Below are 40,381 nucleotides of genomic sequence, written 5' to 3' on the forward strand. Positions count from 1 at the left end.
GGCGGAGCGGATTTCCCCGCTCCGCCCGCCTCGGGCGCGCTCAGGCCGGTTTGCTCGCCACCACGAGGACGTCGAAGCTCGGCAGGGGCCGCGCCGAGTCGAACACGAAACCCGCCGACTCCGCCCAGTGCCGGCACTCGCCGATGGTGTACTCGGAACCGGCCGGGGTCATGATGATCATGTTGAGGCTGACGAGCAGGTTGGTCAGGTCGGTGCGCTCGTCGTCGATCATCCGGTCGTACACGGCCACCGCCCCGCCGGGCGAGACCGCCTCGTACGCCTTGGCGAGCAGGTCCTGCCGCTGCTCCGGTGACCAGTCGTGCAGCACGTGCCCGAAGATCAGCACGTCCCCGCGCGGCAGTGGGTCGGTGAAGAAGCTCCCGCCGACGAAGCCGATCTGCTCCGCTTTGCCCAGCCTGGTGACATGCTCGGAGAACAGCGGCTCCGTGGAGCGGACGTCGAACACCGTGCCGCGCAGGTGCGGGTGGGCGTCGATCACCGCCGCCGCCACGTTGCCACGCGCACCGCCGACGTCCACGAAGGACTGGTACCGGCTCCAGTCGAGCCCCTGCGCGATGTGCGGGGCGATCGTGCTGTTGATCGCGTCCATGCACTCCATGAAGTGACGCAGGATGGCCGGGTCCTTGGGCTGGTCGCCGAACAGCTCCTCGGGGTCCTGCCCCTTGGTGCCCTTGCGCAGCAGGGCCGTCAGGTCCGACCACTCGTCGTACAGCCGGGGAGCCACCTGCAGGAAGGCCCCGACGTAGCCGGCGCGGCCCGGCACCAGGTGGTTCTCCGCCGCGGCGCTGTTGCGGTACCGGCCGCCGTGGCGTTCCAGCATCCCGAGCGCGACCAGGATGTCGAGGAACTCCCGCGACGGCCGGGCGTGGATGCCCAGCCGCTCGCGCAGCTCGGGTTCGGTGAGCGCGCCGCCGGACAGCAGCGCGAAGACCCCCAGTTCGGCCGCGCTCTGCATGACCTTGCTGGTCCCGTGCGAGGCGCTGAGCTGGAGAATCTTCACCACGTCCGGAGTATCGGAAACGGTGGTCATGCGGTCGCTCCTTCTTCCTCTGTCAGTGCCGCGGTGATCAGGTAGTAGCCGAGCAGGCCGCGTTCCCAGGCCACGAGCCAGTTGCGCGCCCACTCCCGCCGGAACTCCGTCTGGCCCAGCCAGGTGTCGAAGCCCGGCCACACGTGCCTGCCGATGTCGGTGACCTCGATGCCGGTGAACCCGTGCGCCGCCAGCGCGTCCGTCAGCGCCGCCACGGGGTGCGCGTAGTCCATTCCGTCGGCGAAGCTGCCCAGAAGCTCCGCGAGCCGGCCGGCCTCGACGTCCCGGTCCGGCGCGAAGTAGGACGTGACGGCCAGGCGGGCAGGGCGCCGCGCGACCCGCGCGGCTTCGGCGGCGAACCCGTCGAGGTCGGGGAAGTGCTGGATCGCCTCCACGGACACGATCCGGTCGACGCTGCCCGCGGGCAGCGGCAGCTCGCTCGCCGAACCCTGCGAGTACCGCAGCCGCCCCGGAAAGCGGGCCGCGACCGCCGCGTTGTCCTGCCCGGCGCGTTCGACCTGCACGGGCAGCAGGTCCACCCCGTGCACCTCGGCGGGCCCGAACTCCTCCAGCGCCAGCGCGCTGCCCCGGCCACGGCCGCAGCCCACCTCCAGCAGCCGGTGCTCCGGGCGGAGCTCGAGGGGGCGCAGGGCGTTGCGGTACAGCGCCCGCTGGCTGGCGATCCGGTCGTCGACCGACAGCTCGCGGTCGAGCGGGATGCCCTCCCAGTACCCGTAGTTGATGAACCCGCCGGCGAAGATCGAGCGCGAGCTGAGGTCCTTTTCGCCGTACATCACGGACCTCCGCGCGGCGGCGTTCTCGGTCATCGGTCACCCTTTCGTACGGCGTACTCCACGAGGGAATGGACGGCTTCGGCGAGGCTCGGCTGAGCCTCGGACTCGGCACGCAACGCGGCGGCGGCCCTGCGGTGCGGCGAGTCCCGGCGCAGCAGCTCGGCCAGCCGGTCCCGGACGCTCTCGGCCGTGACGTCGTCGCGTTCCAGCACCAGACCGGCACCGGTGCCCGCGAGCTGCGCCGCGTTGAACGGCATGTCCGCGATCTGCGGGACGTGCAGCTGCGGCACGCCGTGGCTCACCGCGGTCATCATCGCCCCGCCCCCGCCCCCGCCGACCAGGACGTCGGTGCCCGGCATGAGCAGCCCGATGGGCAGCGAGAAGCACACCCGGACCCGGTCCCGCAGGTGTTCGACCATGTCCTTGTCCTGCGGGGAAACCGCCAGCACGACCTCCGCGTCGAGTTCGGCGGCGGCCTCGGTGACGGCCTCCACCGGGAAGAGCCGCTGGCCCGCGCTCGCGACCGTGGTCCCCCACGTGACGCAGATCCGCGGCCGCGGCGGCGGCACGTGCACCCACGCCGGCGCGATCCCGGATCCGTTGTAGGGCACGAACCTCGTGCCGATCCGCGGGTAGGTGGTGTCGATCTGGAGACTGGGCGGGCAGGTGTCGAAAGCCGGCCCGTCCAGGATCTTCCGGTTTTCCAGTCCGTAGGCGGCGAACAGCCGCGAGAGCGGGCCACCGCCCGTCCCCGAGCTGTCCGAAGTGGACTTGTGGAAGAAGTAGTCGGGCTGGGCGACGAAGCGCACCGCGGGAAGGTCGCACAGAGCGGCCAGCACGGGGGCCGCGAACGTCGTGGAGTCGTACACCACGAGATCCGGCCGCCAGCCCCGAGCCAGCGGCAACAGGTCGTCGACCATCGACTTGGCCGCCTCGGCGAAGGCGCCGACCATCGCCGGGTCGTGGTCGAGGGTCGCGCCGCGGCCTTCCGGCCTGCCGCTGACGAGGTTCGCCACGCGGCGCCGGTAGAAGTCGTGCAGGTCGAACTCGCCACCGACCTCGACGCCGCACAGCCCCGCCCGCTCGACGGCCGGGCTCAGCGAGGGCTGGGCCGCGACCCGCACCTCGTGCCCGGCCGTGGTCAGCGCCCAGGCCAGCGGAACCATGGGGAACAGGTGGGACGCGTGGCCCCACGTGCAGATCAGTACCCGCATGTCGACGCTGTCCTCACCGTGCGGGCTTGCCGGCGACGACGAGCACGTCCCGGGTGGGCAGCGTTTCCGTGGACGCCACGCGGAATCCGGCCTCGCCGAGCCAGCGGTGGCACTCGCCGACGGTGTACTCCGAGCCGCCGGGCGTGCCGATGATCATGTTGAGGCTCAGCAGCAGGTTCGGCAGGTTCGTGCGCTCGTCGTCGATCATGCGGTCGTAGACGACCACCGAGCCGCCCGGCGGCAGCGCGTCGAACGCCTTGCCGAGCAGCATCCGCCGGTCCTCCGGGGCCCAGTCGTGCAGGACGTGGCCGAAGATCAGCACGTCGGCCGGCGGCAGCGGGTCACGGAAGAAGTCGCCGACGTGGAAGCTGACCCGCCCGGCGGTACCCAGCCGCGCCATGTGCTCGTGGAAGTAAGGTTCGGTCGGGGTCACGTCGAACACCGTGCCGCTCAGGTGCGGGTGTGCCCGCACCAGCGCGGCGGCGACGTTCCCCCGGCAGCCGCCGACGTCGACGAAGCTGCCGGCGCGTGACCAGTCGATCCGGCTCACCAGCTCCGGGGCGACGTTCTTGTTCGCCGAGTCCATGCCCTCGACGTACTTGGCGAAGAACTCGGGGTTCTTCGGCTCGTCGCCGTAGAGGTCCTCCGGCCGGTACTCCGGCGGCGGCCCGCCGCGGCGCAAGGTCGCGGTGAGCCCGCTCCAGGCGTCGTAGAGCACCGTGGCCAGTTCGAGGAACCCGCCGACGTACTCCGGCTCGCCCGGCACGAGGAACCGCTGCGCACCGGCGCTGTTGCGGTAGCGCTCGCCGTCGCGGAGCAGCAGCCCGATCGCCACCACCGCGTCCAGGAAGTCCCGCGCGATCCGCGGGTGGATCCCCAGCGCCGTGCGGATCTCCGCCTCCGTCGCCGGCGCCTTCGCCAGCAGGCCGAACAGGCCGATCTCGACCGCGCTCTGCACCAGTTTCGCCCTGGTGTACCCCGTGCCGAGCTGGATGATGGTGAACGCGTCGACCTCGCCCGCGCCCGCCGATGTCTCTGCCGTCATGGCGCACACCTTCGCCATGGGCGATCCACGACCGCTCAAACCCACGTCGAAACCGTCGGCTCCACCGCCGGACCAGCTGTCCTCCAGCGGACCGCCGCAGCATCGCGGTGCGCCCCGGCCGGGGCGAGCGGCAGGAAGGGAGTCCCATGACAGCGGTGGTGCCCGACGCCCGGGAAGCGGCCAAGCTCCGGTACCTGATCGAAAGTCACGTGGTGTCACAGGTGGTCGCGGAGGCGGCGCGCCTCGGCGTGGCGGACGAACTCGCGGACGGGCCGCGACCGGTCCGCGAGCTGGCGGCCGCGACCGGTGCGCACGAGGGAGCGCTGCGGCGGTTCCTCGGCGCGTGCGTGGCCGCGGGTCTGCTCACCCCGCACGACGGGGACCGGTTCGCGCTGACGCCGCTGGGTGCCGTGCTGCGGTCGGGCGAAGGCTCGCTGCGCAACTACGCCATCTCGCGGCTGGCGCCGCTGCAGTGGCGGCCGTGGGAGCGCCTGCACGACACGATCCTCAGCGGTGAGCCGTCGCAGCGTGCTGTGCTGGGCATGGACATGTGGGAGTACCTGGACACCCATCCCGAAGAGGGGTACTACTTCGACCGCACCATGGACGAGCTGACCGCGGTGGTGGCGGACAAACTGATCGCCACGGTGGACTTCACCCGGTACGGCCGGATCGTCGACGTGGGCGGCGGGCTGGGCCGCCTGCTCGGCAAGATCCTGGCCGCGGCGCCGCGGGCGCGGGGCGTGCTGTTCGACCGCGCGGATGTCATCGAACGCGCGAAGGCCGACCTGGCGGCACGCGGCCAGGACGGCCGGATCGAGCCGGTGGCCGGGAACTTCCTGGCGGAGGCGCCGCCCGGCGGGGACCTGTACCTGCTCAAGCAGGTCCTGTGCGACTGGAACGACGAGCACTGCCGCGCCATCCTCGACAGCTGCTACCGCGCCGCGCCGGGCGGCAGCACCCTGCTGCTCATCGAGGTGCTGCGGCCCGACGAGGTCACCTCGTCCCCGGTGCACTTCTTCGACCTGGGCCTGCTGCTCACCCTCGACGGCCGCATCCGCACCCGCGAGGAGTACCGGTCGCTGCTGGAGTCCGTGGGCTACCGCCTCGGTGAGGTCGTCACCGCCGCCGGTGGCGCGAACTCGTGGTCCTTGCTCACCGCGCACAAGGACTAGGGTCTGCCGGCATCTCAGGACACTCCGGGCACGCCGAGCTTCCAGAACACGAACGCCGGCTCCTGGTGCACCTTGCCCTCCCGGCGCAGGCCGTCCCGGACCGCGGGGCCGAAGCCCAGCAGGCTCGAAAGGGCACCGAAGATCGTCGCCGCGGGGGGTGCGGCACTCGCCATCCCGCCGGCGACGGCGAAGCCCGCCGTGGCCAGGACGAAGGGCAGGTCACGCAACAGGGTGTTGCGCCGCATGGCTTTCTCGATGACGCGGATGTTCGGCCGGAACACCTCGTCGAAGATCCGGGCGATGTCGGCGGGGAACCGCTCCTCGTCCGGATCGGAGCCGATCAGGTCTTCGGTCAGCGCGAGGTGCCGCCGGAAGGCGTCGAACGCCTCGTCGTTCCCCCGGATCGCGAGCAGGTCCCGCGTCGGCATCTCTTCCAGGACCGGCCGGGTGAACGTGTCGACGAAGGACAGCAGCCTCGTCCCGGGGTGCAGGCCGTTCATCGCGTCACGGGCCAGCCGCCAGTACGCGTCGGACGTGCTCCAGAACGTCCCGTCGACCGCTTCCGCGTGCAGCAGCCCGTTCCACGTGGTCAGGGACAGCAGGGTCAGCCGCGGCTCGACGGTGAACCGGGCTATCTCGGCGGGACCCATCCCGAATTCCGTCCACAGCTCACGGTCCAGCTCGATCTTCTCGTGCTCGGCCAGCAACGGCAGCCGGTATTCGACCCACTGCGGATAGCTGTGCACGTCGTAGCCGATCATCTCCAGGTGCTCGCCGAGGTGGTCGGTGACCGCGCGCTCCACCGCGGTCACGGTCTCCTCCGCCGCCATCCGCAGCGGCCGGAACACGACGAGCCCGGCCCGCACCAGCGGCAGCACCTCCCACATCCGCTCGAGCTGTGTCGCCAGGTGGGCCAGCAGCCGGGTGCCGGTCCCTCTGCCGAAGGTTCGCCGGTAGAAGTGGGCGAACCGCTTGATGTGGTCCTGCGCGTACAGCAGCGGGTCGTCGCAGATCACCAGGTCCGCGACCAGCACGGCGCTCTTCACCTCGGCGGACCAGTCGCGCCAGGGATCGAGGGCGATGACGGCGACCCGGCCCGGCTCCTCGCCGGGCGCGGGCAATCCCGCATAGTGGGCGCGGAGCCGCTCCAGCACCGCTTCTGCGTTTTTGCGCTCGCTCAGCGACAACTCGAGTTCGGGGAGCAGTTCGTCGAGGAACCGGCTGTACTCGCTGTCGGCGGGCATCAGCGAGCCCCGGCGTAGTCGGGCAGGAACAGCACACGCATGCCGGCACTCTACGGCGCAGCAACACGTCGGCGGGCGACTTCGGGATCTGCCGGTGTCCGCTGCCCGGCCTGAGCCTCCGAACCACGCGAGGGAGCGAGTTCGGGCTAGGAGGCGAGGAGCCGCTGGATCCGTTCGTACTCCGCGGACATCTCCGGCGTGGCGAGCATGTCGTCGAGATCGGCGTTCACCCGGAAGTCGACGTCCTCGATCGAGCGGATGGCCAGCTCGTAGAGCTCGCCTCGCCGCCGGCCCCGGAGGTAGCTGTTCCAGTGCATGAGCGCGGTTATCGCTGCGACGACTCCGCGATCCAGGTCGTCGTCCACGAGGATCCCCGCGTCGATTCGCGCGATCAAGGTCCCCAGTTCCCCGGCGTCGACGGTCAAGATCGACTCTCGGGCGCGGGTCAGCGCGGCCCACGCGTCTTCGGTGAGTTCGTCCTGCCCCGCGTCTTCCACGACCTCGTCCCGGAGCAGCCGGGTGATCGTCGCGGCGCCGAACGCCTCGGCGCTCTCCTCGCCGGCGGCCATGACGAGCTGCAGGATGGCCGCCTCCAGTTCCGGATACTTCACGCCCGAACCCTATCGGATCGCGTCGGTGCCCCCGTGTCATCAGGGTTAGCCCTGATGACACGGGGTTCCCGCGCGATCAGCCTGGCGGTGTGGCCCATCGGATCGGCCGGCGCCGGTCCTGCCCGAGCGGGAGGGGACGAACAGTGCCGCTGAATTCCTATGGCGTGCTTTCCGGCGCGGTGGCGGGCATCCAACGCGAAGGACAGTCCGATACGCCGCACTACCAGATCGAACTCGTCGACGACGACGGCGTTCACTACCGCGTCGCGGTGAACGTCGAATCCCAGGAAACGCCGTCCGAACTCCGTTATTGCGTGGTCGAAGACTTCCGGCACCCGATCACGGCGGCGTTGCCCGCGGGATCCGGGTGGACCCCGTTGCCGCCCGGCCCGGGTGGCAACGGCCTCGACTTCATCCGGGGGAACCTGTTCGATCCGGCGACGCTCAGGGTGCTGCCGCCGGACGTGACGGGCCCCGACAACGATCTCGCCGACCTGCTCGACCACTACGTCCTCCGGGCCAAGCGCGACCCGGACGTCCGGCTCCACGTATTCGGCGAGCGATGGGGTCCGGAGGACGGCGTCCCGGACAAGGTCTTCGGTTTCCTGCCCGGCAACGGGGTTCACGACGTGCACATGAACCAGGGCAACAGCGGAGCGTTCCGGCGCGACGACGGCGTGTGGCAGGACGGCGGGCTGCTGCTCCACTTCGGCGCCGAGTCGCGCTGGGTCGCGATCTTCCTCGCGTTCCAGAGCCAGTCGTGGCACACCGACGACACGACCGGCCACGCGATCGACGGCGGCCCCGGCCCGCAGGAGAAGATCCCGGTGCGCGTCGTGGGAGCGCTGGTCAACCCGGTCGGTCCCGCGCCCGAGGCGGAACAGGTCACCTTGCTGAACGCGTCGCCGTCGGAGGCCGACCTCACCGGCTGGCGGCTGGCGGACCGGGCGAAGAACACGTGTGCGGTGCCGGCGACGCGGCTCGCCGCCGGGGCCACCGTCGTGGTGCCCCTCACCGACGGGGTCCAGCTGGGCAACAACGGCGGTGCGATCACCCTGCTGGACCCCCAGGGGCTGAAGGTACACGGCGTGTCGTACACGGCCGAGCAGAGTCACGACGAGGGTTGGACGCTGGTGTTCTGACCCGGCCGGGGCCTCATCAGGGCTAGCCCTGATGACAGAGGTGGATCAGCTCGGCGAGCCTGGCGGGGGACGCTGTGGGAGGTGACCGTCCATGCCGGAGCTGCTCCTGGTACGACCCGACGACCACGTCATCGCCGGGGTGAGCCTCCCGGGCTTCGCGGTGGGCGCGGGCCCCGGCGGGGCTCCCCTGCTCGTCGCCGGTGACGATGCCCGCCTGATCGTGACGTTCCCGCCCCAGCACGTCGCCGAAGAAGCCTCCTTCCCGGACACGCCGGCGCCGTTCGTGCCGTTCGATCCGCCCGTTCCGGTGTGGCGGTCCGTTCTCTCCGGGCGGAGCCGCGTCGCGTTCTCCGTCGAGCGGGGCACGACGATCGTGCCGACCGTCGCGGGCGTCCTGGACGCCATCGGCGCCGCCTCGGTTCGGCCCCCTTCGGCACCGCCGGGCGAAGAAGACACCGCGATCGAGCTGCCCTGGCGGCTGGTCCTCGCTCCGGCCGACAGCGCCGGCACGTCTGTCCATTGTGTACAAGCAGCGGCTCCGGTCACCGTGTCCGGGGTGACCGGTCTCTGGTGCGCGAGGCTCACCGGTTCCGCCGCGACACCGCTGGATGCCGGGCTGAGCCTGCAGCCCGTCGACGGCGATCTGGCCGGGCGAGACGACGATCTCGGCTTCGAAGTGGCCTTGGCGGCACAGGAACGGTCGCTGATCGTGCTCAACAGCGCGACCCGGTTGGCCGCGGCGAGCCGGCTCGAGCTCGGTGCCCTGGGCGGGACGTTGAGCGCCGACGGGGTGTGGGAGAACTTCCGGTGGCGGCAACGCACGGTTCTCGGGCGCGACCTGAGCGTGGAGACGGCCGTCACCGGCCGGCTCTACCCCTTGGGGCACCGCGCGGTCTTCGAGGTCTTCAGCGAGCGCCAGTTCGACCCGGACGCGGGGAACGCCGCCGTCCTGCGGCGGTGGTCGGTGCTGACGGTCACCGAACCGGCGCGCCGGCCGCCCGCGGACCTCGCCGTGCGGCGCCGCTTCCCCTTCGACGACGTCGAAATCCTCACCCGGGTGTACGCCGGCCTCGCCGAGCCCGACTGGCAGGAGCACGCCCCGCCGGACGGGCGCCCGCCCCTGCGGACGCACTTCTTCCCGACGAACCTGGCCGGCGAGTTCATCCGGTTCCCGCTGCGGGTGGGCAGCCCGACCGGGGACCTGCGGTGCGACCTGCCGCAGATCTTCGTCGCCGACCTGTCCCCCGAATACGACTCCCTCACCGATCCGACCCTCGCCGACACGCTCGCCGGGGCCTACGGGGCCGAGGAAGTGCGCCTGCCGGGCGCGAACCTCGACCTGGTGCGGTCGCCGCGCCCGCGGGACGGCGACGTGCACGAGGTGCACGCGCTGGACATCGCCGGGCGGCTGACCGGCGACGGCTACCGGCCCGCGCTCGCCGGCCTCGAAGTCCGGGTCCCGGCCCTGCGCTCGCTGACCGGGTTCGCCGCGGCCACCCCGGTCCGGTTCGCGGAGAACTACCTGGCCCGCGGGGACGCGGAGGACGTGCTGTTCGAGCTGACCGGCGCCCCGATCGACGTCGACTTCACCCGCTGCGCGCAGCAGTCCGGCGGCCTGGTTTCGCCCGCCTTCGCGGCGAACGGCCTTTCGCGCTCGTTCGGCCCGGTCAACCTGGCCGGGCTGCCGAACCCGGTCACCGGCCTCCTCGACCCCAGGCGGGTGTTCCCGCCGGAGGCGACCATCCTCGGCTTCCCGATCCGCGACCTCGTCTCGCAGGTGCGGGTGCCGCCGCAGATCACGTCGATCATCCGGACCGGCCGCCCGCCGGCGGTCACCATGCGGTGGAAGGACGTCAAGCTCTCCGCGCTCGGCCCCTTCACGCCGACCGCCGGGACACGGATGAACCTGACCGTCACGACCGAGCCGGGACCGGCCGGCGTCCCGGGCCCGCAGGCCCACACGACGTGCACGGTGAACGACTTCGCGCTCGTCCTGCCGCCGGGTCCGCAGGCGCTGCTGGAGCTCTCGTTCGGCAGGATCGAGTTCACCCAGGTCACCGGCCGCCCTCCCGACCTGCGGATCGACGGCCTGCGCGCGGAGTTCCTCGGGCTGCTGCAACTGCTCGAAGAACTGCAGAACGCCGTCGACCTCGCCGGCGCCGCGCGCTTCCTGGACGTCACGCCGTCCGGCATCACCGCGCGGTACTCCCTGCCGGTGCCCTCGGTGTCGGCGGGCGCCTTCTCCTTGCGCAACGTCGCCGTGCACACCGCGGTCGAGGTGCCGTTCGACGCCCGGCCGGTGCAGGTGACGCTGGGGTTCAGCAGCCGGGCCAACCCGTTCAACCTCAGCGTGCTGATGCTCGGCGGGGGCGGCTACATCGAGGTGGTGCTCGACCGGCACGGCCTGCGGCGCCTCGAGGCCGCCCTCGAGTTCGGGGCACTGGTCGCGATCGACTTCCTCGTCGCGAGCGGCGAAGTGCACGCGCTCGGCGGTGTCCGCTTCACCCTCGAGCAGGACGGTTCGGTGTCCCTGGAGGGCTACCTGCGCATCGGCGGCTGCGTCGAGGTGCTCGGCCTCGTTTCGGTGTCGGTCGAGATGCGCATCGGGCTGACCTACCGCTCCGACCGCAAGGCCCTGGTCGGCCGCGCGACCCTGGTCGTCGAGGTGGACCTCACGCTGTGGTCGGAAAGCGTCGAGCTGGACAGCGGTGAGTGGGTGCTGGCGGGCGGCGCGGCCGCGGTGCCCGGGCCGCGCGGCCTGCGGCAGCTCGACGGCCCGGCACTGGACCTGCAGCGGTGGCGCGACTACCGCGCGGTTTTCGCGCACTGACCGAGGAGTGACCATGGGTGTGGCCGGCACGCGGCAGCACGACTTGACCTTGCCGATGCTGGTGCGGTCGCTGGGCTGGACACCGGACGGCAAGCGGCTCGTCGTGTCGGGGACGAACTTCGCCGAGGAGACGAGCGGCGGGAAGGTCGCCGTCGTCGATGCCTCGACAGGAGCTGTCGAATGGGTGCTCAACCAGGCCGACCCGGCGACGGACAGCTGTTCCGTGAGCGGCGACGGCGTGTGGCTGGCGGTCTCCGGTCAAGACGCCAAGGGCGTGCTCGCCGTCGAAGACGGCAGCCCGCGGTGCACCAACCAGGAGTTCGCCGTCGCCGAGCGGGTCGCGTTCGGCCCGGACGGCCGGTTCGTCGCGGCCATCGGCTCGAGCACGGGCTTCGCCGCGGCCCTGCAGGTCTGGGTGTTCGACGCGGCCTCGGGTGAGACCATGTGGCGCAGCTCGGGGCCGTTCGATGACGTCCAGCAGTTCAGCAAGCTGGCCTACAGCCCGGATTCCCGGCTGCTCGCCGTGGTCCGCGCCGCCGAGTCCTTCGTCTTCGACGCGGTCACCGGCGACCAGCTCCGCGCGTTGCCCGACTTCGTGGATTCCGTCGCGTTCACCCCGGACTCGCGGACCGTCGTCGCCGGGATGACCGACGGCACCGCCCGGATGATCGACGTCGCGTCCGGGGCCACCGTGGTCGCTCAGGTCCACGACGTCGCCGGGCTCGATTCGGTCGCCGTCAGCCGCGACGGCCGCTGGGCCGCTACGGTCGTCGAGCCGGGGCCCGCGGTGTTCGAAACCGGCACCGGCAAGGTCCGCTTCGGCCCGCTTCCCGACATCGGCGAGTGCACCAAGGTCGGCTACGGCCCGGACCTGAGAACCATTGCGGTGAACCAGATCCCGGGGCCGACGCCGCGCCCGGGCATCGCCGTGCTGAGCGCGGCGACCGGCGCCGTGCTCTGGTCGGACGAAGGCCCGGACCTCGCCCGCGACCTCGCCTACAGCCCCGACGGCAGCCGGATCGCCGTCGGCGGGATCATCGACGCCGGACAGGGTTACCTCCGGCTGTACCAGGTCGGCGGCGAGCGGCTCCGCATCGACCACGGCAGCACGATCACGCAGCTCGACATCGCCCGGACGGCCCCGGTGGTGGTGACGGCGACCGCCGATCAGAAGGTCCGGATGTACCGGCTGGACGTGGGCGGGGATCCGCTCGTCGAAGGCGCTCACCCCAGCCCGGTCACCTCGGTCGCGATCGGCGCGGACGGCCTGTCCGCCGCCAGTGGCTGCCTCGACGGCAACGCCCGGCTCTTCAAGGCGCTGTCGGGCCGGGTGTGGGCGGCCGACCACGGCCAGGCGGTCAACGCGGTGGCGATCAGCCCCGCCGGGGACCTGGTCGCCACCGGCTGTGCCGACCGGACGGCCCGGGCGCTCGAGTTCGCCACCGGGGCCGAACGCTGGCGGTGCCCGCACCCGAGCGGCGTCACGGCCGTGCTGTTCAGCCCGGACGGCTCGGTTCTGGCGACCGCGAGCAACCGGGCGACGGTCCTCGTCGATGTCCGGACCGGGAAGGCCACGCACCAGGTGGACGGCGACGGGCGGGTGCGGGCGCTGGCGTTCGGGAAGGACGGCCTGCTCGCCACCGCCAACGACGACGGGCGGGTCCAGCTCGTCGATCCGGTGTCCGGCGGTCACCGGCACCGTGACCCATCCGCGGGCGGTGACCGCGGTGGCGTTCAGCGCGAACGGCCGGTTCCTCGCTTCGGGCGGTGCGGACCGGACCGTCCGCATCTCGGAACTGGGCGGCGCGGCGCCCGCCGAGGTGCGCACCCTCACCTGCGACGCGCCCCTCAGCGCGGTGGCGTTCCACCCCGTGGACAGGGCCATCGCCGTGGCCACGGAAAGCGGGACGGTGACCGCCTTCGAGGTCGAGACGGGATTCGAGCAGTACCGCGTTTCCCATCCCGCGCCGGTCCGCGACCTGGCGTTCACCGCCGACGGCGAACTCCTCGTCACCTCCTGCGAAGACGGGGTCCTGCGCGTGGTCGGGGGCAGGCCGTGAGCGAGGTGCTGTGGGTGCCGGTCCCCGGCGGGCTCGACGGCACGCAGGCCGTCGTGCAGGTGCTGGTCGTGCCGCGGCTGCAGGGCGGGCGGCTCGCCGACTTCGGCATGCAGGACTGGCCGGGAGTGCTGGAATCCGCCGCCTTCGAAGTCCGGACGAAGACGTCGGAGGGCATCCAGACCGTCGACGCCGCCGTGACGTACCGGAACGTCGCGCGGTCCGATCTCTGGCAGGCGTTCTTCGGCGGGGATGCCGGGCTGGTCAACGAGTTCGGCCAGAAGACCTACCCCGCGCCGGACGTCGCCGACACCTACCGCGACGCGAGCGAAGTCGTCGGCACGTACCAGACGTCGGCGAAGGCGCTGGCCGTACCGGACCCGAACACGCCGGCCATGGTGCGGCAGCAGCTGGAGACCTGGTTCGATCCGGCGCCGCTGCCTCCCCCGCCGCCGTCGCCGCCGATCCCGCCGCACACCCCCGCCGACTTCCACGGCACGGTCGCGATGCTGCGCGAGCATCCCGCGGTGCTCCGGAAACTCGGCCTGGTCTTCGACGTCACCCTCGACCGGTCGGCGCTCGACGTCGGTGCGCCGGACACCCGGTTCCTGTCGATCCGCTGCCCGGACCCGCCGCTCAGCTTCCTGGTCACCGCGCCGTGGACGCACTACCTGCTCACCGCCGCCCAGTTCGTGCCCGCACCGTCGCCCGGCGCGGCCGCGGACATCCGCGCGGGCCTGCTCAACCTCGGCCGGGCTTCGGCGATCGTCGCGCCGCCTTCGCCGCCGGACGAGCCGCCGCCCCCGCCGCGCTGGGCGGTGTCCACCTTCGACGTCGACGGGATCGTCGGCAGGCTCCGGGACGCGGCGAAGTCCGCCCGCGAAAGCGACACCGGCGACGCGCCCGCGCTGCCGCACATCAGGACCGGCGGGCTGATGCTCGTCCGGCCGGGCCGGGCGGACGACTTCGCCGGGCGGGTCGCCACGGCCGCCGCGAACGCCCGCCTCGAATCCGCCGCGGACGCGGAGTTCCACGCCGAGGACCTCGTCCTCGGCTATCGCGTGGACGTCCGCATGGGCGACGATCCCCACTGGCATCCGCTGTGCGCCCGGCAGGCCCGCTACGGCGTCAACGGCCTGCCGATCGCCTCGGCCGAGGCGATCGACGACGAGGGCTTCCACGACGAAGAAGGCCACGTGAAGGCCAACGCCGCGATCCGGGACCCGGACCGGACCCTGCGCGCGGACCAGGTCGTCGTGCGCTGGGACGGCTGGAGCCTGGCCGTCCCGCGGCCCAACCTCCTCGACAACACCGCGGGCGCCGCGCGCAAGCCCGGCGTCGAGCTGCCGTACGAGTTCGAATGGAGTTACCGCCTGCGGCCCGCAAGCCTTCCGCCACTGCGTTTCTCCCGCCGCTACAGCATGCGCGCGCGGATCGCCGACCTCGCCGGGGGCGGTCTGGGCACCGAGCACCAGAGCACCAGCGCCGACACCACCGAGACCATCCTCTACCTGCGGCACGAACCCCTCGCGGCCCCCGTCCTCCAGGCAGGGGCGCAGTTCGCCGCCGGCGCGGCCGTCGACCGGCTCGTCATCCGCAGCGACTTCGGCAAGAGTGTCGCGGAGACCTCGGCCGCCGACCCCGGCTACCCGGCGACCGACCGGCGCGAGCTGCTTCCGCCGCAGACGACGTTCGCGATCGCCGAGCAGCACGGCGAATTCGACCACCCCGAGGACGAACGGACCCGGAACTGGGCCGAACGGGCACTGACCGTGTTCTCCGAGACCGGCGACGCCGCCGAGCGCGGGCTGCCCGACCCGGCGGTGAACGGCGTCAACGCCGTCCTGGCCGCCGAGCCGGGCGGGGTGGCGGAACCGCTGAGCGAGCGGTCGGCCTGGGCACCGGACTGGCCCGAGCAGGCGGACAAGGCGATCGAGCTCGTCGAGGGACCGGCCGACGACCCGATTTCCCTGCAGTGGGCGGGAGACCGGCTCGTGGTCCGGCTGGCCCAGGCCGAGCAGGTGCGGATCGCGCTTTCGTCGACCATCCGCGACGGCTACATCGACCACTTCGCGATGTTCGACTGGCTCGCCCGCGCCGACGTCCCGGACGTGTCCCTCGTCGAGGCCCAGAACGGCGGTCACCCCCTGCTCTCGCCGCCGCGGGTCGTCCACCTCGTGCACGCGGTGCGCCGTCCGCTGGCCGAACCGCAGTGGCGCCTGCCGCCGGACGCGATCTCCCGCGACGAGAACGACACCACGGCCGTGCTGAGCCCGCGGTTCACCGGGGAGGGCTTGAACACCGACAGCACGGTCGCCCTGGACGTCGCGGCCCAGTGGACCGTCCGCTCGGATTCGGGTGTCGAGCAGGTCACCGTCGACCGCCTGCACACCGAGCCGATCGCCCGCGGCGAGCCGGCTTTCTCGCCGATGCGGCATTCCTTCGGGGACACCAGGCACCGGGTGGTCACCTACACCCTCACCGCCGTCAGCCGGTTCCGTGAGTTCTACGGCCCCGCCGAACCCGACGCGGCGTTCCGCGTGACCAAGGCCCAGCAACCCGTGTCGATCGTGTCGAGCGCCCGGCCGCCGGCACCGGTGGTGCTCGCGGCGCGGCCGGCGTTCCGGTGGGAACGCACCACGGCCGCCGGCCGGATCTCGCACGTCCGCCACGGCGGCCTGCTGCGGATCGAGCTGGCCCGGCCGTGGTTCGAGACCGGCGACGGCGAACAGCTCGCCGTCGTCACGGCGATCGAGGAACCGCCGGAAGAACACTCCGGGCTCGTGACGCGTATCGGCCGCGACCCGCTCTTCGCCTCGCCGGAACTTCCCCTGTTCCCGGCCGCGGACTGGTTCGCCGGCCACGCCGACGAAGTCTTCCTCCCAGAAATCCCCGCGCGGGTGCGCGCCGTCGGATTCGCGGTGACCGAGGCGGGCGACCGCTGGTTCGCCGACGTCGAGCTCACCTTGCCCGCGCCGTCGTACAACCCGTTCGTCCAGCTCGCCGTCGCCCGGTACCAGCCGGAGAGCCTCCGCGGCCTCGAACTGTCCACAGTGGTCGTCACGGACCTGGTTCCCGTGCTGCCGGACCGGACGTTGGCCGTCACGAAGGAAGGCGACGTCGCCCGGGTCGAGCTGTCCGGCACCATGCCCGAACCGCGGACCGGCCTCGACGTGGTGGTCGAAGAGCACGTCCCCGCGGCCGGGGAGCACGACCTGATCCTGCTCGGCGGCGGCCCCGAGGTCCCGGGGTGGGTCCCGGTCCAGGGCCTCACCGCCACCGACGGCGTCACGACCACGGTCGACCTGTCCCGGCTCGGCGGCGCGGGTCCGCTGCGCCTGCGCGTCCGGGAGATCGACCTGCCCGGCGCCACCCAGGACGTCGTGACGCCGGAGCTGAACGAGCGCTCGCCGTTCGTCGACCTGGTGCCGTTGCCCGCGGAATGGCTTCCGCGGGCGTGAAGCCTCACAGGGCGTAGAACTCGATGGCGGCGAACGCGGGGGTTTCGCTGGTCGTGTAGCCGTCGCGCACGGCCTGCGCACTGGTCGAGACCGTCCCGCTCGCGACGTCGACCTGGATCTCGCCGGACTGGAAGTCGACGCCGCGGGTCGCGCCGTCGATGTCGTGCTCGTCGGCGAGTGGCGCGCCGAAGGTGTGGAACCGGGTGAAGTAGGTGCCGAGGATCGGCTGCCGGACGAGGAACACGCCCAGGTCGGGATGGTGGATCAGGGGTCGTTCAGGATGTCGAGCAGGTGCTGGTCGCCCTGGAACCGCGGCGACGCGAACTCCATGCCAGGCTCCCTCCACCGCGCCGGTCGTCCGGCGATCATGCGGGCGGCGGCCGCCGGCTGTCATCAGGGCTAGCCCTGTGCGCGCAGGTACTCCAGCACCGCCAGGACACGGCGGTGGTCCGCGGGCTCCGGCTGCAGGTCCAGGCGCAGCAGGATGTGGCGGACGTGCGTCTCCACGGTCTTCTTCGTCAGCACCAGCCGTTCGCAGATCGCCTGGTTGGACCGCCCTTCCGCGATCAGCGACAGGATCTGGTGCTCACGCTCGCTGAGCCGGGCGAGCCGGCCGTCGCCGGGCCGGGTCAGCAGCCGGGCGATCTCCGGGTCGAGCCGGCAGCCGCCCGCAGCCACGTCCCGTGCCGCGTCGACGAAGGCGCCGATCCCGCAGACCCGCTCCTTCAGCAGGTAGCCGACGCCGCGAGCGGACCCGCCGACGAGCATGCCGACCAGCCGGGTCTCGACGTGCTGGGACAGCACGAGGACTCCGACACCGGGGTGGTCGCGCCGGATTTCGACGGCGGCGCGCAGGCCCTCGAGCTCGTGGGTCGGCGGCAACCGGATGTCGACGACCGCGAGGTCCGGCCGCACCCGCCCGACCGCGCTGTGAAGCGCGGCCGCATCACCCACCTGGGCGCGGATGTCGAAGCCCGCGGTCCGCAGCACCTCGGCCACCGCTTCCCGGAAGAGGACGGCGTCATCGGCCAGCACGACACTGAACCCGCTCATGACCCACCGCCCTCGCACGACAGCCGACATACCGTGACTCGCGCGGCGGGCTCGCCGCGTTACCGTGGGTCAGCGGGACTTTCCGCCGAAGAACCGCCGGAGTTCGTCGGCCGACAACCGCTCTTTCGGGAGTACGGCGGCGCCGTCCGGATAGTCGCGCACGGAGCACAGCACGGCCGGGATGCCGAGCCCGGACAGGGCGCGGGCCACGGTGAATCCGTCGGTGTCCGGGAGCTGCACGTCCAGCAGCACGCCGTCGGGACGCAGCGACCGGGCGATGGCCACCGCGTCGGCACCGGTTCCGGCCTCGCCGACGACGTCGATCTCCCCGGCCTCGAGCACCCCGCGCGCGATCCGGCGGAAGCCCGGGTCGTCGTCGACTATCAGCACACGCAGGGCCATCACGCGATGGTGCGGCCTCGCCCGGCCGGGCACATCGGTGCCTGCCCTGATGACGACGGGACCTCCCGGCCGGGATCCTGGCCTCCAGGCGCACGCGAGACCGGGGACGAGGAGCGACGATGACACCACCGCCCGAGCTGATCGCGGCCAAGGAAGCGGTCGAAGCCGTCGTGTTCGCCCTGCCCGAGGTCACCGGGATCGACGTCGGCGTCCGCGACGAGGAGCAGCCGGACGCCGACGATCTCGTCGTCCGGGTCTTCGTGCAGGACCTCGGCGCGGTACCCGAGCTCCCCGGCGACGCCCAGGGGTTTCCCATCGTCGTCCTGCAACGTTCGTTCCGGCCCGCCGGGCTGCCCGACACCGCGATGTACCGCCCGGTCGTCGGCGGCGTCTCGGTGATGAACGAACGGTGGCTGCACGCCGGCCGCGCCGGCGGCTCGTCCGGGACGCTCGGTGCCGTCGTCCGGCACCGCATCGAGCCGGGCTGGTACGGGCTCGGCAACCACCACGTGCTGTGCGGCGACCTGAACCGGGCGCAGGGCCAGGAGATCCTGCAGCCGGAGACCTTCTTCGGCGCCCGGCACGACGGTGACCACCTCGGCGTGCTGTCGAACTGGGCGTTCCCCGAAACCACCAAGTCCGGGCGGGTCGACGCCGCCCTCTGCGCGATCGACGTCGACGCGGCGCAGGAGATCGCCGAGCTCGGCGCGACGGCGGGACCGAACTACCTGCTCGTCCCGGGCGACATCGTCCACAAGCGAGGCAGGACGACCGGCCTGACCCACGGCTGGGTCTCGGGCACCAACGGTTCCCACAAGGTGCCCTACCCCGACCTGCCTCCGGTGGCGCCGCCGCCGCTCGTCCCCGGCTTCCCGCCGGACCGGCCCGCGGACATCCTGCGGTACATGACCGGCCAGATCCAGGTCCACGTCGACTTCCCGCAGTCGATCACGTTCCTGGAGAGCGGCGACTCCGGCTCGGTCCTGCTCGACCCGGACAACCGCATCGCCGGGCTGCTGTACGCCTCGGGCGACTGGGACAACGACCCCGCCGCACCCACCTACGCGCTGGCGAACCCGATCGCCGACGTCGAAGACCAGCTGAACATCAGTGTGTGACCTCCTCCGGTGCCGCCGCGTCCACGGGGATCTCGGCCCGCACGGTGGTGCCCGCACCCCGTCCGCCGTGGATCTCCAGCCGCCCGTCGAGCGCGCGGACGCGTTCGGCCAGACCGTCCAAACCGGACCCGCCGCACGGGGTTCCGCAGCCGGCGCCGTCGTCTCGCACGGAGACGGTCAGCCGGCCGGCATCGGCGGCGAGGCAGACCCCGATCCGCGTCGCGCCCGCGTGCTTGAGCACGTTCGTGATCGCTTCGGCGACGACGAAGTAGGCGGTCGCCTCCACCGCCGCCGGAAGCCGGGGCAGTTCCGCCGCGGACACCGACGCCGGCACCGGGCAGCGTTCGGCCAGCGAGGTCACGGCGGGCACCAGCCCGGCCTGGGTGAGGACCGCGGGGTGGATACCCCGGGCCAGGTCACGCAGCTCGCCGATGGCCGTCTCGAGGCCTTCGGCGCCGGCGGCCAGCAGCTGGGCCAGCGCGGGCTCGACGTGCCCTTCGAGCCGCTGCCGCGCCAGCCGCAACCCGATCGCCACGGCCACGAGCCGCTGCTGGGCGCCGTCGTGCAGGTCACGCTCCACCCGGCGGCGCTCGGCGTCGGCGAGCTCGACCAGCCGCACCCGGGACCGGCGGAACTCGGCGAGCTGCCCTTCGATCTCCTCGTGCAGGCGCAGCCGGTCGGCGACCATCCCGACGACCGTCCCCGCGGCCCGGATCACCCGTGGGTCGTCCCACGTCGTGTCGCGGCTGAGGACCGCGGCGATCGGCCTGCCCGCGCATTCGGCCAGGACCACCGTCCGCTCCCCCGGCCCCGCGCGGTCGCCGGTGTCCGGGGGACCGGGGTTCGGCGACGGCGCATGCCAGCCGACCAGCCGCAGGGACGGATCACGCAGGACGCGGCCCAGCAGGACGCACAGCTCCGCCGGTGAACAGGGCTGGCGGAGGGCGGCGAGCAGATCCGCGACGCCGCCCACGCGCGGCGCCAGCCCGACGACACCCACCGCGAACGTCACCGGCCACAGACAGAAGACGATCTTGTAGCAGGTCAGGACCACGGCATGGGCGGGGTGCCCCGAGCCGAGCAGACTGGCGACGGCGGACAGCGCCGCGCCGGCCAGCGCGACCGCGACGACAAGCCCGAGTGGCCAGCGCACGCCGGCCGTCCGGGCAGCGAGCCGCCGGGCCAGCAGGACGAGAAGGGCGACGCCGACGACGGCACCCGCCAGCTCCAGCATCCTGCCGACGGCGTCGCCGACCGCGGGCGCGTCCACGACCAGAAGGAGGTTCTCCGGCTTGCCGGGGAACCGCGCCGCCCAGTCCACGAACGGCACTCCCGCGGCCGAGACACCGAAACCCACCACGTAGGCGCCGACGACGGTTCCGCGCGCGAACCGGCCGTCCAGCCGTCCCGCCGGGAAACTGGCCATGAGGTGGACGACCAGGGGGGCCGACGCGTGCGCGAGGAGCAGCCCGGCTGTGAACACGACGGCGTTCGTCGACAGCTGAAGATCCTCGGCGAACAGCCCGAGTCCCACGAGGACCATCAGCAGACCGCTCCGGTTCGACGGCGCCCGCCGGTCGGCGATCAGCCCGGCGGCCACGAAAGCCGTGCCGGACAACGACGTCAGCAGGACGTCGGCCACCGGGTGCGCACCGTCGCGCACCTTGAGAAGGACCGCGGCCGCGCCGAGCGCCACCACGAAACCGGCCAGGACGACTACGACGGCGCGATGACGGGTCACCTCCACAACCCCCACCGCCCTCGAAGAACGCGATGCTGACGGCCGGTCAGTCGCCCGTCGGCGGGAACGCGTTACAACGTTCAGCCGATCGCACCAATGGACGGGCGGACTCACGCGTCGTCGTGCAGGCCCGGTCACCCGGGTGGCCGGGACCGCGCCGGCCAGCGCGGATGTCGGTGTGATCACCGAAGCGTTGCGGCTTGGTCCGTCCCGTAGCAGCCCGCCGCGGTTTTTCGAATCCAGGCAAAAGCGCGAAACCGAGAAAAGGTGACCGTGATGAGCGCAGGTGAATTGCCGCAACGATCAGAGCCTGACCGGCAGCCGCACCTATCGGCGGCCGAATCGAAGAAGAGCGCGGACCACAGCCCGTCCGACCTCATACTGACCGGCACGGTCGGCGGCGCCGTTCTGCTGACCGTCGTGTTCTGGGCGGTGGTCCTGCTGCTTCCGGAGGCCAAGCCGGCCACCGTGAGCATCGGTATCTGGATCGTCGCAGGCGTCCTGTTCGTTCTCGCGGCGGCCGGTTCCGGGCTGGCTTTCCTGAATCGTCGTTCCTCGAAGACTGACAAGATCACCGTCGTGGGCGCGCTCTCCCTCCTCGGATTCTGTTCGCTCCTGGGGTTTCTGATCGTCGGGACCAACACCGGATTCATCACGGTGACCCCGATCCTCAAGTACGCGCTCGCGGTCGGCGGGACGGCATTGGCGTCCTTCGTGGTCGGGCTCGTGCTCTTCGACACGATCCGGGCCGCGGCCTCGGTGCCGATCGTCGTGCTCTTCCTCGGCACGGCCACATTCCCGGCTCCGCTGCCGGCACTGGCCGAGATCAGGCCCACTTTGATCACCTGGATGGGTGTCATCATCGGCGCCGCGGCGATCGCCGAAAGCGCCAACCAGATCGCGGGGAAGATCCAGCAGAGCAAGGTCGCGCAAACCGTGATCACCACCGCCGGCAGTCCGGGACTGCAGAAACCCGGGGAACTCAGGTCGGTGGTCGAGCAGATCGTGGCCGCGGAACCCGGGGATCTGGCGACGAAGGTGGAGTAGGGCAGGATGCGGCCATGCTCTCCTTGCCCCTCGACGGCGTCACCGTCGTGTCCTGCGAACAGGCGGTCGCCGCGCCGCTGGCCACCCGGCACCTGGCCGACCTCGGGGCTCGCGTGCTCAAGATCGAACGGCCCGGCAGCGGCGACTTCGCCCGCGCGTACGACGAAACCGTGCACGGGCAGTCCAGCCACTTCGTCTGGCTCAACCGCTCCAAGGAAAGCGTCACCCTCGACCTCAAGAGCGGCGCCGCGGCCGGTGTCATGGCCGCGCTGCTGGACCGCGCCGACGTGTTCGTGCAGAACTTCGCGCCCGGCGTCGCGGAACGGCTCGGGCTCGGCGCGGCCCCGATCCGCTCGTCGCGGCCACGGCTGATCACCTGCTCGGTGTCCGGTTACGGCTCGACCGGCCCCTACCGCGACGCGAAGGCGTACGACCTGCTCATCCAGTCGGAGGCCGGCCTGGTCTCGGTGACCGGTTCGGCGGACGAGCCGGCCAAGAGCGGCATCCCGGCCGCGGACATCGGTGCCGGGATGTACGCCTTCTCCGGCATCCTTTCCGCGCTGTACGACCGGGAACGCACCGGGCGCGGCACCGCGCTCGAGGTCAGCCTGTTCGACTCGCTGGTCGAATGGATGGGGTTCCCGCTCTACTACGCCGGTTACGGCGGGACGCCGCCACCGCGGACCGGCACCAGCCACCCCGCGATCGCGCCCTACGGCACCTTCACCGCGGGCGACGGGACCGAGCTCGTGCTGGCCGTGCAGAACGACCGGGAGTGGGCGGCGTTCTGCGAGCACGCCGTCGAACGGCCGGACTGGGTCACCGACGAGCGGTTCGCCACCGGCAGCGCCCGCGTCGTGCACCGGGCCGAGCTCGAACGCGAGATCGACGCCGTCTTCGCCACGCTGACCGGCGCCAAGCTGGAAGCCCGGCTGACGGCGGGCCGGATCGCCCACGCGCGCCGCCGGGAGCTGCCCGACGTGCTGGAGCACCCACAGCTCACCGCGCGTGACCGCTTCGCCGAAGTCTCTACGCCCGCGGGACCGGTCCAGGCCACGCTGCCGCCGATCACCGTCCCCGGCCGGGCGCCGCGGATGGATCCCGTTCCCGCGCTGGGCGAGCACACCGACGCGGTGCTGGCGGAGTTCGGGTTCGACGCGGAGGCGTTGCGGCGTCAGGGCGCCGTGTAGCGCAGGGCGATCTTGTGCTCGCGCGGGCGGCCTGCCTCGACGAAGCCCAGCCGTTCGTAGAACGCCTTCGCGCGCGTGTTGACGTCGAGGACTTCGAGCACGACGTCTTGGCCGCGCGACGCCGCTTCGGCGACCAGCGCCTTGACGACGTGCCCGCCGATGCCGCGGCACTGGTACACCGGGTCGAGCTCGATCAGGCCGAGGACGGCTTCGGTGCCGCCGTCGAGGACGGTCAGCGCTCCGGCGTCGTGGCCGTCGACGGTGATGATCTGTGTGTGCGCCGCGTCGAAGTGCGTCTCGTGGTAGGCGCGCTGCGCCGGCTCGTCCCAGCCCCAGATCGCGTCGACGTACTCGCCGAGCGCGCTGCGGTGCAGCTGGAAGCAGAACTCGTCGTCACCCGGCTTGAGCCGGCGCAACGCCACCTGCTGTTGCTTGCCGCCCACAGTTCCCCTGCCTTTCACTCGCCGAGGATGCGCCGGGCCCTGGCCAGCACCGGCTTGTCCACCATCCGGCCGTCCACAAGGGACACCGCATCGCCCGCCGTCACGACCCGGCGCGCCCAGTCCAGTTCGGCTCCGGTCGGCGCGAAGCCGGCCCGGACCGGTGCCACCTGCCGCGGGTGGACGCAGAGCTTGCCGCCGAAGCCGAGGCGGCGCGCGTACCGGACGTCGGCTTCGAGCCGTGCGTCGTCACGCAGGTCCGTGGTGACGCCGTCCACCGGCGGCGCGATCCCGGCGGCGGCCGACGCGATCACCAGCCGTGAGCGCGCGTAGGCGAACGGCTCGCGGTCTTCCGGCGCGACGCCGAGCTCCGCCGCCAGGTCGACGTGGCCGAACGCCAGCCGCGTCACCGACGCCACGGCGGCCAGTTCACCGGCACGTTCGACGCCCCGGGCCGTCTCGACGAGGGCCACCACTTCGCGAAACCCGGCGAGCATTCCGGGGTTCTCCGCCTTCGGCACGACCACCGGGACGCCGCGCGCGGCCACCAGCGCGGCGTCGGCTTCGAACCACGGGGTGCCCGGCGGGTTGATGCGGACCATCGCGTCGTGCCGCTCGAGCCAGTCCCCGGCGGCGGCGCGCGCGGAGTCCTTGGCGGCGGGGGCGACGGCGTCTTCCAGGTCGAGGATCACGACGTCGGCGCCGGCGGCCGCGGCCTTGCCGAAGCGGTCGGGCCGGTCGCCGGGCACGAACAGGAACGTCGTCGCGGCCACCCCGCCACGATAACGAACGTCCGGGGGTAAGGGCCCGCACCGGGCCGGAGTGCGTGTTCACCCGATGCGGTCGGGCAGACCTCAGGACGATCGTGGGTTTCACAGTCCGGCGAGATGAGGGAGCGAACATGCGCGGCGACTGGATTCACGACTGGGTCCTGGTGGAGATGGAATACCGGGCGGGCCGGCCCTCACAGGCGGCCGCGATGCGGGCCGAGGAGGGCCGGGCGCCGTCGAAGCCGCGGCGGGCGTTGTGGGCGGCGTTGTTCTCGCCCCACCGGGTCGAACTGCGCCATCCGTGACGGCGGTTCAGCGGGCGCCGGCGTGGACCCGCTCGACGACCGGGAGCAGGTCGTCCAGACCGGGCAGAACCGCGTCGGCCACCGCCGGGTCGTGCGGCTCGGCGTGCCGGTTGACCCACACCCGCGGGATGCCCAGCGCCCGGGCCGGCACCATGTCGTGGAAGTGGCTCTGGGCGACGTGCACCCAGTTCGCGGCGGTGGCCTCGAAGGAATCGGCGAACCGCCGGAAGTGGCCGTGGCCGGGCTTGTACCCGCCGACGTCCTCAGCGGTCACGATCGCGTCGATGGGCACGGCCAGCCGCCGCTGGGTCTCGCCGATGAGGTCCCGGTCGCAGTTGGTGAGCAAGGCGAGCCGCCAGCCCGCCGCGCGCAAGCGGGTGAGGGCGGCCCGGGTGTCGGGGAAGACCGGCCAGTACGGCAGTCCGGTGCCGAGCACGGACGCGTCGTCGGCGCCCAGCTCCAGCCCGGCTTCGGCCGCGGTCCGCCGCAGGGTCTCGGCGAGCACTTCGCGGTACCGCCGGACCGGCTTCTCGGCCTGAACCTGCGGCTCGAACCGGTTGTAGACCTCCAGCAACCCGGCGCCGCGGCCGGGGAACAGCAGCTCGATCCCCGTGGTGATGCCGTGCCGCCAGTCCACCAGCGTGCCGAAACAGTCGAACGTCGCCCAGCGGATCATCGTGCCTCTCCCGGTGCCGGAAGCCTCCAGGGTATTAGCCCGCGAACCGGCCTGCCGCCACGAACACCGCCAGCACCAGCAGCACGACGTTCATCGGCAGTGCCTTCGTCTCCTTGCGCCGCGCGTGCACGACGATCGCCCCGGCCTGGACGACGGCCAGCCCGGTGGCGGCCAGCGGGGTCAGCACCGGGGCGATGTCCAGGGCCCGCGGGAGGATCAGCCCGGCCGCGCCGAGGATTTCGACCGCGCCGATGGCCTTCACCGCCGCTTCCGGGAAGTCCGCCGTCCAGCCCATGTTCGGGTTCTCCAGCAGCTTCTCGCGCGGCGTCGCGAGCTTCACCCCGCCGGCGATCAGGTAAAGCGCGGCGAGCACACCCGCCGCGACCCACAGGACGACGTTCACGGACACCTCCGACTCGGGGAAAGTGGTTGAACGCTACACCAGTTTCCGGAGGAGGTGCCTCAACTTGTCCGGACCGTGACCGCCGCCGAACGTCACCGCTTCCGGTAGCGCAGCACGCCCGCGTCGCCCTGCTCGGCCAGGTACCGGGCGAAGGTGATCTTGCCGTCGCGGTGGCCCGGCGTCAGGTGCCCGCCGTCCGCGTAGGCCCGGAACGTCTCCCCCGGCACGCTCAGCGGGACGATCCGGCGGCGCCGACCGCCCGCCTCGGCGACCGCCTGGGCCAGCTCCGCGGCCGCCAGGATCTCGGGGCCGCCGAAGTCGTCCGCCCGGCCGGCCGGGTCGCCGAGAGCCAGGTCCGCCAGCCGCTCCGCGACGTCACGGACGTCGACGGGCTGGAAGGAGATCCGCGGCACGGGCAGCACCGGCAGCCGGGACGCGCCCGCGAACAGCGTCCGGACCAGCGCGTGGAACTGGGTCGCGCGCTGGATCGTGTACGGCAGGCCGGAAGCGGCGAAGACCTGTTCGGTCTCGTGCTTGGCCCGGTAGTAGCCGAGCGGGACGCGGTCGACGCCGACGATCGAGACGTACACCAGGTGCGGGCCACCCGCCCAGCGCGCCGCCTCGACCAGCGTGCGCGCCATCCCGGCTTCGCGCCCGAAGTAGTCGGTGGCGCAGTGGACGACGACGTCGGTGCCGGCGACCGCGCTGTCGATGCCACGCCCGGTCCGCAGGTCACCGCGGACGACGTCCGGCGCAGCGCGGCGGCTCAGCACGCGGACCTCCTCGCCCGCCGCCCGCAGCCGCGCCACGACGGCGCTCCCCAGCTGGCCGGTCCCGCCCGTGACGAGGATCCGCACGTCGACCACCTCCGGGCGCCATCCTGGCACGGCGGTGGCCGCCGAGGCAGGGGGTCAGCGCACGGCTCCGAGGCGGATCGCGCGGACGCCCGGGGCGTCGACCGGGTCGCCGCAGTGCGCGCACACGGTGACCGGCTCCAGTACCTCACCACACGTGTGGCGCCACAGGGTGGGTGGTTCGCCCTGGTGGACGTACTTGTCGCCCCAGGCCATCAGGCTCAGCAGGATCGGCTGCAGCGCGCGGCCGGCTTCGGTCGGGTAGTACTCGTGACGCGGCGGATGGGCTTCGTACTGGACCTTCTCGAGGACACCCGCGTCGACGAGCTTGCGCAGCCGCGCGGCGAGAATGTCGCGGCTGGCGCCGGTGTTCTCGGCGATCTGGTTGAACCGCCGCTCCCCGAGCATGATCTCGCGCAGCGCCAGCAGGCTCCACCGCTCGCCGACGACTTCCAGCGCCTCGGTGACCGAGCATTCGCGACCACGCCGGACCATGCCACCTCCACGGGTTGAAAATCCAACCTAGCACGTCAATGCCCTGTGACCGGACAGACAAGTGAGTTGTGGAATCCAACTCACACGGCGTATACCGAAGTCATCCCCGATCTGCGAGGAGGCAGACGCCATGACGGACGCGGTGATCGTCGACGCCGTACGGACCCCCATCGGCAAGGGCAAGCCGAACGGCACCCTTTCCGGGGTGCACCCGGTCGACCTGCACGCCCACGCCCTGCGCTCGCTCGTCGAACGCACCGGGATCGACCCGGGCCGGATCGACGACGTCATCAGCGGCGCGGTCGGCCAGGTCGGCGAGCAGAGCATGAACACCGCCCGGTGGGCGGCACTGGCCGCCGGGCTGCCGGAGTCGGTGCCCGCGGTGACCGTCGACCGCCAGTGCGGCAGCAGCCAGCAGGCCGTCCACTTCGCCGCGCAGGGCGTCATCGCCGGCGCCTACGACGTCGTGATCGCCTCCGGCGTCGAGTCGATGAGCCGGGTACCGATGGGCAGCCAGGCGGCCGGCCGCGACCCGTTCGGCCCGCGGGTCGCCGCCCGCTACCCGGACGGGCTCGTCCCGCAGGGCATCAGCGCGGAGCTGATCGCCGCGAAGTGGGGCTTCGGCAGGGACCGGCTGGACGAGTTCTCGGCCGAAAGCCACCAGCGCGCGGCGAAGGCCTGGGCCGGCGGGAAGTTCGCCGCCGAAGTGGCCCCGCTCAAGGCGCCCGGACCCGACGGCGTGCTCGTCGACGTCACGACCGACGAGACGGTCCGGCCGGGCACCACGCCGGAGATCCTCGCCGGGCTGAAGCCCGCGTTCCGCGCCGACGTCTGGGAGCAGCGGTTCCCCCAGCTCGGCTGGCACGTCACCGCGGGCAACTCCTCGCCGATCAACGACGGCGCGGCGGCGGTGCTGATCACCAGCAGCGAAACGGCCGCGGCTCTGGGCCTGAAGCCGCGGGCCCGGATCCACAGCTTCGCCGTCGCCGGCGACGACCCGCTGTACATGCTCACCGGCGTCATCCCGGCCACCCGGAAGGTCCTCGCCCGCGCGGGCCTCGAGGTGTCGGACATCGACGCGTTCGAGGTCAACGAAGCGTTCGCCAGCGTGGTGCTCGCGTGGCAGGCCGAGATCGGCGCCGACCTGGCCAAGGTCAACGTCAACGGCGGCGCGATCGCCCTCGGCCACCCGCTCGGCGGCAGCGGCGCCCGGCTGCTGACGACGCTGCTTTCGGTGCTGGAGCAGACCGGCGGCCGCTACGGCCTGCAGACGATGTGCGAAGCGGGCGGCCTCGCGAACGCGACGATCATCGAACGCCTGGACTGACGCGTCGTGGGTGGTAAGGCGGGTTCTCACCCGCCTTACCACCTACGACCGCCTGAGCGAGGTAGGCCCGCAACGCCGCCACGGCTGCCCCGGGGTCCGTGGCGGCGACCGGGAAGACCTCGTCGAAACCCCGGGCCAGGAGTTCGTCGCGGGTGCCGCCCAGCCGGCCGGCGAGCACCACCGGCAGCCTGGCCGGCGCGAGGCCGGCGCGCACGCGGCGGAGCACCGGCGTGCCGTCGGCGCCGAGCGCGGTGGACAGCAGCAGGCAGCCGGGCCGCTCACGACGGCAGGCGCCGAGGATCACCTCGATCGGCGGCCGCGCACCCAGCGCGCGCAGGTCGTGGCCCGCGCGCTCGAGGACCACCTGCAGGGCGAGCAGGCTCCACGCGGCCGGATCCAGGCCGCACAGCACGATCTTCACCCCGGACAGAGCGTCGTGGCGGCGGGAAAATACGTCAGCCGGGGTCGGGTGGTTCCTCGACGCCGTCGCGGTCGGCCCACTCCAGCAGCGGGTCCAGGGAGAACACGGCGTCGTCGATCCCCGCGTGGAGGTCACCCAGCTCGGCGAACCGGGCGGGGACGGTCGCGATCGTGCAGTCGCCCGGCTCGACGTCGTCGATCTCCGCCCAGCGAATGGGCGTCGACACCGTGCCCTCGGGGTTCCCGCGGACCGAGTAGGCGCTGGCGATCGTGTGGTCGCGCGCGTTCTGGTTGTAGTCGACGAAGAGCAGACGCGGGTCGCGGTCCTTGCGCCACCAGGTGGTGGTGACGTCGTCCGGGGCGCGCCGTTCGACTTCGTGGGCGAAGGCCAGCGCCGCGCGCCGGACGTCGGAGAAGCCCCAGCGGGGTTCGATCCGGACGTAGATGTGCAGGCCGCGGCCACCGGAGGTCTTCGGCCAGCCGACCGCGCCGAGCTCGTCGAGGATCTCGTGGGCGACGTGCGCGACGCGGCGGACGCGGTCGAAGCCGCAGTCGGGCATCGGGTCGAGGTCGATGCGCCATTCGTCGGGCTTTTCGGTGTCGGCGCGCCGGGAGTTCCACGGGTGGAACTCCACTGTGGACATCTGCACGGCCCACGCGACGTGCGCCAGCTCGGTGACGCACAGTTCGTCGGCGTGCCTGTTGTAGCGCGGGAAGGTGACCCGGACGGTTTCCAGCCACGGCGGCGCGCCGTGCGGCACGCGCTTCTGGTGCACCTTCTCCCCCGCCACGCCGGATGGGAAGCGGTGCAGCATGCAGGGCCGTTCGCGCAGGGCGTTGACGATGCCGTCGCCCACCGAAAGGTAGTAGTTGACCAGGTCGAGCTTCGTCTCGCCGCGAGCCGGGAAGTACACCCGGTCCGGGTTGGAGATCCGCACGGTGTGCGGGCCGACCTCCAGCTCCACCGCCGCCGACTTCTGTGCCATGCCCCAGACCGTAGACCAAAATCGCCGCTACGGTGGGTTGGTGAGCTTGCCGCCGGACGGTCACGTCCACACCGAGTGGTCCTGGGACACCGTCACCGGGTCGATGACCGGCTCGTGCGAGCGGGCGCTCGAGCTGGGGTTGCCGTCGGTGGCGTTCACCGAGCACGCGGACCTCACGCCGTGGCTGATCCCCGAGCCGGTCCGGCCGCAGCTGCCGGACCACTTCCGGGTCCGCCTGCGCCCGGACGGCGTCCTGGAGCCGCCGGACCTCGACGTCTCCGGCTATCTGGCGTGCGTCGAGGAGTGCCGCTCGCGGTTTCCCTCGCTGCGGATCCTGTCGGGGGTGGAGCTGAGCGAGCCGCACTGGCACCGCCCGCGCGCCGACGCGCTGCTCGCCGCCCACGACTTCGACCGCGTGCTCGGCTCGGTGCATTCGCTGCCGGACGGCGAGCACCACCACGAGCTGACGGTGATCGCGGACCGGCCGCCCGGCGAGCTGCTGCGGGCCTACCTCGAAGAGGTGCTGGGACTCGTCGAGTCGACAGCGGACTTCGCGGTGCTGGCGCACATCGACTACGCGCTGCGCTCGTGGCCGGGCGAGGGCCCGCCGTTCGTGGCGGCGGACTTCGAGGAGGAGCTCCGCACGGTGCTGCGGTCGTTGCGGGCGAGCGGCCGGGCGCTGGAGGTGAACACGAAGGTGCCGCTGCCGGGCGAGGTGGTGCGGTGGTGGTTCCAGGAGGGCGGCGAAGCGGTGGCGTTCGGCAGCGACGCCCACGAGCCGGGACTGGTCGGCCACGGCTTCGCGGAGGCGGCGGCTTTGGTGGAGTCGTGCGGCTTCCGCCCGGGCCGCACCCCCCACGACTTCTGGCGCCGCTGACCCGGCCGCACCCTTCAGCCAGGCCGGTGCGTGGAGTCCACTGTGGATAGCCACCCGTTCCGGCAGGGATTCAGAGGGTCCAGCGGTCCCGCGGCGGCGATTCGAGGACGAGTTCGCCGTCGACGGCCGCGGCGATCTCTTCGACCGTCCAAGTCTCCTGGTGCAGGACCGGCCGGATGATCGCGGGCTGGCGGACGGCGTGCAGGTGCCCGTCCGCCAGCCGCAGCACCTGCCCGGTGATGCCCGCCGAGAGGTCACTGAGCAGGTAGGTCACCAGCGGCGCCACCCGTTCGGGAGGTGGCGCGGCGGGGTTGCCGTTCGGGTCGGCGGCCATCAGCCGGGTCCAGGCGATCGGGCTGACGGCGTTGACGCGCACCCCGCACCCGGCCAGGTCGCCGGCCCACGAGTAGGTCATCGACGCCACCGCGCCCTTCGACGCCGAATAGGCGGCGGCGCGGCGCTGCCCGATCATGGAGCCCGACGTCACGTTGACGATGACGCCGCTGCCCCGCGCGCACATGATCTTCGCGGCCGCCGTGCCACAGTGGAGCGGACCGAGCACGTTGGTCTCGATCAGGGCGCGCGTCCGCTCGGCGTCGTCGTCCTCCCACGGCGGCGCGTGGTAGCCGACGGCGGCGTTGTTGACCAGGCCGTCCAGCGTGCCGAAGTGCTTGTGGCACAAGGTGATCAGCGACCGGGCGTAGCCGGCGTCGGCCACCGAGCCGACGCTCGCCAGCGCGGTACCGCCGTCCGCTTCGATGGCCGCCGCGGTGTAGCGGGCCGGTTCCGCGTCGATGTCGTTCACCACGACCGCCGCGCCCGACTCGGCGGCGTGCCGCGCGAACGCCCGCCCGAGCCCGCGCCCGGCCCCGGTGACGACGACCGCCCGGCCGTCCAGGATGCCCATGCGTATCAGTGTGACCAGGGTTGGTCCGGACCGCACGGCTCAGGCCTCGCGGACCAGCTTCACCTCGAACGGCCGGAACCCCTGTGCGCGGTAGAACGCCAATGCACCCTCGTTCCGCGCGTACGCCTGCACGGACAGTTCGTTCGCGCCACGTGCACGGGCCCACTCCACGAACGCGGCCACCAGCGCTTCGCCCACTCCTTCGCGCCGGTGCTCGGCCGCGACCCGCATGCTCTCCAGCACCGCCCGGACCACGCCGGGGCGGAGCGGGCCGACCGGCAGCAGCCGCCCGATCAAGTAACCTGCCGCCGCGCCGCCGTCCGTCCGCGCCAGCAGGCAAAGGGCGTCGTGGTCCTCGACGAGGTCCTGGTAGTACGCCGCTCCTTCGCGTTCCGGCCAGCCGAGGTCCATCAGCGGGTCATGGGTTCCGGCGTCTTCGGCGAACAGCGCCGCCGCCGACGCGACGAGTTCGGGGACTTCCTGGGTGACCTCCACGGAAACAGCCATGTCCAGCACCGTATCCGCCTGTTTTTTCAGAGTAAATTTCGACTTTCGGGTTCACAGGTAGGCGAGGTTTTCCAGCGCCAGCTGCTCGAGGTAGCCCGCCGCCGCGGCACTGCCGCCCGCCGCGTGGAACGACGCCGCGACGGTCTCGGCCGCCCGGCGGTACGCCGGTTCCGTCAGCACCTGCTCGACCGCCGCCGCGATGCGCGGGGCGTCCGCGCGGCCGAAGCGCAGCCGCACGCCCGCGCCCGCCGCCACCACCTGGGCCGCCACGATCGGCTGGTCGTCGCGGATCGGGGCCACCACGAGCGGCAGGCCGTGCCACAGCGTTTCGCAGACGGTGTTGTGGCCCGCGTGGCACAGCACCGCGTCGACGCGTGCCAGCAGCGGCAGCTGCGGGACGCGCGGCCGCACCAGGACGTTCGGCGGGACGTCGCCGAGCACGCCGTCCGGGTCGGCGATCACCGCCCGCGCGGGCAGCCCGGCGAACGCCTCCACCGTCGCCGCCAGGAACTCCGTGCCCGCGCCGGTGTTGGCCGTGCCCAGGGAGACCAGCACGGTCGGCCGGAGCGGGTCGAGCCACTCCCACGGGAAGTCCGTTGTGGACGGACGCGGGCCGAGGGCGGGGCCGACGAGCCGGACCCGGGGCGGCAGCTCGGCCGCGCCGAGCAGTTCGCGGGTCGTGAAGGCGAGCACGCCGTGCGGGGAGAACCGGGGGTCGGCCTCGCCGCGGCCGCCCGCGATCCGTGCCCGCAGCCCGGCCACCAGCTCGTCGACCCAGTCCGCGACCTTCGGCATCCCGGCCAGCGGGTCGACCAGTTCGGCCGACGTCGTCGCCGAAGTGACCCACGGCAGGCCGGCGGCTTCGGCGAGCAGGCCGCCGGCCAGTGCCTGCTGGTCGGCGACGACGACGTGCGGCTGGAAGGCGTCCAATGCCGCGGCCACTCCGGGCGCCATCGCGTCGCCGAGCGGGACGAGGAAGTCCTCCCAAAGGAACTTCAGTGCGGCCGGTCCCTTGAGCCCGCCCGGCCGCGCCGGCAGGTCGGGCGGCACGGCGCACGAGAACACGAGGGCGGCGGGCCCGGCCAGCTGCCACAGCAGTTCGTCGTGCCCGGCCCAGGCGACCTCGTGGCCGCGGGCGGTGAGCTCGGCCGCCACGCCGACGGCCGGGTTGACGTGCCCGACCAGCGGCGGGACGACGAAGAGGAACCGGGCCACTACCGCACCCGGGCCGGCTCGCGCGAGGTGTCGCGGACCCATTCGAAGATCAGCTCGGTGATCTCGGCGGTCCGCTCGACCAGGACCGAGTGTCCCTGGTCGGGCAGCACGACGCAGCGGCAGCCGGCCACCAGGTGCGTCTCGAAGTGCGCCACCTGCGCGGACAGTCCCGAGTCTCCGCCGAAGATCGCGAGCACCGGGCAGCGCACCGCCGAGAGGTCCGCCGCGATCGTCGCGCTGCGCGGGATGTCCTCGGCGATCGTGGTGGTCTGGAGGATCCGGTTCGCGGCCTTGGACAGCCGCGCGGTGTGCGCGCCGTGGTTGTCGGCGATCCAGCCGATGACCTCGTCGATCGCCAGCCGGGTCTTCGCGTCGGCGAGCCCGTCGGCCATGTGCCGGGTCCACTCCTCGGTCGGCGGTTCGCCCTCGAGCACGACGACGCTCGCCACCCGGTCGGGGCGGGCGGCGGCCAGCCCGAACGCCACCGAAGCACCGAACGAGTTGCCGACGACGTGCACCGGCCGGGTGACGTCGCAGGCGTCGAGGACCGCGACGAGGTCGTCGACGAACCGCTCCAGGTGGTAGCCGGACGAGGGCCGTGTCGTGCGGCCGTGCCCGCGCAGGTCGTACATCAGCACGTCGAGCCCGCGCGCGGCGAAGGCCGGGCCGAGGGTGAAGTAGTAGCTGGCGAGGCTGTCGGTGAGCAGGCCGTGGACGCACACGACGATCGGCGCGTCCCCGTCCAGCGGCACGTCGGGGGTCAGGCGCTGGACGTGGACGTCCAGCTCGCCCGCGCGGATCCGGCTCACGCCGTCGCCCGCAGCGAGCCGACGATGTACCGGACGAGCTCCCCGACGGTCAGCGCGATGATCTCCTCCAGGTCGCGCTCGGCGATGAAGGTCGCGAAGTTGACGCGGTCGCCGTAGTGCTCGCGCAGCCGTCCGGACAGCGCCACCAGGTCGACGCTCTCGAGTTCGAGGTCGTCGTGGAACGTGGTGTCCATGGTGATCTCGCCCGTGTCTTCCGCGTCGAGCCCGTACTCCTCGAGCAGCTCCCGCAGCATTCCGGCCAGCTGCGCGAGCACGGTCACCTCGTTCGCGGCCGTGGTCTCGATGCTCATCCGGCGATCTCCTTCGTCTCTTCGGTCCAGGCGACGACGTAGCGGCGCGCTGGGGCGCCGGGCAGGTTCTCGACGTCCGCGCAGCACACGCGGTACTGGTGTCCGGCGGCGCGGACGGTCAGCTCTTCCGGCGTGGCCGTGACGACCTCGAAGTCCCGGGGTTCGCCGCGCAGGCCGGTGCCGCGCAGCTTCGCGACGGCTTCCTTCGCGGCCCAGAACCGGGCGAACCAGCGCTCCGGATCCCCGGGCAGGCTCGCGAACAACGCCTGCTCGGCCGCGCCGAACGCCGCGTCCACAGTGGACTCACGACGCGGCACGACCTCTTCGACGTCGATGCCGCACGGCCCGTGGCGCGCGATCGCCACGCCCGCTTCCCCGCGGTGGGCCACGGAAATCGTCAACGGCGGCAGGTCCCGGCCGTAGGCGCCCGTCACGAAGGGACGGCCGGCGCCGTCGTTGCCGATGCGCAGTTCGGCCGGGAACATCTCGGGTTCGCCGCGGGCCCAGAGGAACTGGCGGACGGCGTCCTTCGCCGCGATCCGGCCGAGCAGCCACTGGCGGCGCCCGCGCGGCGGACGGCCTTCGTAGGCGTCGCGTTCCGGGCCGGCCAGGTAGTTGCGCATGATGAGCTCGCGGGTGGCCAGGTCGGGCCACTGCTCGTGCACCAGCGCCCAGCCGCCCGGCTGTTCCCGCGACAGCGTCGCGCGCTCGGGGGTGCGGTCGGCCTGCCGGATGTGCGGGGTGCTGTCGAACCGCCGGTCCCGCCAGCCGGTGAACTCGGCCCAGACGTGCCCGTCTCGGACCAGCTGCATGTCGGCGTCGAGGAACTCCTCGGTCAGCGCGGTGATCCGGACCAGGCACTCCAGCCGCTCCCCCGGCGCCGGGTGCGGGCCGTGGAACCGGATCTCGCGCATGGCGACCGGGAAGACGGTGGTGCGTTCCGCCAGCCGGGACATGATCCAGTAGCCGAGCACCTGGCCGACGTTGTCGAGCAGCGCGCCGGGCGCAGCCGGCGTCGTCAGCACGGCGCGGACGTGCCGTTCGCCGACGGCGGTCAGCTCGGTGACGCCCTGGAAGCGCGGGCCGTGGAACATCCAGCGGTCGTCGTAGAGCTGGGCCGCCGTGGTTTCCGGGACCTGCTCCGCCGACACCGGGAACCGCCATGGCGCGGGCGCGGCGGCCGGGTACGCCGGGGCGAGCTCCACGACGGCCTGGGAGTAGCCGGTCAGGGCCGCGAGCACCCGGCCGGGGGCGTGCGGCCGGACGCGCACCGGCACGGTGACCGGCGGGACCGCCGTGATCCACTGGGTGAGGCGGACGTCGTGCACCGCGACCGCCCGGTGGCCCGGCGCGGCCTGCTCGGCGAAACGCATGAGGTGGTCGATCACCGTCGTGGCCGGCACGACCGGCCACCGGTCGCCCGGGTCGGCCTGCGGCGGCTGCTTGAAGAAGCAGTGGTCGAGCAGGTACGGCATCGCCTCGACCGAGACTTCCAGGGTGGTGTCCAGCTCCTTCGGGGCCGGGAGGCGGCGCGCCGGTCCGGCGAGCACGGTGGACGCCAGCTCGGCGGCGTCGGACAGCAACGCGGCGAACTCCGCGGCGAGGGGTCCCTTGCCGGCCAGTTCGTCCACTGTGGACCTTCCGGTGGCCGGCAGCGCGATGCGGGCGCGGACCTGCTCGTCCAGGGAGATCAGGCGGCCGCCGAGGTCGAGCTTGACCCCCTTGGGCGCCGCCGGGCGCGCGCCGGGCAGGCCGGCGAAATCCACGTCGAGCCCATCTGCCCACAGCGCCGTCGCGACCCGGCGCAGCTGCGCGAGACCGGGGCGGTGCGCCGAGTGCGCCGCCACGACGAGGTGCTCCTCCCCGTGCAGGGTGTCGCCGACCAGGGAGCCGAGCTGCCCGGCACCGACCTGGACGAACGCGCGGAACCCGGCGGCGTGCAGGGCCCGCACGAGCGGGCGGAACCGGACCGGTTCCAGCAGGTGGCGCACGAACAGCTCACGGACCTCGGCTTCGCCCGCCGGGTACTCCGCCACCGTGGTCGCCGACCAGAGCGGCAGCTTCGGTGGGTACAGGGTGAAGCGCCCGGCAGCTTCGCGGATCGGGTCGAGGTAGGGCCGCAGCATCGGGGTGTGGAAGCCGGACCGGAAGGGCAGCACCTGCGCGACGATCCCCGCCTCCCGGAACCGGTCCACGAGCGCGCCGACCGCCGCGGCCGGGCCGCAGACCATGGCCTGGTTCGGGGAGTTGTCGTGGGACAGGACGACGTCCGTGCGGCCCGCCAGCTCCTCGAGCACCCGGGGCGCGGGCGCGCCGATCGCGGCGAAGGCGAGCCCGGGGACGACGAGCGCGTCCGGGTCGAACCCGGCGAGGAAGGCGTCGACCTCCGCTTCGGCGTGCACACCGGCCACCGCCATCGCCGTCCATTCGCCCAGGCTGTGCCCGGCGACGGCGTCCGGTGTGACCCCGATCCGCCCGAGGGCGGCGTGCAGCAGCCTGCCCAGCTCGAACACCGCGGCGCCCTGCCGCCCGACGTCGCCGACTTCGACGTCGGCGTGCTTCCAGGGCAGGCCGAAGTGGCGGGCGACGTCGCCGCAGTTGAGCGCGAGCTCCGACTCCAGGCCGGGAAAGACGAAGGCGAGCTTGCCGCCGCCCGGCCCGAGCAGGGGGCGGTCGGCGAACCAGACGTCGTTGCGGCCGCGCCACGGCTTGCCCCGGGCCAGTGCCTTCCTCGCCAGGGCCAGCCGCTTCTCCGTCGGGTCGACGACGCCGAGCCGGACCGGGCCGTCGCCGATCTCGTGGTGGCTGGGCCGGTCGAACAGCTCACGCAACGCGTCGACCGACCGCGCGGCGAGGCGCAGCACGCGTTCGGGCTCGCGCACCACGACCGGCTTCGCGTGGCCCGGTGCCTGCTCCAGCACGACGTGGGCGTTGATCCCGCCGAACCCGAACGCGTTGACCCCGGCGCGGCGGACCGGCCCGTCCCACGGCCGTGCACTGTCCAAAGGGGAAAACCGGGTCTTCGCGAGCGCCGGGTGCGGGTCGTCGCAGTGCAGGGTGGGCAGCAGGACGCCGTGGTGCACGGCCAGTGCCGCCTTGACGAGCCCGGCGATCCCGGCCGCGGGCATCGTGTGGCCGATCATCGACTTGACCGAGCCCAGCACGGCGGAGCCCGCGCTTCCGAACACCTCCGCCAGCGTGGCCAGTTCGGCCGCGTCGCCGGCCGGGGTCGCCGTGCCGTGCGCCTCCAGGAGGCCGAGCGAGTCCGGGTCGGCCGGGTCGAGGCCGGCCGCCGCCCACGCCTGGCGGACCGCCCGGACCTGGCCCCCGGAGTCCGGGTTGGCCAGGCTCGCGGTCCGCCCGTCGGAGGCGACGCCGGTGCCGGTGATCACGGCGTAGACGCGGTCGCCGTCCCGCTGGGCGTCGGCGAGGCGCTTGAGCACGACGACGCCGGTGCCTTCGCCGATCAGCACGCCGTCGGCGTCCCGGTGGAAGGGCCGGATGCGCTCGGACGGCGACAGCGCGCCGAGCTGGTTGAACACGCTCCAGAAGGTGATGTCGTGGCAGTGGTGCACCCCGCCGGCGAGCACGACGTCGCAGCGCCCGGTGGCGAGTTCGCGCACGGCGTGGTCGACGGCGATCAGCGAGGACGCGCACGCGGCGTCCACTGTGTACGCGGGCCCGCGCAGGTCGAGCCGGTTGGCCAGCCGCGACGCGGCCAGGTTGGGCACCAGCCCGATCGCGGACTCCGGCGCCTCGGGGCCGAGCTGGTCGGTGAAGGCCTGGCGGACGGCGTCCAACCGCGCCGGGTCGAGGTCGGGCAGCAGCTCGCCGAGGGTGCGGACGAGCTGGCTCGCGGTGCGCACGCGCTGGTCGAGCCGGACCAGCCCCGGCGTCAGGTAGCCGCCGCGGCCGAGGACGACGCCGACCTTCGCGCGATCGGCGGGCAGGCGGTCCAATCCGCCCGCGTCCGCGACGGCCTGTGCGGCGACCCGCAGCGCGATCAGCTGGTCGGGTTCGGTGGCAGGCACGGAGTTCGGCATGATCCCGAACCCGGTGACGTCCACTTCGGCCAGTTCGTCGACGAACCCGCCGCGCCGGCAGTAGACCCGGTCGGCCCGCCGCTCCCCCGGCGCGTAGTGCTCCCCGTCCCACTTCTCCGGCGGGACCTCGGTGATCGCGTCGACGCCGCCGACGAGGTTGCGCCAGTAGGCCGCCAGGTCGGGGGCGCCGGGCAGCAGCACCGACATCCCGACGATCGCCACGGGGCCGGGCATCCGCGTCACCAGCCCGAAGCGGTGTGGACGACGGCGGCGGTCTCCGGGCGGCCCCACGCCAGCTCGCGCAGCAGGCCGAGGGTGCCCTCTTCCGGATCGATCAGCGCGATGCCACGGCGGGCGTAGTCCCGCATCAGCTCGGGTGTCACCATGCCGTCGTGGTCGCCGGTCGGGGCCCACGGTCCCCAGTGGACGGTCACCGCGCGCCCGGCGGGCCACCGGCGCCCCAGCGACTCGAGGGCGTCGTTGGCGGCGGCGTAGTCCGATTGGCCGCGGTTGCCGAGCGTGGCGGCGATGCTGCCGAACAGGACGACGAACTTCGGCTCGTCGGGCAGGTCGGCGGTCGCCTCCAGGAGGGTACGGGCGCCGTCGACCTTCGTGCCGTACACGCGGCCGAACGACTCCGGCGTCTTTTCGGCGACGAGCTTGTCCTCGATCACCCCGGCCGCGTAGACGATGCCGTCGAGGCGGCCGTGCTCGGCGTGGATCTCCTTGACCGCGCGGTGCACGGCTTCGGCGTCGAGCATGTCGACCGACTGGTAGCGCGCCGGGCTGCCGAGGGCTTCGAGCTTGCCCAGGGTCTGCCGGACCTCGCGTTCGCCCTGGATCCGGCGGATCGTCCGTTCGATCTCGGCGGGGCTCTTCAGCCCGGCTTTTATGAGTGCGGCACGGAGGTCCTTCGCGTCCCTCGCCTGGGGGTACTCGTCGTCCGCTGCGGGCACCGGCGTCCGGCCGAGGAGTTCGATGCGGCAGCGGGCGGTGCCGGCCAGGGTGGCGGCGAACCGGGCGGTGATGCCCTTGGCGCCGCCGACGAGCAGGACGACCGAGTCGCGGTCCAGGCCGAGCGCGGCCGCTTCGGCGGCGCCGTCGCCGGCCGGGCCCGCGCCGCTGCTGCCGAGCAGGCCGAGCCCCTGCTCGGTCATCCGGAAGCCCTTGCGGGTGGCGCCTTCCCGCACGACGACGGGTTCGCGGTCCACAGTGGACAGCTCGGCGACGAACGCGGCTGCCCGCGCCTCGGGGCTTTCGGCGGGGGACAGTTCGACCACGCGGGTGAGCGTGTCCGGGTACTCGCGGGCGAGGCTGCGGTGGAAGCCGCGCAGGCCCTCGCCGGGCCCGGCGGTCAGCAGCCACGCGGGCGTCGCCGCCAGTGCGGCCTGGTACTGGGGGAAGGCGGCGGGCAGCACCGGGCCGCCGTCCGGCAGGAAGAGAACCCCGTCGAACCCGGCGCGGACGTCGTCGGCGACCTCGGCGGTCGCGCCCAGCCCGGTGAGCCGGGTCCGGACGGCCTCGGCCAGCGGGCCGCGCCCGAGGAGCAGGAACGTCCGCCCGGCGACGTCGGGAGTCTCGGCGAGAGCCAGCTCGCATTCGGCCATGACCAGGCGTTTCGGCGCGACGATGACCGGCGCGGGCTCGGCAGGTCCCGGCTCCGAGCGCCCCAATGTGGCGTTGGTTGCGTCTGACGCACCGAACGCCACATTGGGTGCGCTGGACGCACCGAACGCCACATTGGGGCGCTCGCCGCCGACCAGTTCGGCGATCGCCGAAGCGGTCCGGGCCTTGGCCAGCTCTTCGACGTCGCCACCGGTGTCGAGGTTCAGGCGGGTGGCCAGCTCACCGGCGATCTCGG

At 72.8% G+C, this 40,381-nt stretch carries 35 protein-coding genes and 1 pseudogene; 11 read left to right on the plus strand and 25 right to left on the minus strand.

Going from position 1 to position 40,381, the window contains the following annotated elements:
• Positions 1 to 40 precede the first annotated feature (40 nt).
• Genes CF165_RS09840 through CF165_RS09855 form a run of 4 tightly spaced genes read right to left on the minus strand, consistent with a single transcriptional unit; the run spans position 41 to position 4,104 of the window.
• Positions 41 to 1,051 (minus strand): methyltransferase, encoded by a 1,011-nt coding sequence (locus CF165_RS09840; RefSeq protein WP_093947114.1) that lies wholly within the window; start codon positions 1,049 to 1,051, stop codon positions 41 to 43.
• Positions 1,048 to 1,878 (minus strand): SAM-dependent methyltransferase, encoded by an 831-nt coding sequence (locus tag CF165_RS09845; protein ID WP_093947115.1) that lies wholly within the window; start codon positions 1,876 to 1,878, stop codon positions 1,048 to 1,050. The genes CF165_RS09840 and CF165_RS09845 overlap by 4 nt, the downstream gene beginning before the upstream one ends.
• The gene (locus tag CF165_RS09850) at positions 1,875 to 3,059 is read right to left on the minus strand and encodes a nucleotide disphospho-sugar-binding domain-containing protein (RefSeq protein ID WP_093947116.1); all 1,185 of its coding nucleotides are present in this window, start codon (positions 3,057 to 3,059) and stop codon (positions 1,875 to 1,877) included. The genes CF165_RS09845 and CF165_RS09850 overlap by 4 nt, the downstream gene beginning before the upstream one ends.
• Before the next feature lie 13 nt (positions 3,060 to 3,072).
• The gene (locus tag CF165_RS09855) at positions 3,073 to 4,104 is read right to left on the minus strand and encodes a methyltransferase (RefSeq protein WP_093947117.1); all 1,032 of its coding nucleotides are present in this window, start codon (positions 4,102 to 4,104) and stop codon (positions 3,073 to 3,075) included.
• A 146-nt stretch (positions 4,105 to 4,250) separates the two neighbouring features.
• On the opposite strand from CF165_RS09855, the gene CF165_RS09860 reads away from it, so the two are divergent.
• Positions 4,251 to 5,279 (plus strand): methyltransferase, encoded by a 1,029-nt coding sequence (locus CF165_RS09860; RefSeq protein WP_158226758.1) that lies wholly within the window; start codon positions 4,251 to 4,253, stop codon positions 5,277 to 5,279.
• 14 nt (positions 5,280 to 5,293) lie between these two features.
• On the opposite strand, the gene CF165_RS09865 is transcribed toward CF165_RS09860, so the two are convergent.
• Positions 5,294 to 6,523 (minus strand): hypothetical protein, encoded by a 1,230-nt coding sequence (locus CF165_RS09865; protein WP_093947119.1) that lies wholly within the window; start codon positions 6,521 to 6,523, stop codon positions 5,294 to 5,296.
• A 146-nt stretch (positions 6,524 to 6,669) separates the two neighbouring features.
• Positions 6,670 to 7,134, minus strand: a complete 465-nt coding sequence (locus tag CF165_RS09870) for a hypothetical protein (protein WP_093947120.1) — start codon at positions 7,132 to 7,134, stop codon at positions 6,670 to 6,672.
• Positions 7,135 to 7,277: 143 nt separating this feature from the next.
• Here CF165_RS09870 and CF165_RS09875 point away from each other — a divergent pair, with 143 nt between their 5' ends.
• The 4 genes and pseudogenes from CF165_RS09875 (at position 7,278) to CF165_RS53790 (ending at position 13,166) form a co-directional block, all read left to right on the plus strand.
• Complete coding sequence (locus CF165_RS09875; protein ID WP_093947121.1) at positions 7,278 to 8,276, plus strand: DUF2278 family protein; 999 nt, start codon at positions 7,278 to 7,280, stop codon at positions 8,274 to 8,276.
• Positions 8,277 to 8,367: 91 nt separating this feature from the next.
• Complete coding sequence (locus tag CF165_RS09880) at positions 8,368 to 11,106, plus strand: hypothetical protein (protein WP_093947122.1); 2,739 nt, start codon at positions 8,368 to 8,370, stop codon at positions 11,104 to 11,106.
• 1,180 nt (positions 11,107 to 12,286) lie between these two features.
• Positions 12,287 to 12,829: pseudogene (locus CF165_RS53785) on the plus strand (WD40 repeat domain-containing protein); the annotation flags it as partial.
• A 4-nt stretch (positions 12,830 to 12,833) separates the two neighbouring features.
• Entirely contained in the window at positions 12,834 to 13,166 is a 333-nt protein-coding gene (locus CF165_RS53790) for a WD40 repeat domain-containing protein (RefSeq protein WP_369126860.1), read from the plus strand.
• 3,462 nt (positions 13,167 to 16,628) lie between these two features.
• Here the strand turns inward: CF165_RS53790 and CF165_RS09890 are convergent.
• The 3 genes from CF165_RS09890 to CF165_RS53390 all read right to left on the minus strand — a co-directional run bounded on the left by CF165_RS09890 (position 16,629) and on the right by CF165_RS53390 (position 18,079).
• Positions 16,629 to 16,868, minus strand: a complete 240-nt coding sequence (locus CF165_RS09890; RefSeq protein ID WP_093947123.1) for a hypothetical protein — start codon at positions 16,866 to 16,868, stop codon at positions 16,629 to 16,631.
• 155 nt (positions 16,869 to 17,023) lie between these two features.
• Entirely contained in the window at positions 17,024 to 17,677 is a 654-nt protein-coding gene (locus CF165_RS09895) for a LuxR C-terminal-related transcriptional regulator (RefSeq protein ID WP_093947124.1), read from the minus strand.
• Between the two features lie 69 nt (positions 17,678 to 17,746).
• The gene (locus CF165_RS53390; protein WP_093947125.1) at positions 17,747 to 18,079 is read right to left on the minus strand and encodes a LytR/AlgR family response regulator transcription factor; all 333 of its coding nucleotides are present in this window, start codon (positions 18,077 to 18,079) and stop codon (positions 17,747 to 17,749) included.
• 119 nt (positions 18,080 to 18,198) lie between these two features.
• On the opposite strand from CF165_RS53390, the gene CF165_RS09905 reads away from it, so the two are divergent.
• Positions 18,199 to 19,197 (plus strand): hypothetical protein, encoded by a 999-nt coding sequence (locus tag CF165_RS09905; protein WP_093947126.1) that lies wholly within the window; start codon positions 18,199 to 18,201, stop codon positions 19,195 to 19,197.
• Here the strand turns inward: CF165_RS09905 and CF165_RS09910 are convergent.
• Positions 19,187 to 20,938, minus strand: coding sequence for a sensor histidine kinase (locus tag CF165_RS09910; RefSeq protein WP_143268524.1), 1,752 nt, complete (start codon positions 20,936 to 20,938; stop codon positions 19,187 to 19,189). The two genes, CF165_RS09905 and CF165_RS09910, sit on opposite strands and share 11 nt — an antisense overlap.
• A gap of 276 nt (positions 20,939 to 21,214) precedes the next feature.
• Between CF165_RS09910 and CF165_RS09915 the strand changes: the two genes are divergently transcribed.
• Both CF165_RS09915 and CF165_RS09920 read left to right on the plus strand, forming a co-directional pair.
• Complete coding sequence (locus CF165_RS09915) at positions 21,215 to 21,985, plus strand: hypothetical protein (RefSeq protein ID WP_143268526.1); 771 nt, start codon at positions 21,215 to 21,217, stop codon at positions 21,983 to 21,985.
• Positions 21,986 to 21,999: 14 nt separating this feature from the next.
• Entirely contained in the window at positions 22,000 to 23,175 is a 1,176-nt protein-coding gene (locus tag CF165_RS09920; protein WP_093947129.1) for a CaiB/BaiF CoA transferase family protein, read from the plus strand.
• Here CF165_RS09920 and CF165_RS09925 read toward each other — a convergent pair.
• Positions 23,160 to 23,636, minus strand: a complete 477-nt coding sequence (locus tag CF165_RS09925) for a GNAT family N-acetyltransferase (protein ID WP_240521516.1) — start codon at positions 23,634 to 23,636, stop codon at positions 23,160 to 23,162. The two genes, CF165_RS09920 and CF165_RS09925, sit on opposite strands and share 16 nt — an antisense overlap.
• Entirely contained in the window at positions 23,633 to 24,388 is a 756-nt protein-coding gene (locus CF165_RS09930) for an HpcH/HpaI aldolase/citrate lyase family protein (RefSeq protein WP_093947131.1), read from the minus strand. Before CF165_RS09930 ends, CF165_RS09925 begins: the two co-directional genes overlap by 4 nt.
• Positions 24,389 to 24,516: 128 nt before the next feature.
• On the opposite strand from CF165_RS09930, the gene CF165_RS51715 reads away from it, so the two are divergent.
• A complete protein-coding gene (locus CF165_RS51715; protein WP_167441399.1) occupies positions 24,517 to 24,690 on the plus strand; it encodes a hypothetical protein in 174 nt (57 codons plus the stop codon).
• A 7-nt stretch (positions 24,691 to 24,697) separates the two neighbouring features.
• Here the strand turns inward: CF165_RS51715 and CF165_RS09935 are convergent, their stop codons facing one another.
• From CF165_RS09935 to CF165_RS09950, 4 genes are all read right to left on the minus strand, one after another.
• Entirely contained in the window at positions 24,698 to 25,366 is a 669-nt protein-coding gene (locus CF165_RS09935; RefSeq protein WP_093947132.1) for an HAD family hydrolase, read from the minus strand.
• 34 nt (positions 25,367 to 25,400) lie between these two features.
• Positions 25,401 to 25,769: a DoxX family protein gene (locus tag CF165_RS09940; RefSeq protein ID WP_093947185.1), complete on the minus strand. Its 369-nt coding sequence runs from the start codon at positions 25,767 to 25,769 to the stop codon at positions 25,401 to 25,403.
• 92 nt (positions 25,770 to 25,861) lie between these two features.
• Positions 25,862 to 26,635 carry an SDR family oxidoreductase gene (locus CF165_RS09945; RefSeq protein WP_093947133.1) on the minus strand — a complete coding sequence of 258 codons (774 nt, stop codon included), beginning with the start codon at positions 26,633 to 26,635 and terminating at the stop codon, positions 25,862 to 25,864.
• A 45-nt stretch (positions 26,636 to 26,680) separates the two neighbouring features.
• Positions 26,681 to 27,118 carry a winged helix-turn-helix transcriptional regulator gene (locus CF165_RS09950; protein ID WP_093947134.1) on the minus strand — a complete coding sequence of 146 codons (438 nt, stop codon included), beginning with the start codon at positions 27,116 to 27,118 and terminating at the stop codon, positions 26,681 to 26,683.
• 130 nt (positions 27,119 to 27,248) lie between these two features.
• On the opposite strand from CF165_RS09950, the gene CF165_RS09955 reads away from it, so the two are divergent.
• Positions 27,249 to 28,445 carry a thiolase family protein gene (locus CF165_RS09955; protein ID WP_093947135.1) on the plus strand — a complete coding sequence of 399 codons (1,197 nt, stop codon included), beginning with the start codon at positions 27,249 to 27,251 and terminating at the stop codon, positions 28,443 to 28,445.
• On the opposite strand, the gene CF165_RS09960 is transcribed toward CF165_RS09955, so the two are convergent.
• Both CF165_RS09960 and ligD read right to left on the minus strand, forming a co-directional pair.
• Positions 28,426 to 28,866: a hypothetical protein gene (locus tag CF165_RS09960; protein ID WP_093947136.1), complete on the minus strand. Its 441-nt coding sequence runs from the start codon at positions 28,864 to 28,866 to the stop codon at positions 28,426 to 28,428. The two genes, CF165_RS09955 and CF165_RS09960, sit on opposite strands and share 20 nt — an antisense overlap.
• A 34-nt stretch (positions 28,867 to 28,900) precedes the next feature.
• Positions 28,901 to 29,851: a non-homologous end-joining DNA ligase gene (gene ligD / locus CF165_RS09965; RefSeq protein ID WP_093947137.1), complete on the minus strand. Its 951-nt coding sequence runs from the start codon at positions 29,849 to 29,851 to the stop codon at positions 28,901 to 28,903.
• A 40-nt stretch (positions 29,852 to 29,891) separates the two neighbouring features.
• Between ligD and CF165_RS09970 the strand changes: the two genes are divergently transcribed.
• Positions 29,892 to 30,728: a PHP domain-containing protein gene (locus tag CF165_RS09970; protein ID WP_093947138.1), complete on the plus strand. Its 837-nt coding sequence runs from the start codon at positions 29,892 to 29,894 to the stop codon at positions 30,726 to 30,728.
• Between the two features lie 70 nt (positions 30,729 to 30,798).
• Here CF165_RS09970 and CF165_RS09975 read toward each other — a convergent pair whose 3' ends face one another.
• The 7 genes from CF165_RS09975 to CF165_RS10005 form a co-directional block, all read right to left on the minus strand.
• Positions 30,799 to 31,635: an SDR family NAD(P)-dependent oxidoreductase gene (locus CF165_RS09975; protein WP_093947139.1), complete on the minus strand. Its 837-nt coding sequence runs from the start codon at positions 31,633 to 31,635 to the stop codon at positions 30,799 to 30,801.
• Positions 31,636 to 31,674: 39 nt separating this feature from the next.
• A complete protein-coding gene (locus CF165_RS09980; protein WP_093947186.1) occupies positions 31,675 to 32,142 on the minus strand; it encodes a GNAT family N-acetyltransferase in 468 nt (155 codons plus the stop codon).
• Positions 32,143 to 32,193: 51 nt separating this feature from the next.
• Positions 32,194 to 33,357 carry a glycosyltransferase gene (locus CF165_RS09985; protein ID WP_093947140.1) on the minus strand — a complete coding sequence of 388 codons (1,164 nt, stop codon included), beginning with the start codon at positions 33,355 to 33,357 and terminating at the stop codon, positions 32,194 to 32,196.
• Positions 33,357 to 34,166: an alpha/beta fold hydrolase gene (locus tag CF165_RS09990; protein ID WP_093947141.1), complete on the minus strand. Its 810-nt coding sequence runs from the start codon at positions 34,164 to 34,166 to the stop codon at positions 33,357 to 33,359. Before CF165_RS09990 ends, CF165_RS09985 begins: the two co-directional genes overlap by 1 nt.
• A complete protein-coding gene (locus tag CF165_RS09995) occupies positions 34,163 to 34,477 on the minus strand; it encodes an acyl carrier protein (protein WP_093947142.1) in 315 nt (104 codons plus the stop codon). Before CF165_RS09995 ends, CF165_RS09990 begins: the two co-directional genes overlap by 4 nt.
• A complete protein-coding gene (locus CF165_RS10000; RefSeq protein ID WP_093947187.1) occupies positions 34,474 to 38,754 on the minus strand; it encodes a type I polyketide synthase in 4,281 nt (1,426 codons plus the stop codon). The genes CF165_RS09995 and CF165_RS10000 overlap by 4 nt, the downstream gene beginning before the upstream one ends.
• A 5-nt stretch (positions 38,755 to 38,759) precedes the next feature.
• The coding region (locus CF165_RS10005; RefSeq protein ID WP_143268528.1) for an SDR family NAD(P)-dependent oxidoreductase at positions 38,760 to 40,381 on the minus strand (1,622 nt) is incomplete at its 5' end.

Origin of the sequence: Amycolatopsis vastitatis (assembly GCF_002234595.1) — a bacterium.
GTDB lineage: Bacteria > Actinomycetota > Actinomycetes > Mycobacteriales > Pseudonocardiaceae > Amycolatopsis > Amycolatopsis vastitatis.

Excerpts from the sequence above, each read along its gene's own strand:
- CF165_RS53390 (WP_093947125.1), bottom strand. The coding sequence starts at position 18,079 with ATGGCCCTGCGTGTGCTGATAGTCGACGACGACCCGGGCTTCCGCCGG.
- CF165_RS09850 (WP_093947116.1), bottom strand. The coding sequence starts at position 3,059 with ATGCGGGTACTGATCTGCACGTGGGGCCACGCGTCCCACCTGTTCCCC.
- CF165_RS09950 (WP_093947134.1), bottom strand. The coding sequence starts at position 27,118 with ATGGTCCGGCGTGGTCGCGAATGCTCGGTCACCGAGGCGCTGGAAGTC.
- CF165_RS09895 (WP_093947124.1), bottom strand. The coding sequence starts at position 17,677 with ATGAGCGGGTTCAGTGTCGTGCTGGCCGATGACGCCGTCCTCTTCCGG.
- CF165_RS51715 (WP_167441399.1), top strand. The coding sequence starts at position 24,517 with ATGCGCGGCGACTGGATTCACGACTGGGTCCTGGTGGAGATGGAATAC.
- CF165_RS09845 (WP_093947115.1), bottom strand. The coding sequence starts at position 1,878 with ATGACCGAGAACGCCGCCGCGCGGAGGTCCGTGATGTACGGCGAAAAG.
- CF165_RS09905 (WP_093947126.1), top strand. The coding sequence starts at position 18,199 with ATGACACCACCGCCCGAGCTGATCGCGGCCAAGGAAGCGGTCGAAGCC.
- CF165_RS09980 (WP_093947186.1), bottom strand. The coding sequence starts at position 32,142 with ATGGCTGTTTCCGTGGAGGTCACCCAGGAAGTCCCCGAACTCGTCGCG.
- CF165_RS09920 (WP_093947129.1), top strand. The coding sequence starts at position 22,000 with ATGCTCTCCTTGCCCCTCGACGGCGTCACCGTCGTGTCCTGCGAACAG.
- CF165_RS09865 (WP_093947119.1), bottom strand. The coding sequence starts at position 6,523 with ATGCCCGCCGACAGCGAGTACAGCCGGTTCCTCGACGAACTGCTCCCC.
- CF165_RS09995 (WP_093947142.1), bottom strand. The coding sequence starts at position 34,477 with ATGAGCATCGAGACCACGGCCGCGAACGAGGTGACCGTGCTCGCGCAG.
- CF165_RS09840 (WP_093947114.1), bottom strand. The coding sequence starts at position 1,051 with ATGACCACCGTTTCCGATACTCCGGACGTGGTGAAGATTCTCCAGCTC.
- CF165_RS09935 (WP_093947132.1), bottom strand. The coding sequence starts at position 25,366 with ATGATCCGCTGGGCGACGTTCGACTGTTTCGGCACGCTGGTGGACTGG.
- CF165_RS09855 (WP_093947117.1), bottom strand. The coding sequence starts at position 4,104 with ATGACGGCAGAGACATCGGCGGGCGCGGGCGAGGTCGACGCGTTCACC.
- CF165_RS09880 (WP_093947122.1), top strand. The coding sequence starts at position 8,368 with ATGCCGGAGCTGCTCCTGGTACGACCCGACGACCACGTCATCGCCGGG.
- CF165_RS09915 (WP_143268526.1), top strand. The coding sequence starts at position 21,215 with ATGAGCGCAGGTGAATTGCCGCAACGATCAGAGCCTGACCGGCAGCCG.
- CF165_RS09860 (WP_158226758.1), top strand. The coding sequence starts at position 4,251 with ATGACAGCGGTGGTGCCCGACGCCCGGGAAGCGGCCAAGCTCCGGTAC.
- CF165_RS10000 (WP_093947187.1), bottom strand. The coding sequence starts at position 38,754 with ATGCCCGGCCCCGTGGCGATCGTCGGGATGTCGGTGCTGCTGCCCGGC.
- CF165_RS09955 (WP_093947135.1), top strand. The coding sequence starts at position 27,249 with ATGACGGACGCGGTGATCGTCGACGCCGTACGGACCCCCATCGGCAAG.
- ligD (WP_093947137.1), bottom strand. The coding sequence starts at position 29,851 with ATGGCACAGAAGTCGGCGGCGGTGGAGCTGGAGGTCGGCCCGCACACC.
- CF165_RS09975 (WP_093947139.1), bottom strand. The coding sequence starts at position 31,635 with ATGGGCATCCTGGACGGCCGGGCGGTCGTCGTCACCGGGGCCGGGCGC.